Here is a 55657-nt window from a genome sequence, read left to right as displayed (position 1 = left end):
TGCGAATGGTCCCCTTCATGCGGTGAAGTCCTCTCCCCGGGCAGGGGTGAGCGCCGCTCCATCGAGCGGAAACACCCCCTTGCGCCACGCCGCCGCCCCCCTCGAACGTCGGTCGTCGTCGCATCCGTCGCGTCACATAGTGATGTCTCTGTGTAGTTTTCGTGCTGCTGCTGCGAAACATGACGGGAAAGTGCAGGCGAAGAACTGCTCGGGCCTCGGCCGGAACGGCTGTCCGGTGGCCCTCGGGGGACCCGCGGCGCGACGTGGTGGAGAGGCCCCTGGGTCGGACTGTGCCTGCGTGGAGTACATGCGGAGCGTCGGCGTCCGCGTGGTCGGGCCGCCAGTGGTTCAGACCAGCACGGCTTCGTGGCCTCTGATCGGTTTTAGGTCACCCAGGACGCGGACGTACCGAAGGCGGCGGTTCGCGCGTGTCCGCGACGAACCTGCCGCCTTGGGTGACCACTTGTGCTCTCGTGATCTACGGCTGCGCGCCAGGAGGCGGGCGCCGGTGCGGGATCAGGGGCAGAGCACGCGCGTCTCGGGCGTGTAAACCGGACCGCCGCCGGTGCTCGTGGTGTCGCTGAACTCGGCGTAGTAGTACGAGTAGAAGCCGATGTTGCCGTTGCAGCCGGAGTCCGCCGCGACCTGGAGCGTCAGCGTGACGGTGCGGCTCTGGCCCGGCGGGATGGTGGAGCCGTAGTTGCCGCCGAGGTTGGCGGGGCCGGTGCCGGTACAGGGGGAGCTGCCGGCGGCGGTGGCGAGGCTGCAACCGGTGAAGGTGTACTTCAGGTCGGGCCGCTGGGTGGTCAGCCAGGTCGGGTCGATGGTCTGGTGGACGAACCAGATGTCGTAGGTCTTGTTGTTGGTGAGCGTCATCGAGAGCCTCACCGTGCCGCCGGGCTGAGTGGTGGCGCTGTCGGTGGTGAACGTCAGGTCGGCCGGGGCGAGGTCGGCCGCGCTCGCGCTCGGGGCGAGTCCGAACAGGGCGAGGACGAGGGCGAGGGTGGCGGCGAGACCGAGGCGTCGTTGCTGTGTGGATCGCATGGGCCGGGAGGCTAGGCAGGCCACGAGGGCACCGTCTGCCCCGTCGGGAACACCGGCAACGGAATGCGGCCTGAAGTGCACATCAGGTGATGGCTCTGTGAGCACGTCGTCACAGAGTGAATCTGCCCGCATTCATGCACGACAGGCCGGACGGGCGAGCCGAGTCGCCCTCCCCGCGTGATGCCACCCGCTTCGACGCCCCCATCGGGCGGATTGGCGGATACCGGGTGCGTCGCGTGCCGAGGTGAAGCAACTGCCTTTTGGGGAGCGGGTGTTGTTACCGGCCAACCGATGATGTTCCGGCCGTCGGGTGCCGTCGGGAAACGGTCGTGACGTCCTGCGGGTCCGTCCCCCCCACGGCCCACAAGCACGCGCGGGGCCGAACCGGCCCGGCGAACCCGGAAGAAGCCCCACCTCACCGCGCCACCGGTCCGCACTGTGGACCGGGCGTTGACACGTGTTGTCCGGCTTCGGCAAGCTACGCGATCATGCAGCTCGCCGGTGGCCTCAGCGCCACGCTCGTGCGGCGCCGCCACGTCGATCTCGGTCGTCTGGCGAGCGCCATCTGTTGCTGCGCACTCTGAGCCCGGACCGCATGACCCCCGTTCGGGCGGCCTCCCGCCGCCCGTGAGCGGCCGCGTCCACGCCCGTTCCGGCCTGTCCCCCTGCCCGCCTCGGGCTTACCCCGTCCGTTCTGCCGACCCCGCGCGGGACGGCCGCCGTCACGCAGCGCGTGCCGGGCGGCCGCCGTTGCCCGCGCCGAGGAGTTGCCTCACCATGTCCCCGTCCACGAACGACCGATCCGCCCTGTCACGGCGCGCCTTCGGCGGCGCGATAGGCGCCGGGGCCGCCACCGCCGCCGTCGGGCTGCCGGCCACCACGGCACACGCGACGCCCGCCGACGCGGACGCCGCGCAGCCGCACGAGCGGCCCTTCCGGGCCGCGGCGGGCAGGCACGCACGGCGGCCCAACATCCTGTTCATCCTCGGCGACGACCTGGGATGGGCCGACCTGTCCTGCTACGGCGCGCCCCACATCAAGACCCCGCACCTGGACCGTCTCGCCCGGCAGGGCGTGCGCTTCACCGACGCCTACGCGGGCTCCGCGACCTGCTCGCCGACCCGCTTCAGCCTGTACACCGGCCGCTATCCGGGGCGTACGAAGGGCGGCCTGGCCGAGCCGATCGCCAACAGGTCGGACGGGCTCGAACCGACCCACCCCACCCTCGCCTCCCTGCTCAGGGGCGCCGGATACGCGACCGCCCTGATCGGCAAGTGGCACTGCGGCTACCTGCCGGACTACTCGCCCACCAAATCGGGCTGGGACGAGTTCTTCGGCAACTTCGGCGGCGCGCTTGAGTACTACTCCAAGCTCGGGCTGGGCGGTGAGTACGACCTGTACGAGGGGGACGCCGAGTACAAGGACCTGCGGTACTACACGCGGATCCTGACCGAGCGGGCGAGCGAGTACGTGCGCCGGGACCACGACCGGCCGTGGCTGCTCAACCTCAACTTCACCACCCCGCACTGGCCCTGGATCGCCGACGGCGACAGGGAGGAGAGCGCCGAGATCGTGCGCCGTATCAAGTCGGGCAAGGGGGTGCAGGCGCTGCTGCACACCGACGGTGGTTCGGTCGAGAAGTACACCGAGATGGTGCAGGACCTCGACCGTTCGGTGGGCCAGGTCCTGGCGGCGCTGCGGGAGTCGGGACAGGAGGAGGACACACTCGTCTTCTTCGGTTCCGACAACGGCGGCGAGCGCTTCTCCTACCAGTGGCCCCTGTCCGGCGAGAAGGCATCCCTCCAGGAGGGCGGGATCCGGGTGCCGACCGTGGTGCGGTGGCCCGCACGTCTGAAGGGCGGTCAGGTCAGCGAGGTGCCGGTCTTCTCGCCCGACTGGACCGCGACCCTGCTGGAGCTGGCCGGTGCCCGCCCCGATCCCGGTCATCCGCTGGACGGCGTCAGTCTCGCCGGATACCTGCTGCGGGGCGAGACCCCGCCGCAGCGGGAGCTGTTCTGGCGGGTGCGGGGAGAGCGGGCGGTGCGCCGCGGCAAGTGGAAGTACTACCGGGGCAAGGGCGGCGCCGACCAGCTCTTCGACCTGTCCCGGGACGCGCGGGAGCAGGCCGACCGCGCCACCGAAGAGCCCACCGTGCTGGCCGAGTTGCGAGCCGTGTGGGAGAAGGTCGACGCGGAACTGCTGCCGTATCCCGCCTCCTGACGAACCGCTGCCGTCGGCGGCTCGTCAGGGCGCCGGGCTGTCAGGCCCGCTGCGCGGGGGAGTGCGGCGCCGGAGCCTCGGTGGTGTGCGGGTAGGCGGCCGCCCGGTGCTGGAAGGAGAGGATCTTCGGGTTCTGGACGACGCCGTCGCGGATCTCGATGGCCTTGCGGACCGTCGTGTCGGCGTCCCAGGCCGCGGGGCCGCTCATGACCTCACGCAGGTAGGGAATGAGCGCCTCGCTGATCTCCCACGTCGCCGAGTTCCACAGGTGGGAGGGGCTGTGATCCACGCCGTAGTAGTGGCAGCCCGGCCCCACGGTCGGCATCGGATCGGCGAAAGTGGTGGGGCGCGCCCACTCGAACCCCATGCCCTCGTCGCAGGAGACGTCGACGAAGAACGTCCCCTGGCGGAAACCGGCGAGTTCTTGCTCGGTGACGAACGTCAGGGGCGCGTCGGTGTCCTGCCTTATGCAGTTGACGATGATGTCGAACCCGGCCAGGTACTCCGCGAGCGGCACGGGGCCGTCCTGGGTGAGCGCCTGGAGGCGGGACGGATCGTCCTCCCGCTCCTCGAAGTGCCCCATCACGACCGAAGGCATCGGCGAGGCCACCGCAGCCGCGGCGCGCTGGGTCAGCACCGTGACGTCCGAGACCCCCATGGCGCCCAGGCCCGTGACCGCCCCGCGCGCCGTGGCGCCGAAACTGATGACCACCGCTCGCAGGCGCCGGCCGTAGCTGCCGGTCAGGCCGCCGAGCTGCAGGGCGTGCAGCACGGAGGAGTAGCCGGCGAGTTCGTTGTTCTTGTGGAACACATGGACACTGAACTGACCTGTGGAGGTCCAGTGGTTCATGGCTTCCCAGGCGATGACGGTCAGCCGCCGGTCGATGCCGATCTGCGTCATCTTCTCGTCCTGCACGCAGTGCGGCCATCCCCACAGCACCTGGCCCTCACGCAGCGCGGCGACGTCCTCGTGCACCGGTTTGGGCAGCAGCAGGACGTCGCACTCGGCGAGGAGCTGCTCGCGGGTGCGCAGACCTGCCACCAGTGGTCGCAGCGCGTCGTCGTCGACACCGAAGCGCACCCCGTAGCCCTGTTCGAGGAAGATCTTCTCGCGCACGTCGGGGTCGACGCGGTCGAGGTGGCGGGGGTGCAGGGGCAGCCGGAACTCGTTCTCCTTGCGGGAGGAGGCGAGTACTCCCAGACTCATCAGGCTCATGTGCGTCCTCGTCTTTTCACTGTGTCGCTGGTGCGGGGCGGTGCGTCCCCGTGAACGGGGAGCGGTCGACGGCTGAGGCGATGCCGGCTATCGAGGGCCGCGGAAGGGGACGTGAAAGACGGAGCGCGAGTACGAGCGGGGAAGCATGGGGCGGCTCGATTCCGGCCGGTGCACAGGTGCCCGGCCATTGCCGTTCCCGAGGGCGACGCCGAAACGGATGACGGCGTGCGAGGTGCGCTCGGTACCGCAACCGTACCTCTGTCAGGACCCCTCGGGTTCCAGGCCCCGAACGCCCGCCGCCGGTCACCTCCCCGTCCAGGCGGGGCGGCGCTTTCCCTTTGGGTTTGTTTGGGCCGGTGTGTGCGGGTGACGCATAAGTGGATACGGCGCCCGGCTCCCGTTCCGTACGGGCGTGTCTTGTGGGAAGGGGCAGGTGTGAAACGCGGTGCGCGGGCGGGTGACCAGGTCAGGGGCCGGACGCGGACGGCCGACCGGCCGGACCCGCGCCGGTGGCGGGCCCTGTGGGCCACCCTGGTGGCCGGGTTCATGACCCTGCTCGACGTCACGATCGTCGCGGTCGCGCTGCCTTCGATGCAGCGGCAGCTCGGCGCCTCGGCGGCGTCCGTGCAGTGGGTCGTTTCGGGCTATGCGCTGGCGTTCGCCCTGGCGCTGGTGACGGCCGGACGGATCGGTGACGCGGTGGGCCGGCGCCGTGTCTTCCTGTGGGCGCTGGCGGCCTTCGTGGTGTGCAGTGCCGCGGCGGGCGCCGCCCCCTCCATCACGCTGCTGGTGGCGGCCCGGCTCGCCCAGGGCATCGCCGCGGGCTGCCTGGCCCCGCAGAACTCGGCCCTCATCCAGCAGATGTTCAAGGGGGCGGAGCGGGGCCGTGCCTTCGGCCTGTTCGGCGCCACGGTCGGGATCTCCAGCGCCGTGGGCCCGGTGACCGGCGGCCTGATCCTGGCCCTCGCCGACGGCCCCGGCGGATGGCGGTGGATCTTCTACGTCAACGTCCCCGTGGGTGTGCTCGCGCTGCTGCTCGGCAGCCGGCTCCTGCCGCGCGTGGCCCCGGGCCGCAGGGGACACCTGGACCTGCCGGGCGTCGCCCTGCTCGGTGCCGGGGTGCTGGCGGTCATGCTGCCGCTGGTCCTCGCCGAGGCGGGCGGGATACGACGCCTCTGGTGGCTGTTCCCCGCCGGACTGGCGCTCCTGGCCGGGTTCGCGCGCTGGGAGAGGCGGGTCGCGGCGCAGGACGGAGAGCCGTTGCTGGATCCGAGGCTCTTCACCGAGGCCCGCGGTTACGCGGCCGGCGCGGGCATCGCCGCGCTGTACTTCGTCGGGTTCAGCGGCGTGTGGCTCGTCTTCGCGCTGTTCTTCCAGAACGGACTCGGCTACTCGCCGCTCAGGTCCGGTCTCGCGGTGACCCCCTTCGCCGTCGGCTCGGCGGCGGCGGCGGTCGTCGCGGGACGGCTCGTCGAACGGCTGGGCAGGCTGCTGACCGTCCTCGGGCTGACCGGCGTCGTACTCGGTCTGGGTGCGACGGCCCTGGTCCTGAGGTTCGCGCCGGCGGAGGCGGCCGCCTGGTGCGCGGCGCCCGCCCTCCTCATCGGCGGGATCGGCAGCGGCTGCGTGATCTCGCCGAACGTCACCATGACCCTGCGCGACGTCCCGGTCCGTATGGCCGGGGCGGCGGGCGGTGCCCTGCAGACGGGCCAGCGTCTGGGCGGTGCGGTCGGTACCGCGGCGCTTCCCGGGCTCTTCTACCTGGTGCTCGGATCGAGCGCCCACGACTACCGCACGGCCGTGGCGGTGGCCGTCGGCACGGGGATCCTCGCCCTGCTGGGGGCTTTGGCGGCCGCCGTGCTCGACTGGCGCCGCGACCGCCGTACCGGCCCCGGGGGCACCGACCCGCCGGACTCGGCCGGGACGGGCCACCGCCGCACCCGCGCGAATCAGTGCTGACCCGGACGTCGCCGGATAGGGCCTGTCCGACAATTCCCGTCTGCCTCGCGACGCCATGCACGCACTCTCGCCGCACCGGGCGCAGACCCAAGTACGTCCAGTACGAGGCTCTACGCCCGGCACTCCCCAGCCTCCGGCCGGGGGGACCCCCAGAGCACGCACCTGACGCCGCGAGGCCGCCCTCCGGGCGACGACGGGAATTGTCAGACAGGCCCCTAGAACTCGCGGTCGATGCCGGTGACCGAGGCCGGTCCCAGGGGAGCGTCCGTCTCCGCGATCCCGCTGGCCCTCAGCGCCCCGGCTACGAGGCGTACCGCCTCGGCCTCCGCGCTCGACTGGTCCGCGGCATCCACTTCGAGCCGGATCGAGAACATGCCGCCGTCCTCGACCGTGAGGAGGTTCAGCTCCTCGCTCTCGCCCAGCTCCGTGTTCTTCGGGTCCTGCGGGCGCAGCCTGCGCACCACTTCGGAGCGTGCGTCGTCCGTGACGCCGTGGACGAGGGTGCCGGGGACGGTGATGATGAAGGTGGTCACAAAAAGCTCCTAACGTGGACGTCCCTTGCCGCGGCAGGGGCGTCGGGCTCGCTGAGGGCTGCCGTCACTGTCCCTGGAGATTCTGGACGAGCATCCGGGCGGCGAACGCGAGAAACACCGCTCCGGAGATCCGCGTCATCGGATGGCCCTTGCGCGTCGGCCCGGTGGCGTCGCAGTCCCAGGCGAACGGCCGCTGCCCGGGCCGGTCGGCCTTCCGGAGCGGTTGCGCCCGGACCACCCGCACCAGGCCCACGAGCGGGAAGAGGCACAGCAGGACGGCGGCCAACGAGCCTCCCTGAGTACGTCGGGCGACGGACGCCCGAGGTGCGGTCGGTTGCGTGGACGTCCGTCTACCCCGGATCATCGGAGCCACCCGGGACACCTGCGCGCCCGGTCCTCGCGAACCCGGCCGCCCCGTAAGCGGTACCAGTCACGCCGGAACGGCCCGGAGATCAGAACGGTCGCGGGATTCGTCCGCGGACCGTCGCCGCTGCTCCTCCGGGTGCGGCCTGCGGCGGCCGCACCCGGAGGAGCACCTGGGCGTAAGCCTCCGGGACCCGGCCCCGCCGCCGCTGGTCGCGTTCCTCAGGCAGGCCGGTCCGGTGAGCGGTCGTCGTCTCCCTTCTCCCGCTCCGCCGCCTCGGCGACGCGCTTGATGTTCGCCAGCCGTCGGTCCCAGTCGTTGGCGAGCGCGGCCATCCACCGTGCCGTCGCGTCCAGGGCCGCGGGCCGCACGGCGTACCGGACCTCGCGTCCGACGCGCCCGCCGGAGACCAGCCCGGCGGCGTCGAGCACGGCGAGGTGCTTGACCACCGCCTGCCGCGACACGGGCAGCCGTTCGGCGAGCGTCGTAGCCGTGGCCTCTCCCTGGGCGGCGAGCAGGTCGAGCAACTGCCGCCGGGTGGCGTCGGCCAGCGCGGCGAGGACGTGGTCGACCGCCGCGGCACCGCCGTCACGTTCCTCGGTCACACGGACTGCTGCGCGCGCGTCTTGAGCGCGTCGAGCTCCAGGGGCCAGCCTTCGCTGTGGTCCTTGTGATTGCGAATGCGCAGGTCCTCGGATCCGGCCAGCGCCGTGAACCCGCTCTCGACGACCCGCAGCCGGGTCCGCTCGCCCTCCTGGGCCAGCGTGAACTCCACGAGGGTGCTGTTGTCCTCGCGCAGTTCCTCTCCCGGGAAGGCGCTGGTCCAGCGGTAGGCCAGGTACGTCGGCGGCTCGACCTTCTCCACCCGCACCGGGAAGTCGCCGTGCTCGGCGTTCCTGGCCACCATCGTCTCGCCCTCCCTGGCCACGGTGCCGGGCAGGCTCGCCTTCTCGGCGACCCAGAATCCGGGCTGGGCCACCAGGGACCACACCCGCTCCAGGGGAGCCTCGATCAGCGTCTCGCGTTCGATCCGGTCCTCACTCATGAGCCGACTCCTTCAGTGCCACGATTGGATGCAACTCCAGAGTTGCACGTCATGAACTGTCGTGCAACCCAACGGTTGCATCTCATGGGTGATCTGCTGTCGGCTAAGTCCCTTGGGTGCTCGCCGTCCCCGGTGGTTGGGTGGCGGAATGGAGATCCTGATTCTCGGCGGAACGGCATGGCTGGGACGCGAGCTGGCACGGCAGGCCGTCGAGCGCGGCCACCGGGTGACGTGCCTCGCCCGCGGCGAGAGCGGCACGGTCGCGGACGGCGCGACCCTGGTGGCCGCCGACCGGAGCGAGCCGTCGGCGTACGAGCCGCTGGCCGACCGCGCCTGGGACGCGGTCATGGAGGTGTCCTGGCAGCCCGGCTTCGTCCGCGGGGCGCTCGACGCACTCGGCGGCAGCGCCCGGCACTGGACCTACGTCTCCTCCGTCAGCGCCTACGCCACGCACGCCACGCCGGACGCGGACGAATCCACGGAACTCCTCGCCCCGACCGACCGGAGCGAGGCCGACCGCTCGCTGTACGGGGAGGCGAAGGCCGCCTGCGAGCACGCGTCGACCGCCGCCGTCGGCGACCGCCTCCTCGTCGCCCGCGCCGGTCTCATCGGGGGCCCGGGGGACCACAGCGGACGCTCCGGCTACTGGGCGGCCCGGGCCGCACGTGATCCGCACGGGCCGATGCTGGTCCCCGGCGTTCCCGCGCTGCCGACCCAGGCGATCGACGTACGGGATCTCGCCGCCTGGCTGCTGGACGCCGCGCAGAGCGGGACCACCGGCACCTACGACGCCGTCGGGCCGGTCGTTCCGCTGGGGGAGTGGATCACGTTGTCCCGGGAGGCCGGCGGCCACACCGGACCGGTGGTCAGCGCCGACCCGGCCTGGCTGCTCGCGCACGGTGTGGCCCAGTACATGGGTGCCGAGTCGCTGCCGATGTGGCTGGCCGAACCGGGCTGGGAGGGGTGGTCGGCCCGCAGCGGGGCCGCCGCGCGGGCGGCGGGACTGCGTCACCGGCCCCGGACGGAGATGCTGGCCGACACACTGCGGTGGGAACGCGAGCAGGGACTGGACCGGGAACGACGCGCGGGCCTCAGCGCCTCGCGTGAGCGCGAGTTGCTCGACGCGCTCGACTGACGGCTCCGCGAGCCCGCTGCCTGGGGCGGTCGCCCGGGACGGCGGTGCCCTCGGGTGACGGCTCCGCGAGCCCGCAGCCTGCGGCGGCTCCCGGGACGGCGGTGCTCGCGGCTGACGGCTCCGCGAGCCCCGCCGCCCGCAGCGAAGCCCGACACCGCGAAGCCCGACACCCCGACGCCCGACACCGCGGCGTCCTCGGCGGTCGCCCGGGACGGCGGCGTCTTTGGCTGACGGCTCCGCGTGCCCGCTGCCTGGGGCGGTCGCCCGGGGCGGCGGCGTCTTTGGCTGACGGCTCCGCGTGCCCGCTGCCTGGGGCGGTCGCCCGGGGCGGCGGCGTCCTTGGCTGACGGCTCCGCGAGCCCCGCCGCCCGCAGCGAAGCCCGACACCGCGAAGCCCGACACCGCGAAGCCCGACACCGCGAAGCCCGACACCCCGACGCCCGACACCGCGCCGCCTTCTCGGACCCGACCGGGGTCAGGGCGAGCACCCGAGCAGGCGCCGCAGCCAGGCCGTACGGGCCGCGCGCGCCGCCCGGGAGAGCGCCGCCTCCGGCGCCAGTGCGTCGAAGCCGTGGAAGCCCCCGGGCCACACATGGAGTTCCGCCTCGCCGCCCGCCCGCCAGATCGCGTCGGCATACGCGATGTCCTCGTCGCGGAAGGTCTCCGCGGAGCCCACGTCGATGAAGGCGGGCGGCAGACCGGACAGGTCGGTGGCGCGGGCGGGAGCGGCATAGGCGCAGACGTCGTCGGAGCCCCGGCGGTCACCCAGCAGAGCGGTCCAGCCGGTGTCGTTGGAGGTCCGGTCCCACATGCCGTGCCCGGCCATCTGCCGGGCGGAGTAGGAGTCGTTGCGGTCGTCGAGCATCGGGCACATCAGAAGCTGGCCCGCCAGCCGGGGACCGTTCTCGTCGCGGGCGCGCAGGGCCAGGGCGGCGGCCAGGCCGCCGCCGGAGCTCTGGCCGGCCACGACGACCCGGCCGGCGTCCCCGCCGATGAGCCGCGCGTTGCGGGAGGTCCACTCAAGACCCGCGTAGCAGTCGTCGACCGGGGCGGGGTGCGGGTTCTCGGGAGCCAGACGGTACTCGACCGACACCACCACCAGGCCCAGCTCCTCCGCCCAGCTCAGCGGAGCGTCGACACCGACCCGGTTGTCGCCCGTGACCATGCCCCCGCCGTGCACGAAGTACACGACGGGAAGCGGGACTTCGGCACCGGTGGGACGGCAGATGAGCAGGGAGACGTCAGGGGCGCCGGGAGGACCGGGCACCCGCCGGTCCTCCACCGCGAAGGCGCCGTCACGGCTCAGCGTCTCGTCGGTGGGCCGGAACGCGGCTCCGGTCTCCCGGCTGTCGCGCACCATGTCGAGGGTGAACGGCAGCGGAACGAACTCCGTGAGTGCGACGGCGAGTTCCTTGTCGAAGGGCGGTGGTGTCAGGGTCACGGCTCACACTTTCCAGGTCGTGCCGTTGATGCGGCGGAGCGACGCGCGTGGCGGCCGGACCGGCGAGAGTGACGACCGGCGCCCGGGTCACCTTCTGTGCTGCCCCGTCCCGAAGGGGTCATGTCCGCCGGCGTGCCGCCTGCCGGACAGGGCGCAGAGGTGTCTTCGACGTGCCGCCGGCCCGGGTTTCAACCTCGCCGTGGATCGAGGGAGAGGCCGGAGCCCGATGCGCGCGTGAGCCGGGCGAGGTGGGCGTCCAGGGGCTGTACACGCCCCGGGAGGACTTCCCGGAGGTTCCACCAGCGGATGGCCGCGATCTCCTCGGTGGCCTGGAAGTCCCGGATACCGGTCGTGCGGCCCGCGAACAGCGCCGCGTACTCGGCTCGCTGGTCGGGCGCGAGTACGAAGCCCGCGTAGCCGACGAACCGTAACGGTCCGTCGGGTACCTGACCGCTCTCCTCCAGCAGCTCGCGCGCGGCCGCCTGACGGGGGGATTCGCCTTCTTCTATGCGGCCACCGGGCAGTTCCCAGCTCTGCCGGAACCGATCGAAGACCACGAGGACACGGTCGGCGTGCCAGACGGCGGCCAACGCCGCCGGCAGCGGCGCGTCCGACGGTGGCGCGCCTTCGCTCCCGCGCGTGAAGGAGACCAGGGCATTGCCGCGACCGTCGACCGCGAGGGACGGGTCCTCGGAGTGGGGCACCTCGCCATTATTCCCAGGCGCGGGTCTTCCGACGCCGGGAGAGGGGCGAAACCCGCGCTCAGTAGGCGGCACCGTCGCGGCGGAGGAGCCCGGCGAGGGAGGTGGCCGGACGCCCGGTGAGACGCGGGACGTGGTCGGTGACATCGTCGAGTTCTCCCGCGGCGATGGCCGTGTACGTCGAGACCCAGGCGTCGAGCTGCCAGTCGGGGGCGCCGTGCGCGGCGCGTGAGCGGTACGCCTCTTCGATCGTCTCGGGTTCGTAGCCGACCGTACGGCCGGTCGCCCCGGTCAGTACGGCGGCGATCTCGGCGAGCGTCAGGGCCTGCGGGCCGGTGAGGTCGTACACGGCACCGGCGTGTTCGTCCGCGTGGGTGAGGACCGTGGTGGCGGCCTCGGCGATGTCGTCCTGGGCGACGACGGCGGCGCGTCCCGTGCCGCCGGGACCGCGGATGAAGCCGTCGTCGCCGACCAGCGCGGGCATGAAGTCGGCGTAGAGGTTGTCCCGCAGGAAGGTGTGCGCGAGGCCGCTCGAGCGGATGTGCTGCTCGGTGTGCCAGTGGTCGCGGGCCAGGGTGAAGGTGGCGTCCGGTGCCGCTCCGTAGAACGAGATGTACACCAGATGCCCGATGCCGGCTTCGGCGGCGGCGTCGACGAAGGCGCGGTGCTGCGCCAGCCGGTCGGGCGCCTCGGAGGCGGAGACCATCAGGACCCGGTCGACACCGCGCAGGGCGCGCACGACGGCGTCCCGGTCGCCGTAGGCACCGGGGACGACGGTGGCACCGGGCAGGACGGGAACCCGCTCGGGGGTGCGGGCGGGCAACGTCAGCGGAATCCCTGCTTCCGCCAGCCGGCGGGCCACGCGTCCTCCCAGACGCCCGGAGGCGCCGGTGACGGCGTAGGTGACATCGGTTGCGGCCATCCGGAGTGTCTCCTGTTCCGAGCGACGTGCGGTGGGGCGCGGGCCGGAAGCGAGGCGCCTGCCCGCACGTTGCGGTTTGCTCAGCGGCCCATGCTGCCGGACACCGGCCGGGTATGCGACGCGGCACGGACGACGCGCCGGGACGGGCCGTGCCGCCCCGCCTACCGCGGGGCGTCGAGCGGCCGGAGGAAGCGTCGTTCGTACCGCTTGATGCAGCGCGTTGTGCGGGCCAGCTCGAAGGCTTCCTGGCACTCCGGGTCGGACTTGCTGTCCGTGCGGTACTGCTCGTACGCCGAGAGGCTGGGGAAGGAGAACAGGGCGTAGGCGACGTCGCTGTCGCCCTCGCTGGGCAGGAAGTAGCCGTGGTGGGTCCCGCCGAAGCGGTTGACGAGTCCGACCCAGCGGCGGCCGTACTCCTCGAAGTCCCCGATTCTGTCGGCGTCGATCTCGTACTTCAGGTGAATGGTGATCATGCCCGGGATTATGGGCCAGGGTGACGCGGGCGCGATGCCCGGCCCGCACCGGGGGTTCGTTGCCGCAACGGCCGGCGCCCGCCCGTCACCGGCGGAGCGATGTCGTCCCGTTCCGGGCGGCCCCGCCCGGTCCTTCAGCCACCGGACGTGCGGTCGAGGGCGTGCAGGATCTCCCGCTCCCGCGCGGTCAGCGGCGGCCCGGCCGGCGCGGGCAGCGGGGGGCCGGCGAGGGCCGCCAGGACGACGCCGGGACGCAGGAGACGGGCGGGTCCCGCCTCCAGGCCGGTCACGTCCCACAACGCGGACGCCACGCTGTACGAGCCGGTCGCCGCCCGCGTGAGGCGCCGCGAGTAGCGGGCGGCGAGGCGGTCCACGAGCGTGGCCGTGCCACCGCGCACCTGCGGAAAGAGGACGTCCTGGCCCACTGCCAGGCTCCACGCGGTTTCCACGTGCCGGCCCGCGGCGCGCTGGACGGCGCGGGCGAAGCCGGGAGCGGCCGGGCCTGCCTGCCGTAGTTCGCGGGCCAGGGCCCCGGCCCCGAGCGCGGCCACGGACATGCCCTGCCCGTACGCCGGGTTGAAGGTGGCCAGCGCGTCCCCGAGGACGACGAGCCCCTCCGGCCAACGCCGCGACTTCTCCAGGTAGCGGCGGGAGTTGCTGGTACTACGGCTGATGGACACCTCGGTGAGCGGTTCGGCGCCGGAAATGAGCCGGCCCACGATGGGGTGCGGAAGGTCCAGCGTGTACTTCAGGAACCCGTCGGGATCGGCCGGAGGTTCGCCGCCCCGGGTTCCGGCGAGGCTGACCATCCAGCGGTTGCCCTCGATCGGCACGATCACGGCGCTGCGGCCCGGTCGTGACACGTACGGATTCGCCTGCACCATGGTCAGGGGGAACAGCTCGGCCCCCGCAGGCGTGCGGTAGATCCGGGTCGCGTTGACGAGGCCGGAGTCGACGCTCCTCTCCTCGATCCCGGTGATCCCGAGGCCGGCCAGCCACCCGATGATGCGCGAGCCGCATCCGCTCGCGTCGACCACGAGGTCGGCGCGCAGTTCCGCCTCACCGGACGCGGTGGCCGTGCGGACGCCGTCCACTCTCGCGGCACTGCCGGTGAGTCCGACGACCTGCGCCCGGCGCATCTCGACATGGGGCGTGCTGTCGACGACCGCCCTGCGCACGACCCAGTCCAGCAGGGCCCGGCTGCACGTGATCATGTGATGGCGGTCGTGGCGCCAGCGGTGGAAGAAGCCCTCCGGGGTCAGCACCACCATGCCCGAGCTGAGGGAGATCTCGTGGGCGCCCGCGGCCAGCAGATGCTTGCGCACGCCGGCCCCCGGCACCAGGTCCTCCATGGCCGCCAGGCCACCGGGCATCAGCAGGTGGGCGTGACGCCCCTGGGGGACCCCCTTTCGCTGCTCGGGGCCGTCGGGCAGCTCGTCACGGTCCAGTACGACCACCTCGTCGACGACCGGGGACAGCGCCGCCGCCGCCAGCACACCGCCCAGTCCGGCTCCGATGACGACAGCTCTGCGCATGGGGCTCCTCGTTCCGGTCATGAGATGCCGTCACCGCTTCGACGACGTGCCGCGGTGACGACGGGGGACTGCTTCAGCGCCCGGCTCATCTCCAAGAGTGTGCTGCTCCGGGGGTGTTGGGGGCGTGTGTTCGCCCCGGCGAGAGGGTATCCGTTCTCCGGTTCGGGGTCAGTGGTGCCGGGCGGGCAGCTCGCCGATGCCAAAAGGCCCGGGGGACCGAGCAGTTGCTCGGTGCCCCGGGCCCTTCGCCGCCGCCCAAGCGGGTGTTGTGGTGGGGCCGGGCCGGATCAGTCCTCCCGGTTACGGGGTGCGCACAGCGCCCAGATGACGAAACCGTCGATGGTGATCAGGGCCAGTGCCCAGAGCGGGGCGTACGGGAGCCACAGGAAGTTCGCGAGCATGCTCAGCCCCGCCAGTACGACGCCCACGGCCCTGGCCCACGTGGCGCCCTGGAAGAGCGCGCACCCCGCCAGGAAGACGACGGCCCCCAGCAGCAGGTGGACCCAGCCCCAGCCGGTCAGATCGAACTCGTAGACGTAGTTCCGGGTATTGACGAAGACGTCGTCATTGGCGATGGCGGCGATGCCCGCGAAGACCGCCATCAGCCCGCCGAAAATCATCAGGACGGCGGCGAAGACGGTCCACCCGCCGACGAAGGCACGTGCCTCCGACCGTCGCCCCGTATGCGGGCGGGCTTGGCTCACATGACTCGTCATAGTGCGCTCCTTCACTGGGTACGGCCGACCCGACAGGCGAGTTCTGCTACGCCGATCGGGCTACTACCAATCTGTGCCTCGGGGCCGGGTCCCGCATCTCGGAGGCGGACGGCATCACCGGGGCCCCCGAAGAAGCGCCCTCGACCCGGCACACGCGCGACCGGCGTTCCGCATGCCCCGGCACCACGCCCGGCGCATCCGGCCGGCCACCCCCGGGTCGCGGGAAGCACGGCGGACGTATCTCCTGAAGAAGCGGCGGACCGGCCGCCGAGCACGCCCCAGGGCACCGGACGCCAGGAGCGCTTCATGGCATCGCACCCGTCAGAGCGGACCCCCCGACCGCCCGTCGGCGACGCACCGTCACCAGCCACGACGCCTGTGCCGATCCGCCCCTCGCCACGGCGGGGATCCGCCGCGCGTTCCGCGGCAGGCGCACCGTGACCGGCGGGGCCGGCAAGAGCGGAGAGCCGTCGGCTCAGCCCGCGGAGGCGGACCTCCTCCGGAACATGCTGCGGGCCCCCGGCTACCTCAAGGCGCTGGTGTTCTCGGCGCTGCTCGGCATTCCGGTGTCCCTCGTGGCCTTCGGGTTCCTCGCCGGTCTCCACGAACTCGAGCACCTGCTCTGGGCCGACCTGCCCGAGGCCCTGGGCCGGCACTCACCCCCGTGGTGGTGGCCGCTGCCGCTGCTGCTGATCGCCGGGCTCGTCGTGGGACTGGTCGCCACCCACCTGCGCGGAGCGGGCGGCCACATCCCGGCGTCGGGCCTCCACGCGGGCAGGACGGCACCGGCGACGCTGCCCGGCGTACTGATCGCGGCGGTGGCGAGCCTGCCCCTCGGCGCCGTCCTCGGACCGGAAGCACCGCTGATCGCGCTCGGCGGCGGGCTGGCGCTGCTCTTCCGGGACCTCGCCCGCGCGCCCGCCACTGCCCAGAGCACCGCTCTGCTGGCATCGGCCGGTGCCGCCGCCGCGATCGCGGCGATCTTCGGCAACCCGTTGATCGCCGCGGTGCTCCTCATCGAGGTGGCCGGCGTGGGCGGACCGCAGCTGGTCGCCGTGATGCTCCCGGCGCTGCTGTCGAGCGGGGTGGGCGCGCTGGTTTTCACCGGGTTCGGCCGCTGGACGGGGCTGGAGACGGGAAGTCTCGCCCTCTCCCTTCCGGAGCCTCCCGCGCGGCTGGACGTCGGGGACGTCGTGTGGTCGGTTCTGATGGCCGTCTGCATCGGCGTACTGCTGCACGCCGTGATCGCGGGCGGGCGGCTCACCGCCGCGTTCGTGGCGGCCCGCACACTCTCCGGGACGGTGCTCTGCGCGGTCGCCGCGGGCGGCTGCGCGGCTGTCTACGCGGTGATCACGGACCGTTCACCCGTGGAGGTCGCGTCCTCGGGTCAGGCCACGCTGGCCACGATGGCGTCCGATCCCCATGCCTGGGGAGTCGGCGCCCTGCTGGCCGTCGTGGTGCTCAAGGGAGCCGCCTACACGTTGTGCCTGGGCAGTCTCCGGGGCGGCCCCGTCTTTCCCGCCCTGTTCCTCGGCGCGGCGGCGGGGGTGCTGCTGTCGCCCCTGCCCGGCTTCGGCGTCGTACCCGCAGTGGCAGCGGGCCTGGCGGCGGCTGCGGCGACCGTCCTACGGCTGCCCGTCAGCAGCATCGTGCTCGTGGTCCTGCTGCTCGGCAGCACCGAGACGATTCCCGTGGTGATCCTGTCGGCCGTGGTCGCGTTCGTCACGACCGAACTCCTGCCCGTCGGCCGGTCGAGCCCCGCCACGGCGAAGGCCGGGCCGTCGTCCCCCGCCACCGGCGCGGATCGGACCACCGAGGCGTGAGCCGTGGGCTTCCCGGCTCGATCGGCCGGGCGCGGGGCCCCGGATGCCGCACAGGGAGCGTCCGGCCCGGCACTGGTCAACGCCAGGCGATCCGTGGCGTAGGGTGGAGTCAACGACGCGGGGTGGAGCAGCTCGGTAGCTCGCTGGGCTCATAACCCAGAGGTCGCAGGTTCAAATCCTGTCCCCGCTACGCGAAGACGAGGGCCCGGCAGCCGACGCTGCCGGGCCCTCGTGCATGCCGGGACGCCTTCGATTACGCGGCGGACCGGCTCCGGCGGCCCGAACCGACTGTGCTCAGGCGTCGGCGTCGTCCTCGAAGCTGGCGAAGTACGCGGCGGCCATGTCCTCGTCGCCGTGCCCCTGCGCGGCGGCGCGGGCGAGGCGTTCGGCCCCGGCGGCGGCGACGTCCAGGCGGATGCCGTTGCGCCGGCCCGCCTCGACGATGAGGCGGGCGTCCTTGGCGGCGGTGGACACGGCGAAGGCGGGCGGTGTCAGCCGGCCGGTCAGGATGAGGTCCGCCTTGGCGTGCAGGTAGCCCATGTCGAGGGGACCGCCTGCGATCGCGTCGAAGAAGCCCTGCGGGTCCACGCCGAGCGCCTTCGCCAGCGCGAGGACCTCACCGGTCGCGTTCGTGGCCGCGATGACCCAGCTGTTGGCCACGAGCTTGAGGCGGGTGGCGCTGCCTTCCGCGCCGTCCTCGCCCGTCCACACCGTACGGCTGCCGACGGCGTCGAAGACCGGGGTGACGGCCTTCCGGTCCTGGCTCGGGCCCGCGGCCAGGATCAGCAGCTGCCCGGCCTCCGCGGGCTGTCGGGTGCCGAGCACCGGGGCGTCGTAGTACACCAGCCGGTGCTCGCGGGCCAGCGCGGCCAGGTCGCCGATCGCGTCGATTCCCGCGGTCGTCGACTGCACCCAGGCCGTGCCGGCGCGGAGGCCGGGGGCCGCCTGCCGCATCGCGTCGAGAACGGCCGCACCGTCGTACAGCATCGTCAGGACGACGTCGGCGTCCCGCACGGCGTCGGCGGGGGTGCCGACGACGAGTGCCCCGTCGCCGGCCAGGGGCTCGGCCTTGTCGCGGGTGCGGTTCCAGACCCGGACCCTGTGCCCGGCCCGGACGAGGTTGCGGGCCATGGCCGCGCCCATGATGCCGGTACCCAGGACGCCTACGGTGAGCTTGTCGGTCATGAGATCAACTTCCTGCGGTGAGTCGTACGGTGGTCGCTTCCGTGCTCCGTCACGGCGCGCGGCGCGCCGCGCGGGCCGGAGGGCGGGCCAGCTGGATGCTTGGCTGTTGCAGCGGGTACTGCCGGGAAAACCGGTCGATGTCGGCCAGTTCCTCGTCGTCCCGGCGGCGGCTTCGACGGGGATCCTCCTCTGCTTCGGGCGGTGTCGGTCGTCCTGGTGCCGGACCGCGCCGGGTATTCCGGGAGACGCGTTCCACGCTGCCACACGCGGATGACCGCATTCTTCACCGGCCCCGTGTCGTCGGCGGGGGAAACGACGCGGATGCGGTGGTGGACGAGCCCACCTGACGGCGCGGCAACTCCAGGTACGCCGTGGGTCCGTGAGCTGGCGGTATCCCGTTCTCGCCCCGAAATGGTTGACGGGAGGACCACGACTGAAAGAACATCCATGATTTTGCGCAAGACTTGCAGTGGCTGCCAGAGTGGCCGACCGCAACCTTCCTGCTCCGCACGGTATTCCGAGCCATTGCAAACCTCGCCCTCTGGAGAGTTCAGACATGGTCCTCACACGTCGCCTCCCGCTCGCCGTCGGCTGCGTGACCGCCGTGGCGGCGCTCCTTACGGCGCTGACGCCGGCGCAGTCCGCCCGTGCGGCCGGGGGCCAGGACGGAGGCCTCCCCGTGCCCGACTGCGTCCAGTACTACGCGAGCTGGCGGTACACCACGGTCGACAACCGCTGTGGCGCCGAGGTGAGGCTCACCGTGGAGTACACCGACGGCCAGTCCGTCCCGTGCCGGACACTCCAGCCCGGCGACCTGGCGACCTACCCCGGCTACGGCCCCCAGCTCAACTACGTCACCGGCCTGCGCTCCTGCCCGCCGGAGACGGCGTCGACGTGACGCCGGGCCGGCAGCCCTGCCGGGCCGGCCGAGGGGCCAACGCCCGTCAGGAAAAGGCTTGTTAGGGGAAGCCGAGAAGCCGCCCCGCTCCAGGCTCAGCAGGCGCTCAGCCAGCCGTGGAGGCGGCGGTAGTCCGCGTCGGTGAGGCCGCGCCCGGGATCGACCCGGTGGAGCAGGGCGCGCCCGCCGTGACAGGCGGCTACCCAGAAGCGGTCCCTGTCGGTGATCTCGTCGTCGACCCATGCGAAGGGGCGCCCAGCCGCCCGGTCGAGGATCGGACGGGTCTTCCAGTGCAGTCCCATCCGCGCGTCGCGTGCGTCGTCCTCCGGCGGCCCGGTCCGGTCGAGGACGGGCAGTTCGGGCAGCCCGAGCCGCGGCGCGACACACTCGTTCGCCTCCTCCATCCACGTCGTTGCCCGGACCAGCTCGCAAGGCAGACTCCGCAGCTTGGGTCCATGCGCGGGGTCAAGCCGCTCAAGAAGCGGATTCGCGTCGGATGTCAGAGGACCAGAACCCGTCGGAAAGGCCTGCCGCCCGTCGGCGGACGGACGGGACGACGACGCACCGAACGGGATGAGGGGCCCGTCGACGTCGAGAAACAGCACGGGCCACTCCGCGGAACCAGGCACCGACGCAACCCCCTCCGGCGTGCCCACCCGTTGGAAGTCCAAGCCCACCGCTCGGCAAGCCGCCGCCGTCACGGCGAACCTCGTCGCGCCATCCGGCTCGATCCGCTCGTCCGGACGCACGTCCACCACCAGGCCTTCTACGGTCGGAGTGGCTCGTCTTCAGTGCGGTCGCAACCTCAGCCCTCGCTGGGCGATGGCGTGATGGGACAGGTGGCATCGGTGCTGGGCAGTTTGCCGTCGATCAGGTAGCGGTTGACGGTGTCGTCGATGCACTGGTTCTGCGGGGCGAAGAGTCCTGCGTACACGGTGTGGCGGAAGGCGCCGCGCAGGGTGACCAGGCGGGAGCCGGCCAAGGCCCCGTGTGCCACCTGCTGCCCCGAATAGACGGCCGCCGGGTCGCCGGCAGCACCCACCATCAGGACCGGGACCCGGTTGTGGACCTTCGTGGCAGGTTCTGCGGGCGCAGTCGGCCAGAACGAACAGGGGGTGATGTTGCGGGTCAGCGGTCCGAACAGCGGCTCATCGGAGCGGTGGGCCTGGATGTCCCGGTAATAGGTCTCGGGGTCACGGGACGACGCGGCCCGGTCCGCGCACTGGATCGCCGTCTGGACACTGGCCGAACCGTCCGTGTCCGTAACGGACAGACCGGTCAGGACACTCTCCAGTCGCTCATTGGGTGTGACCTTGATGCCGCGGGCGGCGTCGCTGAGGTCCCGGACGTCGGCCGCGTAGGCGGCATACAGCTCGTTGCTGTCCCCGGCGGTGACGTTCCACAGGAGCTGGGGCAGCACGTGGCTGTCGATGCGGTGGCTGCCCACTCGCAGCGGTCCCCGATTGGCGGTCTGATTGATCCGTTCCACCGTGGCCAGGACCTCGGCGGTAGTGGCGCCCAGGTGATAGTCGCCGTGGTGGTGCGCCGCCCACGCTGCCCAGTTCTTCAGGACCGCGGTCGCGGCAGGCCCCGAGGTGCTTGTCAGGTCGGGGCCGTAGAGATCGGGGTTCAGGGCGCTGTCGAGAACAACCCGGTCGGCGCGGCGTGGGAACAGCTGCAGGTAGACCTCGCCCAGGTAGGTGCCGTACGACGAGCCGAGGTAGGACAGTTTCGACTCGCCGAGGGCTGCCCGGATCACGTCCATGTCCCGGGCGGTGTTACGGGTGGACGCATGGGGCAGCACGTCCCGGTGGCCGGCGCAGCGGGATGCCAGGTCCTTGGCCAGCGCCACGCTTCGGTCGAAGGTGCTCCGGTCCGGCCCGGCGGAGCCGATGCTGGTGGCGGGCCACTTGCAGTTCATTGGGGTGCTGCGGCCGACGAACCGGGGATCCATCCCGATCAGGTCGTATCGGGCCGCGACGGTGGGCTCGGCCTTCTTGACCATCAGTGCGAGGTACATCGCGGGCACGCCTGGACCGCCGGGGTTGTACAGGAGGGTCCCTCTCCGGTGTTTGGGGTCAGCGGCCTTCAGCCGGGACATCGCGACCTTGATTGTCCGTCCGTCCGGATGGCTGTAGTCCAACGGCACCATGACCTCAGCGCACTGGGCCTTCGCGTCGTCCAGTTCCTGGCCGATTGCGTCGTCCGGGCCGGTCTTGCAGCCATGCCAGGTGACCTTCTGTTGCTGGAACCGGGCGAGTGGGCCGGGGCCGGCCGCGTCTGCCGCAACGGGGGCGCACGACGGCAGACCGATCAAAGCGGTTCCTGCCAGGGCCACGGTCGCGGCCATCCTTCGTCGACGCATCGCGTTCTCCTCTTGTCTTGCGCTGTGCTGGGCACGACCGAGCCGCGCTGGGGTGACGTTCGGGTGAGGTGCACGACCCGTTGCGATCACAGGTCTCACCGCGCCATCTCGACGCTAGGCCGCACGGTCAGCCCGGCGCGTCAGTTCTTGGTGGGGTCTCTCCTGCCCGTGTTGTCTCCGTGCGCCCCGGAGGGCGGTCAACGCTTCAGCCAGCCAGCTGACCAGTGGTTCCTCCCGGGCTTGGCCGCTCCGGGCAAACGGCGGGCGGGCAGCCCGTCTACGACTGCGGGGTGAAGCGGTCGGGCCGACGTGGCAGCCCTCGCTACGCCTGTGGGTGGAGCGCGTTCCACCTGGGGTTGTAGTTCCTCCGCGGTGATGTCAGCTCGTGGACTCAAGCCCTTGCCGGGCCCGCCGACCTAGCGTGGTGGCGAATCCACCGGCCCCTGTGACGAGGATGACCCGATGATCAAGGCCCGAGCACTCACCAAGCTTTACGGGGAGAAGACCGCTGTGGCGGATCTCAGTTTCACCGTCCGGCCCGGCCTCGTCACCGGACTCCTCGGGCCGAACGGCGCTGGCAAGTCCACCACGATGCGGATGATCCTGGGCCTGGACGTTCCCAATTCCGGCCAGGTCACTGTCAACGGGAAGCCCTACGCCGCACACCGCGCTCCGCTGCGTGAGGTCGGGGCCATGCTGGAGGCCCGTTCTGTGCACACCGGCCGGTCCGCGCTCAACCACCTGCTGGCGTGAAGGCCGTACGGTTCTGGTCTCCTCCCATCTGATGAGCGAGATGGCACTGACCGCTGAACACCTCATCGTGATCGGGCGCGGTCGGTTGATCGCGGACACCTCTGTCGAGGAGTTCACGCGCAGAGCGTCGCGCAATTCGGTGCCGGTACGAACCGACGAGCCATGGCGGCTGGGTCCGCTGGCGGCCGGGCGGGGTGTGCGGCATGAGTACGGAATCCATCCGCCCTCCTCGGGCCGCGCGTGGCCACGTCACCCAGGCTCGTGTGCTGCACTCCGAGTGGATCAGAATCCGCACGCTGCGCTCGACATTCTTCATGTTGGTGTTCGCGGTGGGAGCCATGCTCCTGTTCGGCCCTATGGTCTCGTTCTTCACCGATGGGCAGGGCCACGGTTTCGGGTGTGCAGAGCACCTCCCTGAGTGCCCCCGGGGTCACCCGCGTGGTCCTCGGCAGTGCCTTGTACCTGACAGTTCTCGCGGTACTGAGCGTGAGGATCGGCGCGCTGCTGCGCAATACGGCGGCCAGCATCTCCACCGTCATTGGTCTGGTGCTGATCCTGCCGATTCTCACGCAGACGCTTCCTTCCGCAATGGCGGAGAAGGTCTTCCCCTGCCTGCCGAGCAACGCCGGGCGGGCGCTCACCCTCCTCCAACAGGACTCGGCTATGTTGGCGCCCTGGACCGGGTTCACCGTCTTCTGTCTCTATGCGGTCATGGTCCTCACCAGGGCCGCGGTGGCACTGAAACGACGGGACGTGTAGTGAAAGGCGTGGCGGTGATGGCGGTACCGGCGGCAGATTCCCGTTCCGAATACGGGCCGCCATTCCACGGCGCCCTCCAGCGGCATGGCGCCGTGCCCCGGCTCGCCGGTCCACAAGAGCAGGGCACTTCGTGAGGTACGCCATTTTCACCGTCGCGCGGTCAGCACGGCCGGTGTATGTACTGCTGCGGGGGCGGGCCCAGATCCCGCCCGTCGCATTCGACGCGTTGCTGACAGCCGTGCTCTTCGTCGCGAGCGTCGGCCCCTGGCCGGAGCTTCAGCCCCCGGGGCTGCTGGTCCTTCAGGTGGCCCTGCTGTTGCCCTTGGTGTGGCGGCACCGCGCACCTCTCGTGGTGTTCGGCGCGGTGGCCACCGCTGCCTCCGCCCAGTGGCTCGTCGGCGTCCAGCCTCTGCCCGCCGATGTGGCTCTGCTGGTCGCCCTGTACACGGTGGCCAAGCGCTCCCCCTGGCCTCACACGCTCCTGGCCGGAGCCGTCCTGGAAGGCGGCATCCTGCTGGCCTCCATTCGGTGGGGACCAGAGGGCCGCTTCCTCGTCCCCGTCCTCTTCCTGACCGCTCTTGCCACCACCGCGGCCATCACCGGTACGAACCTGAAGATCAGACGTGCCTACCTGACATCCGTGGAGGATCGAGCGGTACGCCTGGAGCGTGAACGCGACCAGCAAGCCCAGCTCGCCGTGGCCGAAGAGCGGGCCCGTATCGCCCGCGAGATGCACGACATCGTCACCCACAACCTGTCCGTCATGGTCGCGCTCGCCGACGCCGCGGTCTTCGCACAGTTCCGCTCACCCGGCAAAGCGACCGGCGCCATGCAGCAGATCTCCGACACCGGACGGCAGGCCCTCACCGACATGCGGCGCTCCCTCGGCGTCCTGCGCGCCGACGAACCGGACGCGCAGCGCCACCCTCTGCCCGGCATCGCACAGTTGCAGTCCCTCGTCGACCAGATGCGCGCAGCCGGGCTGCCGACCAGCCTCGGACTGGAAGGCGACCTCGCCCCGGTGCCCACCACTGCACAGCTCACCGTTTACCGGCTGGTACAGGAAGCTTTGACCAACACGCTCAAGCACACACCACCTGGCACCCGCGCCGACGTGCGGGTGCGCTTCTCCCCCAAGACCGTCACCATCGAGATCACCGACGACGGCCGCACCACGCAAGCCCCCGGTCCGACGACCGGGCACGGGATCGCTGGCATGCGCGAGCGCGCGGCCGCCTACGGCGGGACCCTCCAGGCCGGCCCTCTCCCGGACGCCGGCTGGCGAGTTTCAGCCCACATCACCCTCGCCGATGCCGAGGACGATGCCTCATGACGATCCGTGTGATGCTCGTCGACGACGAATCACTGCTTCGTATGGCGTTCACCATGATCCTGGAGGCCCAACCGGACATGGAACCCGTCGGCGAGGCCGGCGACGGCACCGAAGCCATCCGGCTCGCAAGGAAACTGCGCCCCGATGTCGTCTTGATGGACGTACGCATGCCTCGAACCGACGGCATCGAAGCAACCCGCCGGATCATCAAGGACTCCCCGCTGACCCGGGTGCTCATCCTCACCACCTTCGACCTCGATGAATACGCCTTCGCCGCTCTCAAAGCCGGAGCATCCGGTTTCCTCCTCAAAAACGCCCGACCCGACGAACTGCTCACCGCGATCCGCAGCGTCGCCGCGGGCGACGCGGTGGTCTCCCCTCGGGTCACCCGCCGCCTGCTGGAGAACTTCGCCGACCAGCTCCCCGCCGACGGCGGCACCGAGGTGGACGAGCGAGTGAAGCGGCTCACCGGCCGCGAGCGTGAAGTGCTCATCCAGGTCGCCCGCGGCCTGTCGAACACCGAGATCGCCGCCTGTCTGTACCTCGCGGAAGCCACCGTGAAGACGCACCTGAGCCGGATCCTGAGCAAGCTGGAATTACGCGATCGTGTCCAGGCCGTCGTCTTCGCCTACGAGACCCGCCTCGTCCGCCCGACGTGAGGGTCTTGCCGACGTCGTAGCGGGGTGCCCGCCACCGGTTCTTCACACCGGGTGGTCGTCCGGGGCCGGTGCCGGGATGCGCAGTTTCGGGGTGGTCCAGCCGAGGCTCTGCTTTGTGACGCGGAAGGTGTGCTCCATATCGAAGCGGCGGAGGTAGACCTGCCAGTACCGGTCGACGTCCCGCATGCTGGCGCCGGTCTTGGAGGACCACATCTTCGCGGTCCTTGGAGAGGTGCTCGACCTTCAGCCTGATCAGGGTGCCCTCGACCAGGGGGAGTCTCCCGCCGGGCCCCACGCGAGCAGTTCATCGATCGCCTGCTTCTCGCCACCGCCACCGAGGTGGGCGATGGCCGGCAACGGCGCGAGCTGCAGCCCAGGACGGTGCCCCCGTTCACCGAGCATCACCCACCAGGGGATTGAGCACAGCTAGGACGGCACACCATCCGCCGCCGGCACCCAGGCCGCCGCCAGCTGACGCACGCCTGGATCTTCCTCGCCAGGTGCCGCGCTCAGCGACCAGGAGATTGAGGTTACGTCCCCGCCCCTGGTCGGGCGCGGGCGTCCGTGGCCAGGGTGTGGTCGAGAACGGCCGCGGCCAGGGGTGCGTGGACGGCGCGGGGCAGGGCGTGCCCCATGCCTGGTATCTCCACCAGCCGTGCCCCGGCGATCACTTGGGCGAGATGGTCGGGGTGCGGCGGTGGGAAGACGGGCTCGGCCGGGGCGGAGATGACCAGGGTCGGCACGTCGGTGCGCGCAAGTTCCTCGGTGCGGTCCATGCCGGAGTGGTCCGCGCGCCCGTGGGTCATGGGTGCCTCGTAGCGCCCGGCGTGCTCGATGATGCGGCGCTCCGTGGCCCGGAACTCCTCGGAGTCGAAGGGGATCTGATCACCGTTGAGCAGCCGCCAGTGCTCCACGCGGTGGTCCAGCTCGCCCTCCAGACCACGGTCCTCGTGAGGGTGGGACCACAGTTCGAGCACCCGTGCGTCGATGGGCGGGAGTCGGTCTACGGGAGTTCGGGAGCCGTCCGGGTGCGACAGTGGGGTGCTGCTGAGAGCGCCGGTGCCCATCACTGTCGCGCTGAGCAGCCGTTCGGGGTGATCGGCGATCAGCAGTTGGGTGAGCATGCCGCCCAGGGAGTGACCGACGATGTGCGCCCGCTCCACTTCGTACGCGTCGAGGACGGCGATCGCGTCCGAGGCGAGGTCGACGATGCGGTACGGGTGCGTGTCGAAACTCAAGCTGGAGCGGCCGGTGTCCCGGTGGTCGTAGCGGATGACGCGGTGGCGCACGGCCAACGCATCAACCAGTCCCTCCGGCCAGCCCAGCCCAGACGCCCCGGCCCCCATGATCAGCAACAGGGTGGAATCCCGGGGGTCGCCGCGCACCTCGGACCACAGCCGCACCACCGGGTCGACCTGGACAAACCGCTGATTCATGGCACCGCTCCCCACATCCACGACTCGATGACGAGACGAGCCGTCTCGTCATTGCGTCGCCATCATGACGCACACTTCCGGGATGATGCAATACGACTCGTCTCGTCTCGTTGCTGACGGACGCTCGAAGGGGTACCAGAACTCATCTCGATACCTGCTGAACCCCGTCGCACACGAGCCGTGTGCGGCATCTGGTCCGCTCCGGCGGCGACGAACCATGTGCCTGACGCAGACGAGCAAGCATTACTCCGCGTGACGCCCGAAGATAAAGCGCAAGTTCAGAGCGCGTTTTGATCCGTCAATCCATCAGCGTGCACGGTGAGCAGCTCTCGGTCATGGCGGCTCAGTCGGCCATCCAGCGTTCTATCCCGCAAGCCCGCTTGTGGAGTGTGGTGCGAAGGCCGGTTGTGACGGGGAAGGACGGGGTACCTGCACGCCGGGCTGGGCGTCGCCACGACCCCTGCGGTCTCAACGGGCTGGACCTCGCTGGACCGTGGGCCGGCTCACCTCAGTACGACCACCACCGCCAACGCACCCACCAGCGAGTCGATCCGGTCCAGTAGTCCTCCGGCTCCCGCCAGCCACCGACCCGAGTCCTTGACCCCGGCACCGCGCTTGACGAGGGACTCCACCAAGTCGCCCGCCGGTCCGCCCACAGCCACCGCCACCGCCGCCTGCCAGCTCCACGCCGAAAGCAGCGCGAGTACGGCGAGGCCCGCTGCCGCGCCACACCCTGTGCCACTCCACCGCTTGGCCGGGGACAATCGCGACAGCCGGGGCCCACCCAACCGCTGGCCGGCGAAGTACGCGACCACGTCGGCGATCGACACCGCGGCGAAGAGCGCCAGGCCGACTGCCCCCAGCGGCGCCAAGGCGGCCAGCACACCGAGCCAGAGCAAGCCGAGCAGACCGGTGCCGAGCCGTCGGAGTCCGTCGTCCGCGTCGCCACTTGTCAGCAGTACGGCGACCAGTGCCAGCGCCCCGGCGCCGATGACCCGGCCCCCCTGGTCCGGTGCCCACGCGACGGCCACGATCAGCCCTGTCACGGCCGCCACCAGCACCGCCTGATCAGTGCGGGGGAGTCTGGCCAGTGCCCCGAACTCCAGTACCGCGACCACCGCGACGACTCCGGCAAGCAGGGCGATGCCGGGTCGCCCCCACCAGAATGCGGCAGTCACCACCGGCACACCCACCGCCCACGCGCACCACCGTACGACCAACTCCCGCCGCCGCGACGCCCCCACTGCCACACCGCTGACCAGCAGGGCACCGCCCAGCCATGGTGCCAGCGCGGCCACCGAGGTCACTGTGCCGCCCCGATGGTGGACAACGTGCGGACCCTCGTGCGCAGTTCGTCGAGGGCGGCTCGGTAGGCGTCCACGATGCGCGCGTTCTCACCGGTGTCGCGGACCGCGACGCGCACGGTGCGGCCCTCGTACACCGACGACAGCGGTGACAGGTCCCGCAGGTACACACCGTGGAGCCGGCACTCCGCGACCAGGGCCGCGGCGCTCGGTCCGCCCGGCGGCAGAGTGAGCGTGAGGAAGTTGGCCACCGACTCCTCGACCGTGACGGAGGCGTCCACAGCGGCCAGGTGTGCGGCGAGCCGTGCACGCAGCTCGTGCGTGCGCTGGAGCCGGCCCGCGTAGTAGGCCGGATCGCGCAGCGCCGCTACCGCCGCGAGCTGGGCCGGCAGGCTCACCGCCCACGGCGGCGTCCACCGTCGCAGCTCCGCCGCCGTGCCCGGCTCGGCCACCAGGTACGCGGCCCGCACGCCGGACAGGGCGTACGTCTTCGACATCGAGGTGCAGACCACCACGCGCGGATCCCGCGCGGCGAACGAGGCGAGAGACTCGGCGGGATCGACGTATCCGAGGTATGCCTCGTCGATCCACCAACGGGTCCGGGCGGGCGCCGCAGCGATCACCGCGGCCAGCTCGGCGGCCGGTGCGTGGCGGCCGGTGGGGTTGTTCGGGTTGACCACGACCACGAGGTCGTACGAGCCATCCGCGACGACCGCCGACAACCTCACTGGATCGATGCGCCAGCCCTCCTCGCGACGCAGCCGCAACCGGTCCACGCGGCAGCCGATCACCCGCTCCGTGACATGGGCGTACTCGCCATATCCGGGGTCCATCAGCAGGACCCGGCTCATCGGCGTCAGCCACCGCCCGAAGGCCCGGAAGATCAGGTCGGAGGAGCCGGAGCCGACAGCGAGCGTTTCCGGAGGCAGGTCGCGGACTGCGGCGAGCTCCGCCAGCAAGCCCTCCGCACCGGTCGGGGGAGAGGTGCGGGCGATCCACCCGGCGTCCTCGGTGAGTACGCCGTGCGCCCCGGGGGCCGGGGGGAACCACGCGTCGAGCACATCGGCCGTGATCACCTCGTGACGCCGCTCAAGCGTGCGAAAGTCCGCGCCGATCGCCGTGAACGAGGCACCACCGTGCTCGCAGCCGTCGGGCCCGGACGCGAAGGGGGCGTCCAGCCGCCAGTCCATGCAGACCGCCAGCCGCGCGAGGGTTGCCGCATGCCGTCCCGCCGCACACCGGGACAGCTCCGTCACCTCCGCGGTCAGCACCTCGAAGTCGATTGCCCCGCTGCGTACGGTACGGCCGACCGGGCGCAGGCCCGCCGCCCTGTACATGTCGACGAGGTCGGAACGGCCCATCGCCACCACCCGCCGCCCGCCCCGGGACGCGATCCAGCGCAGCGCCGCGTACATCAACAAGGCCCCGGCTGCGCCTGCCCGGGCCTGCGGCTCGACGGTGAGCAGCCGCACCTCGAAGACGTCGGACTCGTCCAAGAGCGGAAGCTCGGCCCGGGTCAGGTACTTGTCCAGCCCGTACCTTCCCACCCACGGCGGCGTCACGCTCACGAACCCGACACGGTCCGCACCCCGAGCCACGACCAGGTAGACGTTGTCACCGTCCAACGCGTCGACCAGCCGCCCCTCGCTGTTGGGCGTGTGCTGGCCGAGCTCCTCCGCGTAGACGCGGTGCCGGAGTTCATGGATCCAGGTCATGTCGTCGGCATCGGCGGAGCGCAGGGTGAGAGGACGGCTCATCGAAACCTCTTCGTACCGGGGGCAAGGCGGTTCAGTGTGACGGCGACCGGTCTCTGAGGTGCAGGGGAGAACAGCTCGGACGGCTTGAGTACGCGTACTCAGGCGCTCACGCCCGACACAGCCCAGCTCGCCGCGCTCGCCGCCCTGAAGCGCCGTCTCCCGCCCCGGTGACCGGGCGCGCGACAAAGGGCCCGAAGGGGATCGACCCCGCGCAGGAAGACCAGTGGCAGCCCCTGAGCGGCTGACCACTCTGATAAGTCGTGGCTGCGTACGTTTCAGCGAGGTGTCGTCGTGGACGGGAATGGAGTGCGCTTGTCACAGGAGGTACGGATCCAGCATGCGTGGACGCGAATCACCAAATGGTCGCAAGAGAATGCGCCGCGCCATGCTGAAGCAATTTACGCCAGCAACCTGTCCCGCTCCGCCCTCGTGACACGCCTCGACGCCTCGACCATCCGATCGAGCGATCACTTTCCCGTCACTCATGCGGGCCAGTCGGTTGAGTGTCCGTCCCGGCCGGTAGCGCGGCTGGGCGCGCGTGCGCGAGGCGACGGGACAAGGGGGCGTGCAACGGGTTCAACGGAAGTGGGAGGCCGTTGCGGTTGAACCGGCACCGGGACGGGGGTCTTTGTTCCCGTTCGGTGCTCTTGCTGCCGTGAGGACTGCCGACGGTGGAGCGATGGGGGCATACGGCTGTCGGCCGTGTCGGCCGTGTCGGCTTGACGATGTCTCAATTCATCGGTGACCAACATTTGTAGTATTGCTGCTACTGGTGGTCACCGAAATGCTGGTTACGGCTTCTCGGGTCGCGCCGCATTAGTGCTGCCGTCGGCCCCGCCGCCCCTCCACCTACCGGAAAGCAGGATGACGCCGACCATGCAGACTCCAGTCCGCCTCGTGGCAGCCATCGCACTCACGACCGCCGCCATGCTGACGACAGCCGCCCCCGCCTCCGCCGACGCCTCGATCCTCCGAGGCCAGGGCCGCGACGCATGCACCCGCAACTACGTCTGCCTCTACGACAACTGGGACTACAACGCCCCCACAAACGCCCGCCTCCTGCGAACCACCGAGGACAACACCCACCTCGACGACTACAACTTCAACGACGTCACCAGCTCCGTCGTCAACAACAGCCGCTTCTTCGTCCGGATTTACCCCGACTACGACTTCAAGGGAGTGCCTGTGACACTCCTGCCGGGTGAGTCCATCAGCTTCAACCGGGGCAATGGCTTCAACGACGTGGCCTCCTCCGTCCAGTTCCTCCCCTACACCATCGGATAACCGCAGCGTGCCCCTCCCCAGGTGTTGCGCGCCGGGCGGGGCCGCTACGCCCGGCCGTTCACACCGACGTTCTCGCGATACGCGGCGATCAGCATGGCCACGCAGTTCAGGTGTCCGCCGCGTCCGCGGCCCGGCACGGCGTCATCCGATTCCAGCCGCGCGACGTCGCATCGAGGGCGCCGGCGTCGCCGAACCCGAGGCGATCCCGGACGACCTGCAGTGGGTGGAGTGGCGCGGCGGTCCTGCCCACAAGTTCAGCGTCGCCTGACGTCCGAGCGGCGGCAGCGGCCGGGCAGGGTGATCCTGCCCGGCCGCTGTGACTCCTCCTAGGGCGCTGAACAGGCGCGGGAACGTTGTCCCGGGTCATGATGCTGCTCCCTTGAGCAGAGGAATCGAGGACGGCGGACACCTGTGGTGGTGTCGTCCGCGTGGGGGTGGTGAGCGCCTCGCGGTCGGCGGTCCTGCGGCTCTGTGCTTGCGAGCGTCCCTGTGGGGCTTCGGCCCTGGCCCAGGGTGGGAGTCAGGAATCCGAGCGCGGGAGTCCCGTTGCTTCCGTACCTGCCGCACTCGACCTGCCTCATGCCCTGGTTGAGTGAGTGACGATGCTTATCGTCACCCGCGAGGGTGGCCGTCGCTGCGAGCTCCGCCGCACCAGCGTGCGCTGGTGAAGCCGGCGCACTCGCCTCACCCGGGCGGTTCTCGCAGGTCACGTACCCCAACGCGTCCCTCGTCACGGACCTGCCGTCGGATCCGATGCAAATAAGTCACGTCGGAGGGGTTGCCGTACGGTTGCCTCATTACTTAAATCAAACCCTGAACTAAGTAGCTGCGTACGACCGTTCACACTGCCCGGGCCTTCCGGTCCCGGTCGGGGAACGCCCTGCGGCGCGCACCCGTTCGGGGAGTTTGTCATGCCTCGATCACGGTGAACGCCGACCCGCTCTCCTTCACCCGCACGGAGTGGACCAATGAGATTCAGATCCTGGGGGATCGCGCTCGCCACAGCGGCGGCGCTGGTGACCATCCCCGCCCAGACGACACCCGCGAGCGCGGCCGAGGTGCCGCTCTCGCAGGGCAAGACCGCCACCTCCTCCTCCGACGAGAGCGCCGGGACCGCCGCCTCGTACGCCGTCGACGGCAACACCGGCACCCGCTGGTCGTCGGCCGGCACCGACACCCAGTGGCTCCAGGTGGACCTCGGGGCGACGGCCAGCCTCACCAAGGTCGTCCTGAACTGGGAGACCGCCTATGGCAAGGACTACAAGATCCAGGTCTCCGGGAACGGAAGCTCCTGGACCGACCTCAAGACCGTCACCGGCGGCGACGGCGGCACCGACACGCTCGACGTCTCCGGACAGGGCCGCTACGTACGGCTGTACGGCGTCTCCCGCGCCACCCAGTACGGCTACTCCCTCTGGGAGTTCCAGGTCTTCGGCGACGCGGGCGGCACACCGCCCGCCGACTGCGGCACGGCCAACGCCGCCAAGGGCAGAACGGCCACCGCGTCCTCCACGGAGAACGGCGGCACGCCCGCCGCGAACGCCTTCGACGGCGACACCGGAACCCGCTGGTCGAGCCAGGCCTCCGACCCGCAGTGGGTCCAGGTGGACCTCGGCTCGTCCCAGGACATCTGCAAGGTCGACCTGAACTGGGAGGCGGCCTACGGCAAGGCGTTCAAGATCCAGGCGTCGGCCGACGGCCAGAACTGGACGACCCTGAAGGACGTCACCAACGGCACCGGCGGAACCGCCTCCTACGCCGTGAGCGGCTCGGGCCGCTACGTCCGTGTCCTCGGGACGGCACGCGGCACCGCGTACGGCTACTCCCTGTGGGAGGTCGCAGTGCACACCGGATCGGGCGGCGGCACCCCGCCCGTCGAAGGCGGCGGTGACCTCGGGCCGAACGTCATCGTCGTGGACCCGAGCACGCCCAACCTGCAGGACAAGTTCGACCAGGTATTCAGCAAGCAGGAGTCGAACCAGTTCGGCTCGGAGCGCTACCAGTTCCTCCTCAAGCCCGGCACGTACAACGGCATCAACGCCCAACTGGGCTTCTACACCTCGATCTCCGGACTCGGCCTCAACCCGGACGACACGAAGATCAACGGTGACGTGACCGTCGACGCGGGCTGGTTCAACGGCAACGCCACCCAGAACTTCTGGCGTTCGGCCGAGAACCTGTCGCTCAAGCCGGTCAACGGCACCGACCGCTGGGCCGTCGCGCAGGCCGCGCCGTTCCGCCGCATCCACGTCGAGGGCGGCCTCAACCTCGCCCCGAACGGCTACGGCTGGGCATCCGGCGGCTACATCGCCGACTCGAAGATCGACGGCACGGTCGGCCCGTACTCGCAGCAGCAGTGGTACACCCGGGACAGCTCCGTGGGCGGCTGGACCAACGGCGTGTGGAACATGACGTTCTCCGGTGTGCAGGGTGCGCCGGCGACCAACTTCGACAGCGGCCCGTACACCACGCTGGACTCCACCCCCGTCTCCCGCGAGAAGCCGTTCCTGTATCTCGACGGGAACGACTACAAGGTGTTCGTGCCCGGCAAGCGCACCAACGCCCGCGGGGTGTCGTGGCCGGCCAACGCGGGCGGTACGTCCCTGCCGCTGAGCCAGTTCTACGTCGTCAAGCCCGGCGCGACCGCCGCCACCATCAACGCGGCGCTCGCCCAGGGGCTCAACCTGCTGTTCACCCCCGGGGTCTACCACCTCGACCGGACCATCGACGTCACCCGCGCCAACACCGTGGTCCTCGGCCTCGGACTGGCGACCATCGTTCCCGACAACGGCGTGGACGCCATGCACGTCGCCGACGTCGACGGTGTGCGGCTGGCCGGCTTCCTCATCGACGCCGGACGCACCAAGTCCGACACCCTCCTCCAGATCGGCGGGGCCAACGCCTCGGCCGACCACGCCGCCAACCCGACCACCATGCAGGACGTGTTCATCCGCATCGGCGGAGCCGGCCCCGGCCTCGCCACCAACTCGGTGGTCGTCAACAGCGACGACGTCATCGTCGACCACACCTGGATCTGGCGTGCCGACCACGGCGAAGGCGTCGGCTGGGAGACCAACCGCGCCGACTACGGTCTCGTCGTCAACGGCGACGACGTCCTCACCACCGGCCTGTTCGTCGAGCACTTCAACAAGTACGACGTGCTCTGGAACGGCGAACGCGGCCGGACGATCTTCTTCCAGAACGAGAAGGCCTACGACGTGCCCAACGCCGCCGCCGTGACGCATGACGGCATCGTCGGGTACGCCGCCTACAAGGTCGCGGACAGCGTCAACACGCATGAGGCGTGGGGAATGGGCAGCTACTGCAACTTCACGTCCGATCCGACCATCGTCCAGCAGCACGGCTTCCAGGTCCCGGTGAAGACGGGCATCAAGCTGCACGACATCCTCGTCATCTCCCTCGGCGGCAAGGGGCAGTACGCCCACGTCGTCAACAACACGGGAGCACCGACCTCGGGATCGGACACCGTACCTTCGAAGATCACGCTGTTCCCGTGACACCTTCGCCGACCGGCTGAACCGCCGTCGCGCGGTGAGTGACCTGTGGCCCGCCGCTCTCGCGGCGGGCCACATCCGTGCCCGGGGCGGGGGTCGGCGGCTCCGCGCCGGGGTTCACCGCAGGTGCGCGGACGGCCGTCACGGGCGCCGGTACAGCGACGGGTCCGGGTGGTCGGTGAAGCCGAGTGCGCGGTAGAGCGGCTCCCCGTCGGGAGAGGCGTACAGGTCCACCCGGGTGACCTCCCGTTCCCGGAACCAGTCCAGCAGCCCCCGCATGATCGCCCCGCTGTGACCGCGCCGCCGGTGCGCGGGATCGGTGACCACACCGATCACATGCCCGATCCGCCCGTTGCGCAGGTGCGGCCCGGGCAGCCGTTGCTCGATCGTCCCGATGCCGCAGGCGGCGAGACCGCCGCCGCCGGGCGCGACGAGGATGCGCACGGCGTCCGACGACACCTGGTCCCTGAGGACGGCGGTCAGGGCGTCCCGCCAGTCCAGAGCGTTCGGTGTGCCCCGGCGATCACGCCTTCGGTGTCGCCGGCCGGCATTCCGCGCCGGCCCCAAGAAATTCCTGTGAATCCGAGGGGCGGTTGAACGGACGCGGGTTCGCCTCCGTACAGAAGGTGGCCATGCCGGCCCGGCAACGAAGCGGTAGGAGTACTTCCTTGGGACGCAATACGCGAAGACGCCCAACGGGTGCACGACGCGCCACCTTTGCGGCGGTCGCCCTGATGCTGGGCGGAGGCGGACTGGTAGCGGTGAACGTGTACGCCACGGCCAGCGAGGGGGACTCGGCGCAGCCGGGTCAGAGCCGGACCGATCAGGTGCTGGCAGCGGGAGCCGCCACGATCGACTGCCCGGACGTCGGCAGTCAGCTGACGGCGACGCCCGAGCAGGCGAGGGCCGAGGTCGACAGGGAACTCGCCCTGCTGGACAAGCAGATCACCGAGGCCTACCGGCAGTTGCAGGACGCGACGCGGGACGGGCAGCAGGACGGTGCCTTCGCGGACAACGCCATCATGACTCCGCTGAAGGAGAAGCGGGCCGCGACGATCGAGCGGATCGCGGTCGCGATCGACCGAGTGGGCGACCGCCCGGCGGGCCTCGAAGCCTTCGCGCCCTGCACGCTCCGCGCCTCCGGAAACCAGGACGGCCAGGACAACGGCCAGGCCGGCGACCGGAGTTCCGGAGGACAGGACGACAACGGCGGCCAGGACGGCCAGAACCAGGGTGACGGCGAGGGCGGACAGCAGGGCGGCAACGGCGGGCAGGCGGGCAACGGCCCCGTGGCCGCCGACTTCCAGGACATCAGGACCGTCCAGCCGAACGTGCGGAACCCGAGCCCGCAGGGCGGCGCCTCGCGCGGCACCTTCGGCACCAGCTGCGGCGTCAATGCCAACGGCCTGTTCAACTCCGACAACGTGATCGTGGCCCCCGGCGTCTCCAACGGCGCCCACCACTTCCACGACTACGTGGGAAACCAGGCCAACAGCGCCTTCGCGAGCGACGACGACCTCGCCAACGGTGACACCACCTGTGCGGACGAGGGCGACAGGTCCTCGTACTTCTGGCCCGTGCTGCGCGTGCAGAACGGCGCCCAGGAGCAGGACGCGAACGCGCCCGGCGGCGGTGTCGAAGGCAACGCCGGCGAGATCGTCACGCCCAAGCAGGTCACGATGACGTTCGTGGGCAGTCCGCGCGGCGAGGTCACGGCCATGCCGAAGCTCCTGCGCATCATCACCGGGGATGCCAAGGCGTTCGTCAACGGAACCGCCAACGCCAACGCGTCGTGGAGCTGCGCCGGGTTCGAGGACCGGCAGTTGAAGGACAAGTACCCGCTGTGCCCCGCGGGCAGTGACGTGGTCCGCACCTTCAAGTTCCAGAGCTGCTGGGACGGCCGGAACATCGACAGCGCCAACCACCGCACGCACGTGGCGTTCGCCGACGCCGAGGGCAACTGCGGCAACGGCTTCCGGGCGATCCCGCAGCTGGTGCAGCGCATCGTCTACGACGTCGACGCGCCCAGCCTCGAGGACGGCGGGCGTACGACCCCCCTGTTCGGGGTGGACTCCTTCCCCGAGCAGCTGCACAAGCCCGTGACCGACCACGGCGACTTCATCAACGTCTTCGACGAGAAGCTGATGCAGGAGATGGTGGACTGCATCAACGACGGACGGAAGTGCGGCGCGGGAGCCGGCTCCGGTGCCGGCGAGGACCCGGGGAACACGCCGAAGCCGACACCGGCGCCGAAGCCCCCGACGTCGAAGCCGACGTCCGAGCCGGCACCGGCGCCGTCCTCCGAGGCCCCCTCCGGCGGTGACGAGCAGGACGACGACCCGGCGGACACCGGGAGCGAACCCGCGCCCGAGCCGTCCGGCGCGGAGACCACGAAGCCGGCCGGCGGAGCGGGCGGCGACCGCGAGGACGCGACGCCCAAGGCCGACGCGACGCCCAAGGCCGACGCGACGCCCAAGGCCGACACCTCACCCAAAGCCGACGTGACGCCCAAGGCCGACACCTCGCCCTCGGCCGTCCACCGCGACCCGGTCACGACGGCGGACGACCCGGGCGCCGAGGAGAGTGCCGTTCCCGGACCCGAGCCGACGCTGCCCGCAGACGGTGATCAGGCGAGCGGTTCACTGACCGGGCCGCAGGCGACCACGGGCGGGCTCGCCGACACCGGAGCCCAGCTGTGGCCGGCGGCGGCCGGAGCGGTTCTGCTGATCCTCGGCTTCGTACTGCTCCGCCGTATCAGCCACCGGTAGGCGGAGCGACGCCCGCCGGGTGGGGCGACGCCCGTCGGGTGACACAGGCCCGAAGGCGACCGGGACCGCGTTGGGCGGCCCGGTCGCCTTCGGCTGTGCGGACACGGACGGGCGGGAACGGCCGACCGCCCGGAAAGCGCCGAATCCGTGATCATCCGATTGCCGGCCCAAAAGATGTTTGAATCAGCGGTTCACATGCAGAACACACCTAGTGGCACCATGGGCCGCATGGATGTTGCGAGTAGGAACAATGTCGTGGTCACCGGCCGTGAGGACGGGCCGGTGATGATGCTGGCGCACGGCTTCGGCTGTGACCAGAACATGTGGCGACTGGTCCTGCCCGCCCTGGCCGAGCACTTCCGCGTGGTGCTGTTCGACTACGTCGGTTCCGGCTCGTCGGACGTGTCCGCGTGGAGCGAGGAACGCTACGGCACCCTGGACGGCTACGCCCAGGACGTGGTGGACATCTGCGAGGAGCTCGACCTGCGGGACGTGACGTTCGTGGGGCACTCCGTCAGCTCCATGGCCGGCGTGCTGGCCGCGGCGCGGGCCGAGGAGCGGTTCGCGAAGCTGGTCCTGCTCGTGCCCTCCCCTCGCTACATCGACGACGGCGACTACAAGGGCGGCTTCAGCGAAGAGGACATCGACGAGCTGCTCGAATCGCTGGATTCGAACTATCTGGGCTGGTCGGCGGCGATGGCGCCGGTGATCATGGGCAACCCGGAGCGGCCGGAACTGGGGGAGGAGCTGACGAACAGCTTCTGCCGAACCGATCCCGACATCGCGCGTGTCTTCGCCCGCACCACCTTCCTCACCGACAGCCGGCCGGAGCTGGCCTCGGTGAAGGTGCCGACGCTGGTCCTGGAGTGCTCCCAGGACGTCATCGCCCCGCAGGGCGTCGGGGCCTACGTGCAGGCGTCCATCCCCGGCAGCCGACTGGTCACGCTGGACGCGACCGGTCACTGCCCGCAGCTGAGCGCACCCGAAGCCACCGCCGAGGCCATCGTCACCTTCGCGGCGCCGCGAAGGTGATGTGCCGCACGGACCAGGATCCGGAATCGCGCAAGCGCACGGAACAGGACCCGGAGAGCAACGGGACGACAAAAAACGTGCGTCCGTCCGACGCGGCGTTCAACGCGCTGCTGGAGGACGACGTGGAAGACCTGTACGAGAACGCCCCGTGCGGCTATCTGTCCACCCTCCTCGACGGACAGATAGCCAAGACCAACACGACCCTGCTGCGCTGGCTGGGCCGCACCCGCGAGGAGACGGTCGGACGGCTGTACTTCTCCGACCTGCTCACGGTCGGGGGAAAGCTCTACCACGAGACCCACTTCGCCCCTCTCCTGCGCATGCAGGGCGAGGTCAACGGCATCGCCTTCGAGCTGAAGGCCGCCGACGGGTCCAGCCTGCCCGTCCTCATCTCCTCCAAGGTGAAGGAGGGCAGCGACGGACAGGCCCTGCTGATCCGCACGACGATCGTCGACGCCCGGGACCGCCGCGCCTACGAGAACGAGCTCCTGCGCCGCCGCCGGGAGGCCGAGGAAGCCCGCGCGGAGACCGAACGGGCCCGCCGGGAGGCCGAGCGCGACAAGGAGCGCCTGCAGAGCGTGCTGGCCGTCCTGCAGCGCAGCCTCGTCCCGCCCTCGCTGCCCCAGGCGCCCGGGATGCAGACGGCCGCCTACTACCACACGGCCTCCACGGACCAGCTCGGCGGCGACTTCTACGACGTGTTCGCGCTGGGCGACGGCCGCTGGGGCTTCTTCCTCGGCGACGTGTGCGGCAAGGGCCCCGAGGCGGCGGCGGTGACCTCGCTCACCCGCTACACGCTGCGGGCCGCCGCCATGCACGACGCCGACCCTGTCGCGGTACTCAAGACCCTGAACACCGTCCTCCACCAGCACTACATCCGGGGAGACCCCCGCTACTGCACGGCCATCTTCGGCACGCTGACCCCGCACGAGGCCGGCGTGACCGTCCGCCTCGCCAGCGGCGGCCATCCCCCCGCGATCCTGATGCGCGCAGGCACCGACGCCGAGTACCTGCCCACTCCGGGCGGTCTGCTCGTGGGAATCCTGCCCGAAGCGCCCTTCAGGGACGTCACCCGCGAGCTGACGGCGGGGGACACCCTGCTGCTCTACACCGACGGCCTGACCGAGGCACGGATCGGTCCCGAGGGCGCACGGTACGGTGACGAGGCCCTGCTCGAATTCACCTCGGGCCTGGCACCCGCCAGTCCCGACAAGGCCGTATCGGCCGTCACCACTCTGCTGGAGAGTTTCGGCGACGGTCTGGACGACGACACCGCCGTCCTAGCGATCGGTATCCCCGCACCCACCACGACCGACGAAGAACAGACGTGACAGATCTGACCGCCATCACCCGCAACACCCCGGCCGGACCCGTGATCACCGTCAGGGGCGATCTCGACCACTGCAGTGCCGGAACGCTGCGCGAGACCATCCGCGACCTGGCGCTGCAGCCGGGCCAGCTCCTCGTCCTGGACCTGCAGCGCCTGGCTTTCTGCGACTCCAGCGGCATCTCCGTCTTCGTCGCCGCGCACCGCCAGGTCCTGGCCGCCCAGGCCCGCATGGCACTCGTCGCCGTTCCCGAGATGATCATCCGGACCCTCGGGATCGTCGGCCTCGACCAGGTCCTCGACATCCACCCGGACCTCGACCACGCGGTCAGGTCGAGCTCCGCCTGACGCGCGGACGCGACCCGGGGCACCCGTCAGAGCCGGGTGAACGGCTCGGCGTACCCGAAAGTGCCGTGCAGCGCGGGGTCGTACGCCGACAGGGTGCGCACCTGGAAGTACGTGCCCCAGGCGGGGTCCGGCGGGGCGATCCGGTGGTCCGTGGCGGTACGGAAGCCGTATCGGGAGTAGTACTCGGGGCTGCCGAGCAGGGCGACGAGTGGCTCGCCGAGCGCGTCCGCAGCGCCGAGCACGGCGTGCATGAGCGCGAGCCCGACCCCGCGCCGCTGATGATCGGGACGGACGCTGAGCGGACCGAGACCGAGGGCCGGCGCCGTGCCGACGTGACCACGCGTGCAGACCACATGGCCGATGACCTCCTCCTCGCCGTCGTCCGCCACGAGCGACAGCGCGGGCAGCCAGCCGTCGCAGTCACGCAGGGCGTCGAGGAGCGTCACCTCCACGGGGACCGGTGTGTCCGGCTTGGCGAAGGCGGCGGCCGTGACGGCACGGACGGCGGGAACGTCGGCGGGAACCTCACGTCGGATCAGCACCGGCACAGTCTGTGGCAGCGGGGAACCGGGGCGCAAAGCAATTCGGTACTCACCCGCCCGGCGGAGCGGCGCGCGGGTGAAGACGGTGACCCGGGCCGCGCACCGGCATCCTGCGGCCCACCCGGTGACACGCCGACGCCTGACCCTCCCTCATGTCGTGGCGCGCGCTGCCGCCTTCGATGGGGTATGCTCGATCTTGAGCGCGCAGCCGGGTTTCTCGGTGCCGCGTCTCGCGTCGATGGTCCAAGGAAAGGCGCCCCGCTTCCTGCGGGGAGATGCAGGTGCAAGGCCTGCTCGGCGCTCGACAGAACCCCATCCCGGTCCTCCGGGGTGGGGTTCTTCGCGTGCCGGGGAGCGGGACTCTCCGTGCGAGCGGCCCGCGCCCGGCCCCGCGGACGCCTTGCGCCACCGGCACTTTCGCGTCGTCCTCCGGCATTCAACAGAATGCGCGGCGCACCGTTTGGGCAACGGGCGGCAGATGAGTGCGGTGGACACCGTGCCGTTCGCCCTGGGGTGCGCGGCCGGGCAGGAGTTCGTCGCGGGTTCCGGACGCCGAGGATTGCCGGTCAGCCGAGACCGTGAGGCCAGGACCTAGGGCTGCGACAGGGCCTCCCGGACGGCGTCGATGCCGAGGGCCAGGTCCGCATGGAAGCTCTGGTGGAGTTCGAGGTCCCGGGTCATGTCGACGTAGTAGCCGTCCGGCAGGGTCGACTCGGCACGCGAGAGGTCGCTGTGCAATTCGTCGAGCTGGTGGATCATCCGGTGGGTGTCGCTCAGGCACTGCGTGAGGGCCTCGGTGAGCGGGCGGCCCGACTGAGGGGGAGTGTCCGCTCCGGGCCGGTGCGCCGCGCGCAGCGCCGCCCGTACTGCCGCGCGCCGGAACTGGGCCAGGGCGAGAGACGCTTCGATCCCGTCGTAGGAGACCTCGTTCGTCCAGGGGTCGTCATGGGCGAGGCCCGACGCCAGGAAGCCGACGCGGCGCGGGACGTCGAGGTCCTTTTTCACCGTGTCGAACATCGGCGCGGCGAGCGCGGCGTCCTGCGCCAGTGCGACCGCGAACGCCCGGGCGTCCTCCCTCCGGAACTCGTCCCTGGTGGCCCGTGTCCCGGAACTCTCGGCCTCCCGCCGGAACCGCTCCACGTGAAGGGCGAGCACCGCTCCGAGCCGTACAGCCGCCAGTTCGGCCGCGGGGAAGCCGCCGAGTGCGGCCTCGCGGCCCCGAGCGTCGCACCGGGCGAGGCCGGCCGCGTATGCCCGTACCCCGGACGGCGCGGGCTCGGCGAACGAGTGCAGGACGGGTGCGCCGAAGGGCGGCACGGGGAGCGAGGGGCCGAGGTTCCACAGCGGCGGTACGGGGGCGCGGCGGGCGGTGGCCCCGTCCGCACCGGTGGAGTCGCTCACCTCGTCCAGCCCGGCCCGCAGGTCGAGTACGGGATCCAGCGCGGCGGTCAGCTCGCCCAGCAGTTCCGCGAACCTGACGTCTGCCTCCGCGGACCCCTCGGTCGCCCCGGATTCCCCGGCCTTCCCCGGCGCCTCGGCACCTCTGGCCTGCCGCGCCCCCGTCTCCGCTCCGAGCAGCTTGCCGACGTGGCGCAGGGTGCGGTGCACCGTCGGCATCGACAGGCCCAGCTCGTACCCGATGGCTCCCGGCGCACAGCCGGCCAACCGAAAGGCGGTGACGTTGAGTTGGCGCTCGTTCAACTCTCTCAGCTGGGCGAGTGCCACCACCGTCCGGGCCTGCACCAGGGCGTCGGTGCTGCTCTTCCCCAGGAGAGCGGGCACCGTCCCGCGCGCAGGGCGGAACGCCCCGCAGCCGCCGCCGACGGTCATCCGGCACGTCCAGGCCCGCAGTGCCTGGGCGGTGACCACGGGCGTCCTGGTGTCCTCCGCGGCTCCGGCCGCGTTCGCGCCCAGCAGGTCCATCCACCGCCGGGTCACCGTCATCGAGTCCTGGGCGAGTCGCGCCGCCTCCACCAGGTCCGCGCCCCGCAGCAGCGACAGGGCGACGAGCGGCCCCGCATGCGCCCGGTAGTAGTCCCCGAACCCGACCCCGCTGACGGACGCAGTATCCGCCGGATCTGTCGCCATTGACCCAACTCCCTTGTGTTCATGGTCACTTGTGATTTCGCCGGAGCTCAAGGTTATGGCTCGACGCGCGAGGACGGCTGCCCCGCCCCCTGGACATTGGCGAGGGCAGTCGCGTGGGCGATGCGCGGCGCAGCGGGACCCGGGTCAGCCACCGGCCGCGTGGCCGCGGGCAATGCGACCGACAACGCCTCGTACTCCGACATGGTGTACGGCCTGTTCAAGATCCTCGGCTGCAACTTCGGCCCGCGGTTTCGCGACCCGGACGACCAGAGGTTCCGGCGGGCCGCGATGCACGGCGTCGAGAGCGCTGTACCGAGGTTCCCCGAGGCCGTAGCCGCTGGGACGCAGGGCGGCACACCGCCGCCCCGGGGGTCAGGGGGACTGCCGGCCGGTGGCGCCGCCGGTGAGGGCGAGCAGGACCGTGGTGCGCTTGCCCGCCGGGGCCGGCTGCACGTCGTACTTGAGACAGACCGCCAGGACTATCTCCAGCCCGTGCTGGCCGATGCGGGCGGGATCGGGCTCACGGGGGGTCGGCAGGGCCGGGGCGCCGTCCCACACGGTGATCTCCAGGCTGCCGTCGACGACCCGCAGATCCAGCCGGGACGGACCGGGGGCGTACCGGCAGGCGTTGGTGATCAGTTCGCTCACGACCAGTTGCGTCATGCCGAGCGCCCGGGGTGAGAGGGGTACGCCGTGGTCCATGTGCACGCGGGTCAGATAGGCGGTGGCGAAACGCCGGGCGGCACCGATGCAGCGGGTGTCTCCGTCGTAGGCGGCGCACGCCGCCGGGGCGGAACGTGCACGCGAAGCCTTCTGTTCGCTGTAGTGCGCGGTCTGGTCCATACGGTCGCCTCGCGTTGCCTTGGTCACATGGCCCCGTTGGACGCGTACCCCTGAAGCGTGCCTCCACGTGACTGTCTGGCCGGTCTTTCGCCTCGGCGGCGAGGCCGCGGATCGGTCCAGGCTGATGGTGAGATTAACAGGCGGCCGGTTGACACCAGCGCGACAGTTCCGTTTGCGTGGACGCAAGCATCAGCGGATCCGCCGCTGGAGACGATGAGGGAGATGGCATGAGCGCCGCCCGTCTGGTCATCTCCCGCCACGTCACCCCACAGGGCGTGAGCGTTCTGAAGATGGCTGGAGAGATCGATTTCACCACCGTGGGGGAGTTCCGCGAGGCGCTGGCCGACCGTGAGAACGCCCCCCGGCACTGCACGGTCGTGGACTTCAGCGGGGTCACCTTCATGGACTCCAGCGGGATCACCGTCCTGGTGGCCGCGCACCGCGACGCGGCCGCGGGCGGCGGCTGGCTCCGGCTGGCCTGCCTGCCTGCCGGCGTCCACGACGTCCTGCACATCGTCGGCCTGGACGAAGTGCTTCCGCTCTACCCGACGCTCGACCTCGCGCTGACGCCCTGAGCCCCGACCGGCGCGCGCGGGTCCAGGACGGACACTCCGGCCGCCGCCGCGGCAGCACCGGGACGGCGGGGGCCACCTCAGGCACCGGGGCGCCCGCCGTCCCCGGCCGGCGGACCAGGGCGGCGTACGAAGCGGGGCGCGGTGCCGGCGGGCGCCCCGGCCCCTTGCACCGCCGGGGCGCGGCGCCGCGATCAGTCGGACCGGAGGTTGTCCAGCGTCGACTTCGTGTCGGTCTTGACCCAGCCCGCGACGTCGGTGACCTCGGCCGGTGTCGTGCCGTAGGAGGACGCGTACGCACTCCAGTTCATCTGGTACGTCATCCAGCCGTCCCGCACGGCGAGGATGACCGACCTGCTGCCGCTGGTCGATGAGCCGGACGTGGTGTCCTGGGTGACGAGATAGGCCTCGTCGCCGAAGCCGCTGACCTTGTCCACCTCGTAGTCGTCGTAGCGCTGGTCGTACTCGGACCACAGCGCGGTGAACTCGGCGGCGGGGTCCGTCTCCTTGTGCAGGTCCATCTGGACCGAGAGGTAGGCGTCCGAGTAGGACGAGGCGGAGGACTTCTTCAGTGAGATGCTGCAGTAGCTCTGGTCCAGAGCGTCGGTCTCCAGCGAGTTGTGGGTGGGGGAGGAGTCCTCCTCGGTGTACTCGGTCCTGACCGACGAGTAGTCGACCGCGGAGCAGAGATTGGCCTTGGACCGGTACCCCGCCAGATCCGGCGTGTCGCCGTCGCCCAGGTCCAGCAGGAACACCCCGCCGGCCCACAGGGCGGACGCGATCAGCGCCCCCACCGCCGCCCACGCGAACGCGTGCCCCGCCCTGCCTCTTCCTCCGCCCGGCGGTGGCGCGGCGGGCTGGACGAAGCCCGGCCCGCCGTAGGGGTGGTGCTGTGTCGGCACGGAAGCGGGAGGCGGCCCGAAGCCGCCCGGCTGCTGGAGGGCCGGGTCGGGATGGACGGCCGGTCTGGGCGGTGCCGCCTGCCGCAGGGTTTCTGGCTGCCCTCCGGGTGCGGGCTGAGGCGCGGGCACGGTGGGGCTGCCCGGGCTGCCGGTGTCGGCGGGCGGGGCCGACTGGGCCTGGGGCTGGGCTTGGGGCTGGGCTTGGGGTTGGGCCTGGGGCTGGGCCGGAACGTCGTCGGGCCGGTCCTTCATCATTTCGCTCCTTCTCCGTGGTCGGTGGAGATGCACTGAGCCCGGGGTGTGACTTCTCGGGCCGCGTTGCCCGCCGTCGCGCGGACGCGGTCGGCAAGGTCGGGACGGGCGGGGATCGGACCGGCTCGGACGGCGGAGAACATCTCCGGTGGGCTTCGAAACCCGGTGACGGAGCCGGGGTACAACAGGCGCGGATCGCTCAACCAGGCGATTCTAGAGGGAAGTTCGCCAGGAGGCCGCGTTCCGGAACTGTTCGCCCGCGGCATCGCCCCCGCCCCTCGGGCACCCGTCCCGTACGGAACCAGGTCCTCGGCAGCCGAGTGAACGATCCGGCCGGGGCGGCGGCGGAGCGGGCCGGGCGGGAGAGCCGGGGACGGAACCGGCGAGGCGGGAATGCGACGGCCGGAAGTGCTGTTACACCGGACAGCTGACATGCGCGAGTCAAGAACCGCGGATGTGGGCGGAAGGAGGACCCTCATGGCACGCACCAGCGAGCGCCCCGTCGTCACCCTGAGGTCGACGGCCGGGACCGGCGCCACCTATGTGACGCGCAAGAACCGCCGGAACGACCCCGACCGGCTCGTACTGCGCAAGTACGACCCGGTGGCCGGCCGGCACGTCGATTTCCGGGAGCAGCGCTGAACCACGGCCGCCGCGACCACGCGAACAACCCCGAGGAAGGACACCACATGAAGCCACGCATCCACCCCGAGTCCCGCCCGGTCGTCTTCCGTGACCGCGCCGGGAACGTGTCCTTCCTGACCCGTTCGACCGCGCAGTCCGCCAGGACCGTCGCATGGCAGGACGGCAACACCTACCCGGTGATCGATGTCGAGATCTCGTCGGCCAGCCACCCGTTCTACACCGGGAACTCGCGGGTGCTGGACACCGCAGGTCGTGTGGAGCGCTTCGAGCGCCGCTACGGCCGCGCGGCCGCGGCCCGCCACTGACCGCCGGCCCGGCCCCGGGCGAGCGGCCCACCGTTGACCGCCGGCCCGGCCCGGGCGAGCAGGAGGAGAGCAGAGCGATGAAGGTGCGCAGGTCCCTGCGCTCACTGAAGTCCCTTCCCGGGGCTCAGGTTGTCCGCCGACGCGGCGCAACCTTTGTGATCAACAAGAAGAACCCGCGCTTCAAGGCCCGCCAGGGCTGACGCCGGTCGGCACAGCCCGGATCGACGGTCCGGGGCGCCCGTGACGGAGTGCCTGAACCCAGCGGGGTTCAGGCACTCCGTCATTCCCGCGGATCCCGCACACCACGTACCACCCACCCGGCAACTCCCGCCGGGCGCCCCGGAGATGCGGACGTGATCGCGTTGTCAGTGGTCGCGTCAGCCGGCCGACGGGCGCACCGGCCCTCGCGGCCGCCATGAGCGGCTGCCGCCCGTCGCGGGGAGACACCGCGAAGGCGGCACCCGTGGCCCAGGGCCCGCGACGGCGGCACCCGTGGCCCAGGACCCGCGGCGGGACGCACGCCAGGACCCGCGGGCGCGTGTGCGCGGCCGCGGGTCCCTCGGCGGTCCGCTCAGCCGGTGGCGCAGGTCTTGCCGCTGAGGCTGAACGCGGTCGGAGCGGTGTTGGTGGCTCCCTTGGTGCCGGTGAAGCCGAGGGTGACGGATCCCCTGGCGGGCACGGTGGAGGTGTAGGCGGCGGGGGAGACGCTCACCGCGCCGCCGTTCTGGGTCGGGGTGCCTCCCCACATGTTGGTGACGGTCTGGCCGTTGGCGAAGGCGAAGGCCAGCGTCCAGCCGTTGATGGCGGTGGTTCCGGTGTTGCGGACGACGATCTCCCCCTGGAAGCCGCCGGGCCACTCGTTGACGACGCGGTAGCCCACGGAGCAGCTCACGCCGGGTGTGCCGCCGTCCTTGTCGGTGGTGACCTTCACCGTCGCCGAGCGGGCGGAGCGGTTCCCGGCCGCGTCGCGGGCGTACACGGCGAACGTGTAGGCGGTGTCCGGGGTGAGACCGGTGACGGCGGCGGTGTTGGTGGCGGAGGCCGCGACCGCGGACTCGGTGTCGCCGCTGACGCGGACGATGTCGTAGCCGGTGACGCCGACGTCATCGGTGGCGGCGGCCCACTTGAGAGTGACGGAGGTGGCCGTCACGGCGGAGGCGGTCGGGGTGCCGGGCGTGGTCGGGGCGTGGGTGTCGCCCTGGTTGCCGCTGTAGACGGTGGCTTCCCGGGAGGTCTGGAGGATGCCGTTGGCGCCGTGGAAGATGCGTTCGCCCCAGGAGCTGAGCCGGTCGGGATCGAAGTCGATCGCCAGGTCGAGGATCGGGTCGGTGTTCCCGCTCCAGGACCAGGCGAGGTAGCCGAGCCGGAGCTGTTCGGCGGCGGCCATCATGGTGTCCTCGTCCGGGTCGCCGTACTGGTCGGGCGGCCCGCCGAACTCGCCGATGAGCAGGGGCAGTCCGGCGTTGACGAAGGCGTTGAGGTAGTCGGTGACCTTCTGCGCGGTGTTGTAGACGCTGTACATGTGGATCGAGAAGATCAGATCGCCGGTCGGGTCCGCGTCGTAGACGGACTGGGCGTTGGCGCGCATGACGCCCTGCCAGTCCTGGCCCCAGTTGGGCGCGTCGACCATGATCGTGTGCTTGAACCCGGCGTCGCGGAGCTTGTGGACGGCGGCGATGGTGGGCGCGGTCCAGCCGGCGGGGTCGGTGTTGCCCCAGGGCTCGTTGCCGATGTTGATGATGACGTGGTCCTCTTCGCCCTCGAGCACGTCTTTCAGGCTTGTCCAGTAGTCGGCTGCCTGGTCGAGTGAGGCGGCCGCGCTCTCCTCGCCGTAGCCGGTGGTGTCGTGGACCTCGAGTACGCAGATGAGCCGGTTGGCCTTGCACTGGGCGATGACGGCGGTCACGTCCGCGGCGCTGTTCCTGGTCCAGCGGTGACCGTTGGACAGGACGACGCGGACGGTGTTGGCGCCCAGCGCCTTGATGTCGGCCAGGGACTGCGTCTCCCCCGGGTACCAGGTGTGGGCGTGGTTGACGCCACGCATGACGAAGTCGTTGCCGTTGCCCTCCAGGAGGCGGCCGTCACTGATGTGGAGGCCGGTGGCGAGGGCGCCGGCCGGCTGGGTCTGCGCCCGGGCGGGGACCGGGTTGAGCGCACCGAGCAGGACGAGGCCGAGCACGGCGGCCAGTCCGGTCAGCAGTGCCTTGACGACGTTCCTTCGTGCCGTTCTTCTTGTCGGTCTCACTGCGACTCCAGGGAGTAAGGATCAAGAACCAGAGCACCGGCCCATGTGTGGGAGCGCTCCCATGAAGCCACTCGGTCAGGGTCACGTCAAGATGTCGCGCACGGGTGACGGATCCGCGGTCGCGCGCCGAGGGTGTCGGCACGAGGGCTGCCGGACGCGCTTCCGCTGGTACCAAGGCCCGTGCCCGGCCGGGCCCGCGTGCCCGTAACTTCCTAGAATTCGTCCGTGACGAACAGGACGGGACGGCGGCGGGGCCGCAGGCCGGGAAGCCCCGACACCCGGGCGGTGATCCTCGCGGTCGCGCGGCGCCGTTTCCTCGAGGACGGCTATCACGCGGTCACACTGCGGTCCGTCGCGGCCGAGGCCGGGGTCGACCTGGCACTGGTCAGTTACTACTTCCGTTCCAAGAAGGGGCTGTTCGGAGCCGCGCTCGCCCTGGGTGCCAACCCGGCCGAGGTTCTCGCCCGACTCCTCGACGAAGGAGACCTGAGCACGCTGCCGGAACGGGTCGTGCGGCAGGTCGTCGCCGTCTGGGACGATCCGGTGTCCGGTCCGCCGTTGCTGGCGATGCTGAGGAGCGCGGCCGCTGACGAGGCCGTCGGAGAACTGCTGAAGGAGGCCGTGGAGCGGGAGATCGTCGACCGGATCGCGGCGCTCCTGCCGGGGAGGAACGCGCGGCAGTACGCGGGCGCCTTCACGGCCGTGGTCGCCGGACTGATCACCACCCGCTACCTGCTGCGCCTGGAGCCGATCGCCTCCATGAGCGCGGAGGACGTGGTCCGTCGGGTGGCACCGCAGGTGCGGCTGGCCCTGCGCGGTTCGCCGCGCCCGCCTGTCGCGGCGCGGAGTGTGCGATGACCGTTCGGCACGCCTTCGGCGTCCGTCGTGTGCGATGACCGGTCCGCACGCCTTCGGCGTGCCGTCTCTGGCCGCCGTACTCGAAGTTTCGCGGCGCATCCGCCGGACGCGAGCCGCCCGAAGCCGGTGCCGCGCCTGTACGGAGCCGGCCGGTGCCTCCCCTGCACCGAGCCGGCGCCGGGCCGAGCGGGGGAGACGCCGGCCACGACTACTTCACCGGAACGAGTGCTGCTCCCGCGCGGTGGCCGTGCCGGAACCCTCCCCGGCAGGAACGGACTTCGTGTCCTCGTCGGACGACGAGAGGCGACCGGGTGAACGGAGCAGTACGGCGACGGCGAGGGCGGCGAGCGCGGCTGCCGCGGCGGCACCCAGGAGCGCCACGCGCATGCCGTCGGTGAACGCGTTCGTGGCCGGGCCTGCGACCGCGTCACCCATGGTGTGCGCGGCGGCGAGGGAGGACCGGGCGGCCTCCACCGCGTGCTGCGGCAGCCCGGGCAGTTCGAGCCGGTCCCGGTAGGCCGCGCTGAGCAGGCTGCCGAGGACCGCGATTCCCAGTGCCCCGCCGAGTTCACGCGCCAGGTCGTTCATGGCGGACCCGATGTTCTGCAGGGAGCGCGGCAGCGCGTCCGTGATGCACGTCGTGGCAGGCGTCATGGCCAGCCCCATGCCGGCGCCGAGCGGTACGAGACCGGTGGCGATGAGCCAGTACGGGCTGGACGCGTCCAGCAGGGACAGGACCCCCATGCCGGTCGCCACGGCCACCAACCCGGCCGTCCACGGTCCCCGGAGACCGAACCGTGCCACCAGACGAGGTGTGGCTCGGGCGAGCGGGATCAGGCACACGGCCATCGGCAGCATCGCCACCGCCGCCATGAGAGCGCTGTCGCCGCGCACCAGTTGCAGGTACTGCATCATCACGAAGATGAAGCCGAAGAAGACGAAGAACTGGAGCGTGATGGACAGCGAACCCGCGGTGAAGTGCCGGTTCAGGAACAGCCGGGGGTCCAGCAGAGGATGCTTCTGGCGCAGTTCGAAGAACACGAAACCGGCCAGGACCAGCAGGCCGAGCGCCATTCCGCCGAGCGTCGTCGCGCTGCCCCAACCGCGGGTCGGAGCCTCGATCACCGAGTGGACAAGGACGACCAGTCCCAGGACCGCGAGGAGTGCGCCGCCGATGTCGAGGGGCGGCTGGTGCGCCTCGGCCGACTCGGGCACGTACAACAGCGTCCCGACCAGGGCGGCCAGCGCCAGAGCGACGTTCAGCAGGAACACCGAGGGCCACGACCAGGTCTCCAGCAGCGCACCCGTCGCGAACAGGCCCACGAGTGCGGCGGCTCCCGCCACGGCGGCCCAGACGCTGACCGCGCGGGCCCGCTGAGCGCGGGGGAAGGTGCTGGTGATCGTGGACAGGGTGGCCGGCATGACCAGCGCGGCACCCGCGCCCAGCACGGCCCGCAGGCCGATCAGCATGGCCGGGTCGGTCGTCAGCGCGGCGGCGGCGGACCCGCCGCCGAAGAGGGCGAGCCCCGCGAGCAGCGCCGTGCGGCGGCCGAATCGGTCGCCCAGAGCGCCGGCGGGCAGCAGGAGAGAGGCGAAGACGAGGCTGTACGAGTCGATGATCCAGGACAGTTGGGTCTGCGTGGCGTGCGTCTCGCGGGCGAGGTCGGGCAGGGCGACGTTGAGCGAGGCCATGGCGGCGACCACGGTGCCGAGGGCGAGGCACGTGACGATGAGAACCAGTTGGTGACGTACGGCTGGAGCGGGTCCGGCGGCGTGGGCGCGCGTGGACGACATGTCGCTCTTCTTTCGTCGAGGCGTTCCGGGAGATCCCGATGTCCGGGGCTACACAGTCAGCCGTACGCCCGCCGATTTCCACGCTGATGAATTAACGGAACAGCGGAGGGACAGCCGTTGCGGAACGGCGTCCGTCGGGATCCAGGACCGGACAGTCCTGGCGGGAGCCCCGCAGCACAGGATGCGGAGGCCGGCTCCGTACGGCGGTCCGTGGGCCGCCGCCCCCCAGGCCCCTGACACGTCGGGCCGGCGTTGAATTCACGCGGCCGGCGGTGCGGAGACCAGCGGCGGCACCCACCGGGACCCGGCCCGGGTTCAGGGCTTCCCCGAAGATGTCCCGGCGAGCGGGGACCTTCCGTTCCACCGGACCTGAGCGTCCTGAACTCCGCAGGGCGCGGACTGCCCGACGGCCGACCGGGGTGCGGTGGTGTTGTCAGAAGCCTGGCCCGGGAAGCTACCTGCCGGTATACAAGCGACGTAAGCCTGTGGGGCGGGAGTTCTCCATGTCACGGCGGTGTCGCACGCACGCGTGCGTGCCGCCGTAGAGCACCGCCGGCCCACAGTGCACTGTCACCGCTTCAGGGGAGGGGCACGATGGATCACGACCAGCACGAGGACGGCGCCGCGCCGAGACGGCGGCGCGCCGTCGCACTGGGGGCCGCTTTCGGCAGCTGCGCCCTGGTGGCGGGTCTCGCTCCCGCCGCCTCGGCCACGGCCGGAGGTGGGCACTCCGCGCACCGGACGGACTATGTCGCGCTCGGTGACTCGTACACCTCCGGTCCGCTGATCCCGCGTCAGGTCGACGCCAACTGCGCCCGCTCCGACAGTAATTACCCCTCGCTCGTCGCCGCCGCCCGCGAGGTGGCCACATTCACCGACGTCAGCTGTGGTGGTGCGACGACCGAGGAGATGTGGAAGGCGCAGGGGACCAACGCGCCCCAACTGGACGCCGTGGGAGGCGACACCGACCTGGTGACCGTGCAGATCGGCGGCAACGACATGGGCTTCGGCTCCATCATCGGCACCTGCGCCGCCCTCAGTTCGAAGGACCTGGCCGGAAATCCCTGCCAGCAGTACTACGGTTCGTCCGGCACCGATCAGCTCACACTCAACATCCTCCAGACGGCGCCCAAGGTCGCCCGAGTGCTGCGAGCGGTGCACGCCAGGGCGCCGCACGCGCGCGTGGTCCTCGTCGGCTACCCCGATCTGCTGCCCGAGGACGGCAGCGGGTGCTACCCGTCCGTTCCGTTCGCGGCGAAGGACTTCCCCTACCTGAGGGACACCGGCAAGCGGCTCAACCTGATGCTGCGCACGGTGGCGCTGCTGAACCGGGCCGAATACGTCGACACGTACAAGGCGACCATCGGCCACGACATGTGCAAGGCGCCGGCCGACCGCTGGATCGAGCCGCTGCGCCCCGCCGCGCCCGCCGCGCCCGCGCACCCCAACGCGAAGGGGATGGAGGCCATGGCGGGAGCGGTGCTGGCGCGTCTGGGCAGGCACGGGGGACACGGCTGACCGCCTGCCGGGGAGCGGGGCGCCTCCCGCGGCGCCCGCTCCCCGGCAGGCGCGTTGTGCGCGGGGGATTCCCTCGGTGGCACCAAGTAGGTACCATCGAAATATGCCATCGCTCAACGTGTCCTTCACCGAAGAGGAGCTCAAGGGCGTCCGGGCGGCCGCCGCGGCTGCCGGCAAGAGCCTCAAGCAGTACCTGCACGACCTCGGGGTGCGGGAGATGCAGCGCAAGCAGTTCGTCGACGGCGCGGGCGTGTGGGCCGAGCGGCTGCGCGGCGAGTTCGACGCCGCGTTCCCCGACGAGGTGCCGCCCTCCGAGCGACGTGACGGCGCTGCGGCTGCCTGATGCACTTCTACGTTGATGTTGCCTGGCTGCTCGACGTCCAGGAGACCGCCCTCCTGAGCGAGGACATGTCCGTCGCGGACTACTCCGCCCTGGTGGCGGCGGTCGCCCGGCACCGGACGAAACTGCCGACGCTCGCCGCGGCCGACCCGGACGCCGCGTGGCGGGCGGCGGCGCTGATGCACACCATCGTGCGCCTGGAGCCGCTCCCGCACCGCAACAGCCTGTTCGCGGCGTTCGTCGCCGCCCAGTACATGGATCAGTCCGGAGAGGGCATCGACCCGCCCTACGGCGGTCTGTCCGACCTCGTGCGCAAGATCCGTGACACCCGCCTCGGGATTCTCGACGTCGCCGAACAGCTGCGCTCCTGGAAGGTCTGAGCCCTTCCGCCGTGGGGTCCCGTTGCCGTCGCGAGACGTCGCGGTGTGTGCCCGGCCCCTCGCTCGGCGAGGGGCCGGGCGTCGTCAGCGTTCGGCAGGGCGGTCCAGCAACCCGGTGACGTGCTCACGGACCACCTGCCAGGCCGGGGCGTGCAGGGCGCCGACATCCGTACGGCCCAGCGCCTCGACGACCTCTTCGGCCTCGGTGCCGATGTCGTAGGCGGTGCTGTCGCCGAGTACCTCGTAGCCGTCACGGACGGCGACGCGGACGCGGGCGCGTGCGTCACCCTCGGCGTGCACCGCGGCGGCGACGACCAGGGGTGGCGCTCCACCCGCTTCGCCCTCCAGCTTGCGGTAGCCGCTGACCACCGGCTCGCGCCAGCGCAGGCCGAGCAGCAGGGGACGCTTGCTCACCAGCTCGGTCAGGTCGGTCTCGTACGCCCCGTCCGTTGTCAGTACGCGTGCGCGGGCGTCCAGGACGAGCGCCGCCGGCAGCAGGCAGCGCAGCGTGCTGCCGACGATGTTGCCGCCGACCGTGGCGGTGCGGCGTACGGCACCGGTCCCCACCGAGGCGGCCGCCCGGCGCAGCACCTCCGGGACCCGGTCGCCGATCCGGTGCAGCACCACGGCCGCGCCCAGCGCGTCGCGTTCGACCACGGTGGCTTCGGGCAGACTGCTGAGCGACATCGCCAGGTCGGGGAAGCCGTCCCGTTGCCAGGTCGCCCAGACCAGCGTCGCCCCGCCCACCGGCACCGCTCCCTCGGCCAGACACTTCTGCGCTTCGGACACGGACGTGGGCAGACGCAAGTGCACGGCAACCGACCTGCTTTCCTGGGACGTGGGGTAGGGGAGAGGCGGGATCTCGGCCACATGGCGTCGACGTGGCGCATTCTGCCCAGGTCTGCGGGGGCGCGTACAGGGCTCATCACGTCACCGTGTGCGCCCCTCCCGCAGGGGCGTACGCAGTGACGCGCTGCCAGGCCGCGTGCGTGTCGGGGTGACGTTCCGCCTGCGCCGACCGCGGGCGGCTGACGCCGTCGGCGACACCGCAGGAAGTCGATCCTGATCTGCTCACCGGCGTGCACGCCGTTCACGTCGCTCACCCGGCGCGCGCGTCCGGCGCCGGCACGCGCGTTCGGCGCCGGAATCGCGTTCGGCCGCACCGACGTCCCTCCCGATCTCGTCGGCGCGGACCTGGACGAACGGCGCCCGGCCGTCCAACTGCTCAGCCCCGGCATGCTGCATCCGCTGACCGCACAGCACGCCGTCGCCGCGACGCCGGTCCGGCTCACGAAGGTCGCCCGCCGAACTGCCAGGTGTGGACCTCGACGGCGGCGTACCGGTCTGTGGCCAGGACGCCTCGTGCCGTGTCCGGATCCGGTGCCCGGACCAGCGCCGCGGTGCCGAGGCCGGTGGTGGCGTCGTCGGACAGCAGGGGTCCGTACGCGATCAGCTCGTCGCGATCGGACGGCACGGCGAGGTCGACGGCGTCCTGCTCGGGGCCGAGGCCGAGCACGAGGTACCGGTTTCCGCCGGTCCGGCCGCCCGGGAAGTCCCACATCGTGCGCCCCAGCACGTTGCGCCAGCGGCGCAGCAGTACGTCCCGGTACACGCCGGCCTGGTAGTTGGGCTCCTCGAAGGCGAACGCGCGAGCCGCGGCCGGATCCGGCAGGTCGACCATGTGCACGCTGCCGGTGGGCAGCTCACCGTCGTCGGTGAGCGTCGGGCCACGGGCGATCATCTCGGCGGCGTACTGGTCCATGTAGGACCAGTGCGCTTCCAGCAGCCTGTCGCGGGCGGCGACGGAACCAGGACGATCGCGGTGGAAGCAGAAGAACTCCATGGCCCGACTCTGTCCGACACGGGACGGCATCTCAACGGACTTTGCCCCACGGCGTCCATTGAGGAGCAGCGGCTCGGTCCGCACGCAGTACGCGGAAGCCGACGGGACACACCGACGACCGCCGAGAGGCCTCAGCTCACTCCGAAGTACTGGAATACCCCTGCTACGACGGCCCGGACGATTCGACTAGGGAACAGCGACAGCCGTCTTGGGCGCGGCGGCCAGCCGCAGGCCGACCGCGACAGGGGTCCACCCGAGGCGGGTCCGGAGGTCCCGTGGGCGACGGGCCGCGGCGGCGAGACGATACGCGTCGGCTTCGGCACGGAGTTCGACGGCACGGATGTGGTGCAGGGCGAGATGGGTCTCAGGGAGCATCGGGCTGTTGCCTCTCATTCCGTGGTGAGCGGGAACGCGCGTGTGTGGATGCGTACCTGCGCGGTGCGAAGCGGACGGGTTCCCCAATTCCTGGAGGAGCCTCAGCAGGAACCCACTGGCACTCGGGGCACATAAGGGACGATCTGCGACGGGTTCATGTGGGGCGTCCGCCGTCGAAGCCCCGGTACCTCCAGCCAACACCTCCAGACGCGAACGTGGGCGGGGGGGGGGGGGGGGGGGGGGGGGGGGAGGGAGGAGGGGGGGGGGGGGGGGGGGGGGGGGGGGGGGGGGGGGGGGGGGGGGGG

General features: G+C 71.2%; 52 protein-coding genes, 1 tRNA gene and 3 pseudogenes (1 of these 56 cut by a window edge). 26 read left to right on the top strand and 30 right to left on the bottom strand.

Going from position 1 to position 55657, the window contains the following annotated elements:
- On the bottom strand, positions 1-19 hold the 5' end (the start) of the coding sequence (locus tag AC069T_RS32125) for a hypothetical protein (protein ID WP_478786090.1). 2114 nt of this gene lie to the left of the window's left edge; only the first 19 of its 2133 coding nucleotides appear in the window; its start codon is at positions 17-19; the stop codon falls past the left edge of the window.
- Between the two features lie 497 nt (positions 20-516).
- Positions 517-1044 carry a hypothetical protein gene (locus tag AC069T_RS32120; protein ID WP_478786089.1) on the bottom strand — a complete coding sequence of 176 codons (528 nt, stop codon included), beginning with the start codon at positions 1042-1044 and terminating at the stop codon, positions 517-519.
- 488 nt (positions 1045-1532) lie between these two features.
- Between AC069T_RS32120 and AC069T_RS32115 the strand changes: the two genes are divergently transcribed.
- Positions 1533-1628 (top strand): putative leader peptide, encoded by a 96-nt coding sequence (locus AC069T_RS32115; protein ID WP_476750445.1) that lies wholly within the window; start codon positions 1533-1535, stop codon positions 1626-1628.
- Between the two features lie 193 nt (positions 1629-1821).
- Complete coding sequence (locus AC069T_RS32110; protein ID WP_478786088.1) at positions 1822-3264, top strand: sulfatase-like hydrolase/transferase; 1443 nt, start codon at positions 1822-1824, stop codon at positions 3262-3264.
- A gap of 40 nt (positions 3265-3304) precedes the next feature.
- On the opposite strand, the gene AC069T_RS32105 is transcribed toward AC069T_RS32110, so the two are convergent.
- Positions 3305-4480 carry a N(5)-(carboxyethyl)ornithine synthase gene (locus AC069T_RS32105; RefSeq protein ID WP_478786087.1) on the bottom strand — a complete coding sequence of 392 codons (1176 nt, stop codon included), beginning with the start codon at positions 4478-4480 and terminating at the stop codon, positions 3305-3307.
- A gap of 435 nt (positions 4481-4915) precedes the next feature.
- Here AC069T_RS32105 and AC069T_RS32100 point away from each other — a divergent pair, with 435 nt between their 5' ends.
- Entirely contained in the window at positions 4916-6439 is a 1524-nt protein-coding gene (locus tag AC069T_RS32100; RefSeq protein WP_478786086.1) for an MFS transporter, read from the top strand.
- A 215-nt stretch (positions 6440-6654) separates the two neighbouring features.
- On the opposite strand, the gene AC069T_RS32095 is transcribed toward AC069T_RS32100, so the two are convergent.
- From AC069T_RS32095 to AC069T_RS32080, 4 genes are all read right to left on the bottom strand, one after another.
- Positions 6655-6972: a hypothetical protein gene (locus AC069T_RS32095; RefSeq protein WP_478786085.1), complete on the bottom strand. Its 318-nt coding sequence runs from the start codon at positions 6970-6972 to the stop codon at positions 6655-6657.
- 64 nt (positions 6973-7036) lie between these two features.
- Entirely contained in the window at positions 7037-7258 is a 222-nt protein-coding gene (locus tag AC069T_RS32090) for a DUF6199 family natural product biosynthesis protein (protein WP_478786084.1), read from the bottom strand.
- Positions 7259-7557: 299 nt separating this feature from the next.
- A complete protein-coding gene (locus tag AC069T_RS32085) occupies positions 7558-7941 on the bottom strand; it encodes an ArsR/SmtB family transcription factor (protein ID WP_478786083.1) in 384 nt (127 codons plus the stop codon).
- Positions 7938-8381, bottom strand: coding sequence for an SRPBCC domain-containing protein (locus AC069T_RS32080; RefSeq protein ID WP_478786082.1), 444 nt, complete (start codon positions 8379-8381; stop codon positions 7938-7940). Before AC069T_RS32080 ends, AC069T_RS32085 begins: the two co-directional genes overlap by 4 nt.
- 148 nt (positions 8382-8529) lie before the next feature.
- Between AC069T_RS32080 and AC069T_RS32075 the strand changes: the two genes are divergently transcribed.
- The gene (locus AC069T_RS32075; RefSeq protein ID WP_478786081.1) at positions 8530-9516 is read left to right on the top strand and encodes an NAD-dependent epimerase/dehydratase family protein; all 987 of its coding nucleotides are present in this window, start codon (positions 8530-8532) and stop codon (positions 9514-9516) included.
- Between the two features lie 475 nt (positions 9517-9991).
- Here AC069T_RS32075 and AC069T_RS32070 read toward each other — a convergent pair whose 3' ends face one another.
- From AC069T_RS32070 to AC069T_RS32045, 6 genes are all read right to left on the bottom strand, one after another.
- Positions 9992-10957, bottom strand: coding sequence for an alpha/beta hydrolase (locus AC069T_RS32070; RefSeq protein WP_478786080.1), 966 nt, complete (start codon positions 10955-10957; stop codon positions 9992-9994).
- A 188-nt stretch (positions 10958-11145) separates the two neighbouring features.
- Entirely contained in the window at positions 11146-11661 is a 516-nt protein-coding gene (locus tag AC069T_RS32065; RefSeq protein ID WP_478786079.1) for an NUDIX hydrolase, read from the bottom strand.
- A 58-nt stretch (positions 11662-11719) separates the two neighbouring features.
- On the bottom strand, positions 11720-12580 hold the full coding sequence (locus AC069T_RS32060; RefSeq protein ID WP_478786078.1) for an SDR family oxidoreductase: 861 nt from the start codon (positions 12578-12580) through the stop codon (positions 11720-11722).
- A 161-nt stretch (positions 12581-12741) separates the two neighbouring features.
- Complete coding sequence (locus AC069T_RS32055) at positions 12742-13053, bottom strand: NIPSNAP family protein (RefSeq protein WP_478786077.1); 312 nt, start codon at positions 13051-13053, stop codon at positions 12742-12744.
- 134 nt (positions 13054-13187) lie between these two features.
- Positions 13188-14588: an FAD-dependent oxidoreductase gene (locus AC069T_RS32050; RefSeq protein WP_478786076.1), complete on the bottom strand. Its 1401-nt coding sequence runs from the start codon at positions 14586-14588 to the stop codon at positions 13188-13190.
- A gap of 287 nt (positions 14589-14875) precedes the next feature.
- Positions 14876-15304, bottom strand: a complete 429-nt coding sequence (locus AC069T_RS32045) for a DUF7144 family membrane protein (RefSeq protein ID WP_358853192.1) — start codon at positions 15302-15304, stop codon at positions 14876-14878.
- Positions 15305-15810: 506 nt separating this feature from the next.
- Here AC069T_RS32045 and AC069T_RS32040 point away from each other — a divergent pair.
- Both AC069T_RS32040 and AC069T_RS32035 read left to right on the top strand, forming a co-directional pair.
- A complete protein-coding gene (locus AC069T_RS32040) occupies positions 15811-17127 on the top strand; it encodes a chloride channel protein (RefSeq protein ID WP_478786106.1) in 1317 nt (438 codons plus the stop codon).
- A gap of 116 nt (positions 17128-17243) precedes the next feature.
- Positions 17244-17317, top strand: a tRNA-Met gene (locus AC069T_RS32035).
- 104 nt (positions 17318-17421) lie between these two features.
- Here AC069T_RS32035 and AC069T_RS32030 read toward each other — a convergent pair.
- Positions 17422-18312, bottom strand: coding sequence for an NAD(P)-dependent oxidoreductase (locus AC069T_RS32030; protein WP_478786075.1), 891 nt, complete (start codon positions 18310-18312; stop codon positions 17422-17424).
- A 556-nt stretch (positions 18313-18868) separates the two neighbouring features.
- On the opposite strand from AC069T_RS32030, the gene AC069T_RS32025 reads away from it, so the two are divergent.
- Entirely contained in the window at positions 18869-19210 is a 342-nt protein-coding gene (locus AC069T_RS32025; RefSeq protein ID WP_478786074.1) for an alpha-amylase, read from the top strand.
- A 95-nt stretch (positions 19211-19305) separates the two neighbouring features.
- On the opposite strand, the gene AC069T_RS32020 is transcribed toward AC069T_RS32025, so the two are convergent.
- Together AC069T_RS32020 and AC069T_RS32015 are read right to left on the bottom strand one after the other, a co-directional pair.
- A complete protein-coding gene (locus AC069T_RS32020) occupies positions 19306-19839 on the bottom strand; it encodes an HAD domain-containing protein (protein WP_478786105.1) in 534 nt (177 codons plus the stop codon).
- Positions 19840-20015: 176 nt separating this feature from the next.
- Positions 20016-21575 (bottom strand): alpha/beta hydrolase, encoded by a 1560-nt coding sequence (locus AC069T_RS32015; RefSeq protein ID WP_478786073.1) that lies wholly within the window; start codon positions 21573-21575, stop codon positions 20016-20018.
- Between the two features lie 462 nt (positions 21576-22037).
- Here AC069T_RS32015 and AC069T_RS32010 point away from each other — a divergent pair.
- From AC069T_RS32010 to AC069T_RS31995, 4 genes and pseudogenes are all read left to right on the top strand, one after another.
- Positions 22038-22527 (top strand): annotated as a pseudogene (locus tag AC069T_RS32010) (ATP-binding cassette domain-containing protein); the annotation flags it as partial.
- A 200-nt stretch (positions 22528-22727) separates the two neighbouring features.
- Positions 22728-23087: a hypothetical protein gene (locus AC069T_RS32005; protein WP_478786072.1), complete on the top strand. Its 360-nt coding sequence runs from the start codon at positions 22728-22730 to the stop codon at positions 23085-23087.
- A 130-nt stretch (positions 23088-23217) separates the two neighbouring features.
- Positions 23218-24420, top strand: coding sequence for a sensor histidine kinase (locus AC069T_RS32000; RefSeq protein ID WP_478786071.1), 1203 nt, complete (start codon positions 23218-23220; stop codon positions 24418-24420).
- Entirely contained in the window at positions 24417-25079 is a 663-nt protein-coding gene (locus tag AC069T_RS31995; protein ID WP_478786070.1) for a response regulator transcription factor, read from the top strand. Before AC069T_RS32000 ends, AC069T_RS31995 begins: the two co-directional genes overlap by 4 nt.
- Positions 25080-25142: 63 nt before the next feature.
- Here AC069T_RS31995 and AC069T_RS31990 read toward each other — a convergent pair.
- The 4 genes and pseudogenes from AC069T_RS31990 to AC069T_RS31975 form a co-directional block, all read right to left on the bottom strand.
- Positions 25143-25362: pseudogene (locus AC069T_RS31990) on the bottom strand (NF041680 family putative transposase); the annotation flags it as partial.
- 247 nt (positions 25363-25609) lie between these two features.
- The gene (locus AC069T_RS31985) at positions 25610-26515 is read right to left on the bottom strand and encodes an alpha/beta fold hydrolase (protein WP_478786069.1); all 906 of its coding nucleotides are present in this window, start codon (positions 26513-26515) and stop codon (positions 25610-25612) included.
- A gap of 503 nt (positions 26516-27018) precedes the next feature.
- On the bottom strand, positions 27019-27822 hold the full coding sequence (locus AC069T_RS31980) for a phosphatidate cytidylyltransferase (protein WP_478786068.1): 804 nt from the start codon (positions 27820-27822) through the stop codon (positions 27019-27021).
- A complete protein-coding gene (locus tag AC069T_RS31975) occupies positions 27819-29576 on the bottom strand; it encodes an aminotransferase class I/II-fold pyridoxal phosphate-dependent enzyme (RefSeq protein WP_478786067.1) in 1758 nt (585 codons plus the stop codon). The genes AC069T_RS31980 and AC069T_RS31975 overlap by 4 nt, the downstream gene beginning before the upstream one ends.
- An 876-nt stretch (positions 29577-30452) precedes the next feature.
- On the opposite strand from AC069T_RS31975, the gene AC069T_RS31970 reads away from it, so the two are divergent.
- Together AC069T_RS31970 and AC069T_RS31965 are read left to right on the top strand one after the other, a co-directional pair.
- Positions 30453-30860, top strand: a complete 408-nt coding sequence (locus AC069T_RS31970; protein ID WP_478786066.1) for a peptidase inhibitor family I36 protein — start codon at positions 30453-30455, stop codon at positions 30858-30860.
- Positions 30861-31828: 968 nt separating this feature from the next.
- Positions 31829-34378, top strand: coding sequence for a discoidin domain-containing protein (locus tag AC069T_RS31965; protein ID WP_478786065.1), 2550 nt, complete (start codon positions 31829-31831; stop codon positions 34376-34378).
- Between the two features lie 138 nt (positions 34379-34516).
- Here the strand turns inward: AC069T_RS31965 and AC069T_RS31960 are convergent, their stop codons facing one another.
- The gene (locus AC069T_RS31960; RefSeq protein WP_478786064.1) at positions 34517-35080 is read right to left on the bottom strand and encodes a GNAT family N-acetyltransferase; all 564 of its coding nucleotides are present in this window, start codon (positions 35078-35080) and stop codon (positions 34517-34519) included.
- Between the two features lie 29 nt (positions 35081-35109).
- Here AC069T_RS31960 and AC069T_RS31955 point away from each other — a divergent pair, with 29 nt between their 5' ends.
- The 4 genes from AC069T_RS31955 (at position 35110) to AC069T_RS31940 (ending at position 39850) form a co-directional block, all read left to right on the top strand.
- A complete protein-coding gene (locus tag AC069T_RS31955; RefSeq protein ID WP_478786063.1) occupies positions 35110-37143 on the top strand; it encodes a DUF1996 domain-containing protein in 2034 nt (677 codons plus the stop codon).
- A 228-nt stretch (positions 37144-37371) separates the two neighbouring features.
- Positions 37372-38175 carry an alpha/beta fold hydrolase gene (locus AC069T_RS31950; RefSeq protein ID WP_478786062.1) on the top strand — a complete coding sequence of 268 codons (804 nt, stop codon included), beginning with the start codon at positions 37372-37374 and terminating at the stop codon, positions 38173-38175.
- Positions 38175-39506, top strand: a complete 1332-nt coding sequence (locus AC069T_RS31945) for a PP2C family protein-serine/threonine phosphatase (RefSeq protein ID WP_478786061.1) — start codon at positions 38175-38177, stop codon at positions 39504-39506. Before AC069T_RS31950 ends, AC069T_RS31945 begins: the two co-directional genes overlap by 1 nt.
- On the top strand, positions 39503-39850 hold the full coding sequence (locus AC069T_RS31940) for an STAS domain-containing protein (RefSeq protein ID WP_478786060.1): 348 nt from the start codon (positions 39503-39505) through the stop codon (positions 39848-39850). The genes AC069T_RS31945 and AC069T_RS31940 overlap by 4 nt, the downstream gene beginning before the upstream one ends.
- Before the next feature lie 26 nt (positions 39851-39876).
- Here the strand turns inward: AC069T_RS31940 and AC069T_RS31935 are convergent, their stop codons facing one another.
- Together AC069T_RS31935 and AC069T_RS31930 are read right to left on the bottom strand one after the other, a co-directional pair.
- Complete coding sequence (locus tag AC069T_RS31935) at positions 39877-40392, bottom strand: GNAT family N-acetyltransferase (RefSeq protein ID WP_478786059.1); 516 nt, start codon at positions 40390-40392, stop codon at positions 39877-39879.
- Between the two features lie 591 nt (positions 40393-40983).
- Positions 40984-42480, bottom strand: coding sequence for a hypothetical protein (locus AC069T_RS31930; protein ID WP_478786058.1), 1497 nt, complete (start codon positions 42478-42480; stop codon positions 40984-40986).
- A gap of 174 nt (positions 42481-42654) precedes the next feature.
- Here AC069T_RS31930 and AC069T_RS31925 point away from each other — a divergent pair.
- Positions 42655-42786 (top strand): annotated as a pseudogene (locus AC069T_RS31925) (Tn3 family transposase); the annotation flags it as partial.
- A 66-nt stretch (positions 42787-42852) separates the two neighbouring features.
- On the opposite strand, the gene AC069T_RS31920 reads toward AC069T_RS31925, so the two are convergent.
- Complete coding sequence (locus tag AC069T_RS31920; protein ID WP_478786057.1) at positions 42853-43323, bottom strand: ATP-binding protein; 471 nt, start codon at positions 43321-43323, stop codon at positions 42853-42855.
- A gap of 227 nt (positions 43324-43550) precedes the next feature.
- Here AC069T_RS31920 and AC069T_RS31915 point away from each other — a divergent pair, with 227 nt between their 5' ends.
- A complete protein-coding gene (locus tag AC069T_RS31915) occupies positions 43551-43898 on the top strand; it encodes an STAS domain-containing protein (RefSeq protein WP_478786056.1) in 348 nt (115 codons plus the stop codon).
- Positions 43899-44089: 191 nt separating this feature from the next.
- Here the strand turns inward: AC069T_RS31915 and AC069T_RS31910 are convergent, their stop codons facing one another.
- Positions 44090-45052 carry a hypothetical protein gene (locus tag AC069T_RS31910; RefSeq protein ID WP_478786055.1) on the bottom strand — a complete coding sequence of 321 codons (963 nt, stop codon included), beginning with the start codon at positions 45050-45052 and terminating at the stop codon, positions 44090-44092.
- Positions 45053-45526: 474 nt separating this feature from the next.
- On the opposite strand from AC069T_RS31910, the gene rpmG reads away from it, so the two are divergent.
- From rpmG to ykgO, 3 genes are all read left to right on the top strand, one after another.
- The gene (gene rpmG / locus AC069T_RS31905) at positions 45527-45691 is read left to right on the top strand and encodes a 50S ribosomal protein L33 (protein ID WP_358853208.1); all 165 of its coding nucleotides are present in this window, start codon (positions 45527-45529) and stop codon (positions 45689-45691) included.
- Positions 45692-45738: 47 nt separating this feature from the next.
- On the top strand, positions 45739-45999 hold the full coding sequence (locus AC069T_RS31900; protein WP_478786054.1) for a type B 50S ribosomal protein L31: 261 nt from the start codon (positions 45739-45741) through the stop codon (positions 45997-45999).
- 77 nt (positions 46000-46076) lie between these two features.
- Positions 46077-46199, top strand: coding sequence for a type B 50S ribosomal protein L36 (gene ykgO / locus AC069T_RS31895; protein WP_358853210.1), 123 nt, complete (start codon positions 46077-46079; stop codon positions 46197-46199).
- A 371-nt stretch (positions 46200-46570) separates the two neighbouring features.
- On the opposite strand, the gene AC069T_RS31890 is transcribed toward ykgO, so the two are convergent.
- Positions 46571-48244 carry a cellulase family glycosylhydrolase gene (locus AC069T_RS31890; protein WP_478786053.1) on the bottom strand — a complete coding sequence of 558 codons (1674 nt, stop codon included), beginning with the start codon at positions 48242-48244 and terminating at the stop codon, positions 46571-46573.
- Between the two features lie 225 nt (positions 48245-48469).
- Between AC069T_RS31890 and AC069T_RS31885 the strand changes: the two genes are divergently transcribed.
- A complete protein-coding gene (locus AC069T_RS31885; protein ID WP_478786052.1) occupies positions 48470-49102 on the top strand; it encodes a TetR/AcrR family transcriptional regulator in 633 nt (210 codons plus the stop codon).
- A gap of 213 nt (positions 49103-49315) precedes the next feature.
- On the opposite strand, the gene AC069T_RS31880 is transcribed toward AC069T_RS31885, so the two are convergent.
- The gene (locus AC069T_RS31880) at positions 49316-50896 is read right to left on the bottom strand and encodes an MFS transporter (RefSeq protein ID WP_478786051.1); all 1581 of its coding nucleotides are present in this window, start codon (positions 50894-50896) and stop codon (positions 49316-49318) included.
- Between the two features lie 594 nt (positions 50897-51490).
- Between AC069T_RS31880 and AC069T_RS31875 the strand changes: the two genes are divergently transcribed.
- The 3 genes from AC069T_RS31875 (at position 51491) to AC069T_RS31865 (ending at position 53134) form a co-directional block, all read left to right on the top strand.
- On the top strand, positions 51491-52414 hold the full coding sequence (locus AC069T_RS31875; protein ID WP_478786050.1) for an SGNH/GDSL hydrolase family protein: 924 nt from the start codon (positions 51491-51493) through the stop codon (positions 52412-52414).
- A gap of 103 nt (positions 52415-52517) precedes the next feature.
- Entirely contained in the window at positions 52518-52757 is a 240-nt protein-coding gene (locus AC069T_RS31870; protein WP_478786049.1) for a hypothetical protein, read from the top strand.
- Complete coding sequence (locus tag AC069T_RS31865) at positions 52757-53134, top strand: toxin Doc (RefSeq protein ID WP_478786048.1); 378 nt, start codon at positions 52757-52759, stop codon at positions 53132-53134. Before AC069T_RS31870 ends, AC069T_RS31865 begins: the two co-directional genes overlap by 1 nt.
- A gap of 84 nt (positions 53135-53218) precedes the next feature.
- Here AC069T_RS31865 and AC069T_RS31860 read toward each other — a convergent pair whose 3' ends face one another.
- The 3 genes from AC069T_RS31860 to AC069T_RS31850 form a co-directional block, all read right to left on the bottom strand.
- Positions 53219-53947: an FAD binding domain-containing protein gene (locus tag AC069T_RS31860; RefSeq protein ID WP_478786047.1), complete on the bottom strand. Its 729-nt coding sequence runs from the start codon at positions 53945-53947 to the stop codon at positions 53219-53221.
- Positions 53948-54422: 475 nt separating this feature from the next.
- The gene (locus AC069T_RS31855; RefSeq protein ID WP_478786046.1) at positions 54423-54977 is read right to left on the bottom strand and encodes a YciI family protein; all 555 of its coding nucleotides are present in this window, start codon (positions 54975-54977) and stop codon (positions 54423-54425) included.
- A 186-nt stretch (positions 54978-55163) separates the two neighbouring features.
- Positions 55164-55352 carry a hypothetical protein gene (locus AC069T_RS31850; protein WP_478786045.1) on the bottom strand — a complete coding sequence of 63 codons (189 nt, stop codon included), beginning with the start codon at positions 55350-55352 and terminating at the stop codon, positions 55164-55166.
- Positions 55353-55657: the final 305 nt, after the last annotated feature.

This window comes from Streptomyces sp. NPDC043867, from assembly GCF_056435845.1.
The sequence above is the reverse complement of the archived record's forward strand: the minus strand, read 5'-3'. Positions and strand labels throughout refer to the sequence as shown.

What these genes read in the sequence shown, in the direction of transcription:
- AC069T_RS32120 (WP_478786089.1), bottom strand. Translation starts at nt 1,044, where the DNA reads ATGCGATCCACACAGCAACGACGCCTCGGTCTCGCCGCCACCCTCGCC.
- AC069T_RS32115 (WP_476750445.1), top strand. Translation starts at nt 1,533, where the DNA reads ATGCAGCTCGCCGGTGGCCTCAGCGCCACGCTCGTGCGGCGCCGCCAC.
- AC069T_RS32110 (WP_478786088.1), top strand. Translation starts at nt 1,822, where the DNA reads ATGTCCCCGTCCACGAACGACCGATCCGCCCTGTCACGGCGCGCCTTC.
- AC069T_RS32105 (WP_478786087.1), bottom strand. Translation starts at nt 4,480, where the DNA reads ATGAGCCTGATGAGTCTGGGAGTACTCGCCTCCTCCCGCAAGGAGAAC.
- AC069T_RS32080 (WP_478786082.1), bottom strand. Translation starts at nt 8,381, where the DNA reads ATGAGTGAGGACCGGATCGAACGCGAGACGCTGATCGAGGCTCCCCTG.
- AC069T_RS32075 (WP_478786081.1), top strand. Translation starts at nt 8,530, where the DNA reads ATGGAGATCCTGATTCTCGGCGGAACGGCATGGCTGGGACGCGAGCTG.
- AC069T_RS32060 (WP_478786078.1), bottom strand. Translation starts at nt 12,580, where the DNA reads ATGGCCGCAACCGATGTCACCTACGCCGTCACCGGCGCCTCCGGGCGT.
- AC069T_RS32055 (WP_478786077.1), bottom strand. Translation starts at nt 13,053, where the DNA reads ATGATCACCATTCACCTGAAGTACGAGATCGACGCCGACAGAATCGGG.
- AC069T_RS32050 (WP_478786076.1), bottom strand. Translation starts at nt 14,588, where the DNA reads ATGCGCAGAGCTGTCGTCATCGGAGCCGGACTGGGCGGTGTGCTGGCG.
- AC069T_RS32045 (WP_358853192.1), bottom strand. Translation starts at nt 15,304, where the DNA reads ATGACGAGTCATGTGAGCCAAGCCCGCCCGCATACGGGGCGACGGTCG.
- AC069T_RS32040 (WP_478786106.1), top strand. Translation starts at nt 15,811, where the DNA reads ATGCTGCGGGCCCCCGGCTACCTCAAGGCGCTGGTGTTCTCGGCGCTG.
- AC069T_RS32030 (WP_478786075.1), bottom strand. Translation starts at nt 18,312, where the DNA reads ATGACCGACAAGCTCACCGTAGGCGTCCTGGGTACCGGCATCATGGGC.
- AC069T_RS32025 (WP_478786074.1), top strand. Translation starts at nt 18,869, where the DNA reads ATGGTCCTCACACGTCGCCTCCCGCTCGCCGTCGGCTGCGTGACCGCC.
- AC069T_RS32015 (WP_478786073.1), bottom strand. Translation starts at nt 21,575, where the DNA reads ATGCGTCGACGAAGGATGGCCGCGACCGTGGCCCTGGCAGGAACCGCT.
- AC069T_RS31995 (WP_478786070.1), top strand. Translation starts at nt 24,417, where the DNA reads ATGACGATCCGTGTGATGCTCGTCGACGACGAATCACTGCTTCGTATG.
- AC069T_RS31985 (WP_478786069.1), bottom strand. Translation starts at nt 26,515, where the DNA reads ATGAATCAGCGGTTTGTCCAGGTCGACCCGGTGGTGCGGCTGTGGTCC.
- AC069T_RS31975 (WP_478786067.1), bottom strand. Translation starts at nt 29,576, where the DNA reads ATGAGCCGTCCTCTCACCCTGCGCTCCGCCGATGCCGACGACATGACC.
- AC069T_RS31970 (WP_478786066.1), top strand. Translation starts at nt 30,453, where the DNA reads ATGCAGACTCCAGTCCGCCTCGTGGCAGCCATCGCACTCACGACCGCC.
- AC069T_RS31965 (WP_478786065.1), top strand. Translation starts at nt 31,829, where the DNA reads ATGAGATTCAGATCCTGGGGGATCGCGCTCGCCACAGCGGCGGCGCTG.
- AC069T_RS31955 (WP_478786063.1), top strand. Translation starts at nt 35,110, where the DNA reads ATGCTGGGCGGAGGCGGACTGGTAGCGGTGAACGTGTACGCCACGGCC.
- AC069T_RS31950 (WP_478786062.1), top strand. Translation starts at nt 37,372, where the DNA reads ATGGATGTTGCGAGTAGGAACAATGTCGTGGTCACCGGCCGTGAGGAC.
- AC069T_RS31945 (WP_478786061.1), top strand. Translation starts at nt 38,175, where the DNA reads ATGTGCCGCACGGACCAGGATCCGGAATCGCGCAAGCGCACGGAACAG.
- AC069T_RS31930 (WP_478786058.1), bottom strand. Translation starts at nt 42,480, where the DNA reads ATGGCGACAGATCCGGCGGATACTGCGTCCGTCAGCGGGGTCGGGTTC.
- AC069T_RS31920 (WP_478786057.1), bottom strand. Translation starts at nt 43,323, where the DNA reads ATGGACCAGACCGCGCACTACAGCGAACAGAAGGCTTCGCGTGCACGT.
- AC069T_RS31915 (WP_478786056.1), top strand. Translation starts at nt 43,551, where the DNA reads ATGAGCGCCGCCCGTCTGGTCATCTCCCGCCACGTCACCCCACAGGGC.
- AC069T_RS31910 (WP_478786055.1), bottom strand. Translation starts at nt 45,052, where the DNA reads ATGATGAAGGACCGGCCCGACGACGTTCCGGCCCAGCCCCAGGCCCAA.
- rpmG (WP_358853208.1), top strand. Translation starts at nt 45,527, where the DNA reads ATGGCACGCACCAGCGAGCGCCCCGTCGTCACCCTGAGGTCGACGGCC.
- AC069T_RS31900 (WP_478786054.1), top strand. Translation starts at nt 45,739, where the DNA reads ATGAAGCCACGCATCCACCCCGAGTCCCGCCCGGTCGTCTTCCGTGAC.
- ykgO (WP_358853210.1), top strand. Translation starts at nt 46,077, where the DNA reads ATGAAGGTGCGCAGGTCCCTGCGCTCACTGAAGTCCCTTCCCGGGGCT.
- AC069T_RS31880 (WP_478786051.1), bottom strand. Translation starts at nt 50,896, where the DNA reads ATGTCGTCCACGCGCGCCCACGCCGCCGGACCCGCTCCAGCCGTACGT.
- AC069T_RS31875 (WP_478786050.1), top strand. Translation starts at nt 51,491, where the DNA reads ATGGATCACGACCAGCACGAGGACGGCGCCGCGCCGAGACGGCGGCGC.
- AC069T_RS31870 (WP_478786049.1), top strand. Translation starts at nt 52,518, where the DNA reads ATGCCATCGCTCAACGTGTCCTTCACCGAAGAGGAGCTCAAGGGCGTC.
- AC069T_RS31865 (WP_478786048.1), top strand. Translation starts at nt 52,757, where the DNA reads ATGCACTTCTACGTTGATGTTGCCTGGCTGCTCGACGTCCAGGAGACC.
- AC069T_RS31855 (WP_478786046.1), bottom strand. Translation starts at nt 54,977, where the DNA reads ATGGAGTTCTTCTGCTTCCACCGCGATCGTCCTGGTTCCGTCGCCGCC.
- AC069T_RS31850 (WP_478786045.1), bottom strand. Translation starts at nt 55,352, where the DNA reads ATGCTCCCTGAGACCCATCTCGCCCTGCACCACATCCGTGCCGTCGAA.